Source organism: Paenibacillus oenotherae (assembly GCF_019443105.1).
GTDB classification, from domain to species: Bacteria; Bacillota; Bacilli; order Paenibacillales; family Paenibacillaceae; genus Paenibacillus_Z; species Paenibacillus_Z oenotherae.
Genome location: NZ_JAHZIJ010000001.1, coordinates 575,052 through 632,722 on the forward strand (window position 1 = coordinate 575,052; position 57,671 = coordinate 632,722).

Genomic DNA, 57,671 nt, shown 5'->3' on the forward strand with positions numbered 1-57,671 from the left:
GCCTCCCTGGCGGCGCGAATAATGGATACTGCTTTATGTATAACCAGAAGCGGCCCTGTCCAAAGTCCGGCCTGCTGTCCGCCGACAATAACCGGAGCTCCGGCTGCAATTGCCTTAATGCCGGCTTCTGCCCCATCGCTTGCATTGAATTGTTTATTGTATCCCATAAGCATATGGGCTAGTTTCTCTGGCGCAACACGGTGAATGGATTGCTCTCTCAGCCACTGAAACCGGCGCTTCCAATCCGATTCCTCTGCGGGATGGCTGCCGAATATCGACTCCACCTGCGGGTCGGACCGCTTTATGTAAGCCTCCGTTAATGACTGGGCCATTGGCAACTGAACCGATGCGGTTTCCATGGACAGCCTCAACCTCTCTATCTTTCCGAGTCTGATAATGATTGTACACAACGAGAGGCATACCGTCAAAAAAAATCACCTCCCGTACAGGGAGGCAAGCAGCTATCGGCACAGACCTTCTAAACTGTAAACAGGCTTTTGCCAATTCCGATACACATGAGAAGCAGATAGCAGACACTCATCAGAAAAAAACCAAGCCGCCAAACCGCCCGCATAACACGCTTCATATCAACATTGCCCTTGGAGCGGTACTGCACATTGCCAAGCAATCCCCCGCCCAGCAGCATAATAAGAAGAATGCCGTACAGCCCGAACGAGCTGTTGAATATCCGGTTGAACAGCACTGCGACACAGCCGATCAGAAGAGCTGTCGTCACATCCATCGCTATCCGGAATGCTTTCTTGCGATCTCCGGTATAGGCCCCGTATCCAAAATAAATAAGGAGAAAAGGAACGATCGGGATGACGGCCAGAAATGCATAGACATGTTTGATGCTTTCCATAATCATTTGCATAACGGTCCGCACCTCCTTCGAATCAGTTCATTGCCAGCGTTTTTACAATAGTAATTATAGCGTCGTTTAGCGGTGTTGTGAGACCGTATTGACGGGCAATCGCGGCGACTCCTCCATTGATCCAATCAATTTCGGTCATTCGGCCTGCCTTTACATCCCTGAGCATGGAGGATTCATTGCTTGCCGTCCGCCGGCAGACGGTCATCAGCCGCTCCCAGGCATCCCCATCCCCGCTCATGCCGGCAGCGGATAGAACGGCTTCACTTTCAGCATGAAGCGCAATCATCAGCCGTTTCCTGCTATCATTGTCCGGCAATTCTCCGTTCGTTACACCATAGATTGCAGTTAATGGATTAATAACGGCATTAACCAGCAATTTATGGTAGATGCGATTATTCATGTCATTCGACATCGACCCTTCAATTCCTGCCGCTTCGAGTATATCCAACAACATTTTTTGCGAGCCGTCCTGCCCGGAGATTGTAACATCGTCGCTGGCAAGATCCCCCCATCGTCCGAATGTGAGCGACCCCAGGCCGGTATGTCTGACAGTCACTTCATCCAGCCTAAGCGCCCCCTCCGTTGATATAGCAGCATACAGCTGCCGTTCCGGAATGGCTTCACGCAGCTTTTCCATATGGCCTACACCGTTCTGCAAGCATAACAACGACGCTCCGCCGGAACAAAGCGCTGCAAGCGATGCTGCCAAATCATCGGTCAGATGCGGCTGCTTGACGGTTAGCCATATCCAATCCCGCGGCCCTGCTATGGCATGCGCCCCGGCAAGCGGCGCTGCATCTACAGCTGCCCTTGCTGCTGCTCCCGTGCCGTACTCTTCAATTGTTATCCCGCCCGCTGCAAGCGCCGCCGCTTGTGCAGCTGAACCCGTCAGCAATGTCACCTTCACAGAGGATTGCGCAAGTCTGGAGCCGTACAGCAATCCGATTGCACCTGCTCCTACTATCCATATCCGCACCGCTTCATCGTCTCCTCAACTATCGCTATCAGCCCCATGTTACCAGATTACAGTCCTCTCTTCGAGCTCCGCAACAGATAATTACCGCCAAACATATGAAAGCCCCGCTGACCCATCAGCGGGGCTTTCATGTGAAACGCAGGCTTGCTTTACTCAATGCGCTCCAGATTGCCGTTAGCATCCATCTTGAATCGGGGCTTCGCCTCGTCCTCTTCCGTCAATACAGTCAATCTGCGCGCACGATCCATAATTTGAATGAGTGTCTTGTAGTCATCATTCACAGTACGATAATCAGTTTGGACACTATTGACCTCTAATGACAGCTTCGCATTCTGTTCCCGCAATGCGTACAATTCCTCTTCCCTGTCGCGAAGCTCGCGTTCCAATGTCTTAATTTGCCTATACAAGTCCTGAGAAGTACCCTTCCATTGACGCAGGAAACGAATGACTGTATCGATGGAGAATGATTCTTCCGTTACAGGTTCGTTCTTGTAGGTCCGCTCATCTGTATCAATCGTACCGACCGATGACACATGCGGAGCTGCGACATACGCTTGTTTCTTCATATAATTCCGTTTCTGTCGCTGCTGCTTTGCAATTTGTATGGCATCTTCATAACGCTTGCGGACACAGCTGTTCCAGCGAAATCCGCATGCGGCGGAAGTCCGGGCGATCCTCTCTCCTACCTCTTCGAAAGCGGCGAGCTGTGTGCTGCCTTCCCGAATATGGCGAAGCGTTACTTCCGCTAGGATGAGATCATCATCCGGGCTCCACGCATCTTGTCTGACTGCTGTCATGCAACCAAAACCTCCCAACATTAGGCGCTTACTTTATCTCTATGCCCTTGGTAGAGTTCATAGAATCTATCGGATACTAATTTGTATATCCATTTTTTTAAAGGCTCATACATGATTTGATGACAATTGATGCAAACTTGAAATATGGCTCTGGAAGTCGTCAAAAAGTTTGTCATTTCGTCACGTTTGGCGGGTTTACAGTCGTTACCTTAAACGTTATAATTGGCAATAGTAATCGGGTCGAAACTGAAGAAGGGGGATGAAACCATGGCACGCATGTTTCGGGTGCTCGGCTTTTGGACGCTAGTTATTGCTCTGATGTCATTTGCTGGTGGAATGACTGAGATGGCGCTTTTGTTCTTTGCCCAGACAGTTGCATTTGTATTGTTAGGGTATTTGAACTTTTCCGAAAGAACCTACATCCTAATGTTCTGGGGTTATATGGTGTTATCATTTGTTGGCTTCACGTATTGGTCCGTGTTTGTAATGGGCAACCCATTCTAATACCGCATATTACAGCCAAACACACACAAAGGGCTGTTTCAGGGGACAAGCTACCTGAAACAGCCCTTTTTCCATATTCATCTATCATCTGACCAGTACCATAACTTTGAACGTCTCGCTCATTTCCCCTCCTAGCAGCAGCTGACGAATGGCTCTGTTGCGCCTTGCAATCTCGCTGAACGGATTGCGGCCGTCATGATCCATCAGATCCTCAAGCACCCCCTGATCAATGAGAAACTGCTTCTGCGTACCATAATATCGAACCTTCCATCCCGCCACTGCGGCTGCCCGTTCACAGGCAGTGAAATTCACATGTGCGGTTATATCCTGTTCTCCGACAGAGACAAACGGATCATCATGTGCAATATGGTTCCGATAGCACATCAACGTGCCTCGCATCCGGTGAGAGGCGGCAAGCTCCTCGGCGGTATGTCCGTAGTCAATCAGAATGATGGCTCCCCCATCGATCATACTGCCCATGTCCGCGATCCATTTCTCAGCAGCCAGGTTAACATCCAGCTCCTGTCCTTCCTTCAGCACAATACCGTCCTCTTGCAGCGAATGAACAATCCGGTCTGTTGAAAGCGGCATCTGCACATAACGGAATCCGGCCTTATGATCCTCCGCAACCCAACTGACGCCAAGCTCCCAGAGCCGTCCCGCCTTCATGACCACCCGATGAACCGGAAACGCATCAAGCAGCTCGTTCGCATACAGAATAAGCGGTTTGCCGCGCCAATTACAGGCTTCCGCCTCCTGAGGGTTCATATATCGAAGCTGAACGATGTCATTGGCAATCGCTTCTGGATGAAGCGTCCTCATGGCCTCTTCCAAATGAACCGGATTGCCGTCTACAAGCGTGAAGGTCATATTCTTCCACGAGATGCCCCTTTGGCGCCAGGCGGCTAGTATTTGCTGAGACAGCCTTCCTGTTCCTGCTCCCCATTCCGCCAGATCGCCACAGCCATCGTATCGTTCCATAAGGGAGGCGATATAAGCGGCCAGCTTCTCTCCCATCACACTTCCAATGCCGGAACTGGTGTAGAAATCACCTGATTTGCCGATCCGCACAGCACCTGTGCGGTAATAACCGCTCTCATTATCATATAGACACATCGCCATATAATCATGAAAGGACAGACACGGAACCTGTTCCCTCCTGGTTCCCCTTGAGTCAACATACCAGCCTTGAATACCGGAGCGATTTATTCGCTCCCGGATCCGGCCTGCCAGCAGCTCTGAACTACTCATTGACGGTCCGCACCTCCCGCTGCAAGGACAAAAATTCCTTTTCAAGATATAATAGATGGATTGACAGCATATAGTCGTACATACAATTGGACAAGAAGGGGGAGACGTTTGTGAGGGGTAGGATTCGCCGCCGGTGGGCTGCCTATGCGGCAATCGCATTAGCCGTATGGCTGACCGTCTTTCCCGTGCTCGCCGTATCGCCAGGGGATGAAGAAGTACGGACTATACTTGAGAAAAGCCTGTCTCTTGTCGAGCTGGACAAAGAGATCTCGCGCATCGCGCAGCAGCAGCAAATCCTCACAAGCCGAATCAAGCAATCGGGCGATGAACTGCGTCGGCATGAGCTACGGATTGCCGCGCACCGCGAGGATGCCGGACGTATTCTTCGCTCCTACTATACCGGTGAACGGGACGTCTTGTTAACAGCCCTTCTCTCCTCCCGTTCATTGGCAGACCTTCTCGCTTCACTGGACTATGTCAATGTCATCTTCTCTAATGACCACCATACATTGAACGACTATTCGAAGCAATACCGGGAATTAAAAAAATCGATCAAAGGACTTGACGACCAATCCCGCCAGCTGGCCGAGGTCGATAAGCGGCTAAAGGCGCAGCGCCTAAGAGTGCTGGCCCTGCAGCAGGATGTTGACAATCGGCTTGGCGGACGTTCCGATGAAGACAGCCTTAGGCTTATGATCGATGAGCTCACTAATTACTGGCACAATGTCGGCCTCTATGAAGTGAAACGCTACTTCAAGGCTCTTGCCAGCGCTATGAGAGAGATGCCTGGCTGGATTCAGGGCAATAAAGAAATGCTTGAGATCGATGGCTTTAATTATACGCTGACCATAGAAGAAGCTCAGCTTAATGCATTTTTGCGGGAACAAAATGAGCTGTTCAACAACTTCGCGTTCCAGTTCAAGAAAGAAACGGTTACAGTCACCGGTGTGCGCGATGGGCTGGAAGTAACTCTATCCGGACATTATACCGTAGAGAATGAACCGGTGAACGGGCTCCGCTTCCATGTTGACGAGCTTATATTCAACGGACTCTCTCTGCCTGACACAACTAGACAATCGTTGGAGGAAGAATTCGATCTCGGCTTCTATCCCGGGAAGATTGTCACATTTCTGAAGACCAGATCTGTGGAGATCGAGGACGGCAAGCTTATTGTCAAGCTCTCCATTAGTCTATAACGGCGCATCAAGAGAGCGCTGGAGCGCTTACTTGCCCCCAGCCCCATTCCACTCCCTGATGATATATTCCGCTTGCTCCAATTCCGTGAGCGCAAGCTTGGGACTGTGCCAGAGATTCACCCAACTGTTCCATCGTTCCGACCACCTCGGATCGGGAATATATACAGGCTTCTGCAGCGGCTCCACCATCCAGTTAGGCGGGCGGCTGACAATTGGTTCGGAGGCATACTGCTTCGCGTAAACTGAATTTCGCGCAGGCAGCTTGCCTATCTCAGTATACCTTTCCATCTGGCGCGAAGACGATGTCATCATATTGATCCATTGCCGCGCTCGCTGCAGCTGGCTTGATTCGGATGTAACGACGAAGCTTCTTCCCCCATTCCATGCAATGGGAGCTGTGGCGAAGCCCACACTTAACAAATGAGGCTCCTCGCGGGATATCCGCTTATACTGCGACCAGGGCATCACCACTGAGAAGATATTGCCGTTCTTGACCTCCCTGATTAACTCATACATCTGATTCTCCGGATCCAATGTGGAGGCTTCTGTCAGCGTGTACTGGATTTGATGCTTCATCGCATCATTGAAGTTCGACAGATTGGCCGCGGCTTCGATCGACCCCTTGAACGACCCTAGCCACCCCGTCATCTGCTTCGCATCATTGGGCAGCACATTAACCCCTTTCAAGGACGGATTGGATAAGCGCAATTCATTGACCAGGTCAATAAAGCTCTCCCATGTTGCTGGCGGCTCCTGAAGTGTATCTCGCAGCAGCTCTCTGCTCCAGGCGATAATCATCGGATCGGAATCAGCCGGAATGCCCCAGATGGAGCCATTCCAGCGAAGCGGATCTGTTAGCGCTTTCAATTGATCTTCAAGCGAATCCCTGGCATAGATATCATCTGCAGGCAGCAGATAGCCCTGCACAGCAAACTCTCTGACCAGATGATTATCAAGCAATATAATATCAAAAGCCTCGCCGATCTGGGACGACTTCACCCAAGCGTCATTCGCTTCATCTTCATTGAAGTTGGTCATTGTGACCTGCAGATCAGGATATTCCTCCCCGATCCTATCATTTACTTCCACCCAATATTGAAATTCACTCTTATCCATAGCAACGGCGACACGGATTGGAGAGGCAGCTTCGACAGCACCGGCCATCATCTGAGGCTCAATCCCTCTCGGAGCATCTTCCATATCAATAACCGATGCCCCTGATTGGCCCAGCACCTGGACAAGCAGCAAGCCGCAGATCGTGAACAGGCCAAGCATCATTAACAAGTATATTCTGCGAGCCACCTTCCCCTTCCTTTCCAACTTTTGACCTATTATCCATTGTATCAACAAAGCGCTTTCTTGTCGCCTGTCAATTGGGCAGTCCAATTGATTCCCGCATGTTCTTCCGTCATAATGAGAATCAGATCACATGAAAGAGGTGATGACAACAATGCAGATGCAACCCCTGCACAGCATTGAGCTGCACTTGCCGGAGGACAAGCTGCCGGGCTATTATGCGCAAATTATAAAAGGAATCGCAGATACTGTAACCATTGTTGATCGCGACAAAACAGTTCTGTTCGTGCAGAGCGCCGCTGACGCGGACGCAGTCGAGGCATTCGTCCAGCGCTATCGTGTCGATTGCGAAAGAGCCCTGTGGATCGCATTGGAAGATTCATCCTGGGAGCTGAACGACCGTCTTTTCACAGATTATGGCCTGCATACCCGGCTAGGCAATCATTATCTTGACCTTGGCCTTGTCGCCCTTGTTGCTTTATCCGCGTCGGGCGCACACTCTGAGCTGGAATCCGCTCTTCTTCAGACCGAGGAGCATGCTATCGCAAGAGCACAAGAAAACGGCCAACAGCTGATCGCTATTGACCGTCATCAGATCGAGCTTATAGAGGGCATTGCCCGTGCCTATCAATGCAAATGGGCGCAGCTGCTGTAAGCCAAGCTCAGGCGGCTTAGCACCGACTATAGCAAATCCGCTGCCAGTTGTGCGAGCTTGGAACGCTCGCCCTTCTCCAGCGTCATGTGGCCGCTTATCCCCTCCTGCTTGAAGCGCTCCACAATATGCGTAAGACCGTTGCTGATCGCGTCCAGATACGGATGGTCAATCTGCTCGGGATCTCCCATCAGCACGATTTTGCTGCCTTCCCCGACCCTGGAGACAATTGTCTTCACTTCATGCCGCGTCAGGTTCTGCGCCTCATCAATAATAATGAATTGTCCTGGTATAGAGCGGCCGCGAATGTACGTGAGCGCCTCCACCTGAATGCTGCCCAGTCCCATTAATATTTTGTCAATATCGCCGGATTTCTTCGTATCGAACAGAAACTCCAAATTATCATAGATCGGCTGCATCCAAGGCCTGAGCTTCTCTTCCTTCTCCCCCGGCAAATACCCGATATCCTTCCCCATAGGAACGACCGGCCGTGCAATAAGCAGCTTTTTATACTTGTGCTCATCCTCAACCTTCATCAGACCTGCGGCAAGCGCCAGCAGTGTCTTGCCCGTTCCCGCCTTGCCCGTGAGCGTCACCAGCGGAATATCGTCATTCAGAAGCAGCTCCAGCGCCATTCGCTGCTGCGCGTTGCGGGCTGTTATCCCCCAGATGGGGTCATTGCTCAAAAAAAGCGGCTCCAGCCTCGCGCCATCCTGACTCACCTTGAGCAAGGCTGATTTGGACGTTCCCATCTCATCGCGCAGAATGACAAATTCGTTGGGATGCAATCTTGTCGCAAGATTCATGCTTTTGATCGTCAGGAAACGGTACGTATAAAATTCATCGATGGTGGATGGATGAACAAACAGTGTCAAATAACCGGCATACACTTCCGATGGCATAACAGCCCGGTCGGACAAGTAGTCCTGCGCACTCAAGCCGAGCACATCCGCTTTAATCCGGACGAGAACATCCTTGCTTACAATTACGACAGGTCTGGGCGCTTCTTTCTCCTGCTCCTCAAGATGGTAATTCAGGGCAACGGCCAGAATCCGGTTGTCATTGGACATCTCGCCAAACATTTCCTGCAGCCGAACGAAGCTCCGATGGTTAAGCTCTACCTTGAGCAGTCCGCCATTATCAAGCTCGATACCTTCATGAAGTCGGCCATTCTCACGCATATGATCAAGCAGTCTGGAAACAGAGCGCGCATTGCGGCCCAGTTCGTCGGCTAACCTTTTCTTCGAATCAATTTCTTCCAGCACCACCGCGGGGATTACAACCTCATTATCGTCAAATGCAGTCATTGCTTGCGGATCATGTAGGAGCACATTAGTATCGAGTACGAATATTTTCTTCATCGCGATCCCTCCTGGCGGTGGAATTTCCTTCTAAAGGCATACATAGTGAGCTCTGCTTGGGGCAAACTATGCTCGAACAGATGAAATGCGAAAAGGAAAGGTCAGGTGGCCCAAATGTGTAGGTGGCTAGTATCGGCGGTTGTCCTTTGCTTGCTGGCGACAGGCTGCGGTACCGTCGCTCGCAATGAGACATCACCCTCTCCACAGAATGATCAACGTGTGCGTGCCCAGCAAACGGCCCCGCGTAAAGAAGTCATCAGCAATCCCAAAAAAGTCGCGGCGCATTTGGAATCGTTAGCCAAGCATGTTCCCGGCGTCAAGAGCGCTCATTGCGTCGTGTTCCAGAACACGGCAATTGTAGGCATTAATGTTGACGGCAAGCTGGAGCGCGCTGAAGTCGGTACGATTAAATATGCCGTTGCTGAAGCATTCCGCAAAGATAAATATGGTATTAATGCAGTTGTTACAGCCGATATTGATTTGTCCAACCGGCTGCGTGAGATGCGCAATGATTTCCAGCGCGGACGGCCTATTGCCGGCTTCGCGGAAGAGTTGGCTGACATTATCGGCCGCATTGTGCCGCAGATGCCAAGAGACACGAAACCAAGAAACACGGAGCCTGATACACGAACCGGAACGAAGATTAATAAATCTTTGTAAAGGCGAGATCCCTCATAAGAACACAAAAAGCCTAGTGAATATTCACTAGGCTTTCTTCATGGCGGCAAATACTTGCCCGTCCAGTTTCTCAGCGGCTCTCAAGTCATAAGTCTTCTCATACTGGGGCAGTGAGGACAAGCGTGCTCCGTAGAACATCGCATCGCGGATCACTTCAATCTCGATGTCGAAGCATACAAGCTTGAAAGGCACATCCTCAAGCGCATCTGTAACGAGCTTTGCCTTGCCGTATACGGTCTGGACAGCAGACGGCGCAAATACGGTAACACTCACTGCTGCATTCGCTGTCATGTTCGCGCTTAGCCGTGAACGGCCGTCAATCGCGAAGCGGAGCGTAGAGTCATTCGGCGCATAAATCCACGAAATAGCACTCGACGTTGGCGAGCCACTATCTGCATCGATCGTATGCAGGAGCACGAACGGTTCCTTCTGCAGTTGATTGAATACTTCTTCGGATAGTGTCGTGACGACTTCGGTCATTCGCTGACCTCCTCGTGTACATGGTTATGAATGCTCCGATGGCTTCATTATATCATAGCCGATGCCAATCGACCACAGGTCATTCCGCCAGTTTTGCTTGAAGCGCAGCTTTGGCAGCCTGCAGCTTGTCTTCATCCAGTCTGACATAAGGGCTTCTCCAAGTGCCCTCCAGCGGAATAAAGGTAATGTCGCTGCGGCTCATTCGGAAATAGGTAATCAGCATATTCTCAACTTCGCTAGCCGGAATATCCATCCGCATATTGTTGCCCACCGCTTCAAGAACATTGAAAATATTCGTAACGCTGGAAACTGACTTAAGCTCATCGGCTATCGCGCCGATCACTTGGCTTTGCCGCTTGTTCCGGTCGAAGTCGCTGGACATGTTGCGTCCGTCATTCGATTTGCGGTAGCGGACAAAATCCAGCGCATCGTCTCCGCCAAGTGTATGGCGGCCCTTGGTCAAATTAATATTCGTACCATCCGCGTTATCAACATAGCGCATGTTCATATCAACATCCACTTCAACCCCGCCAAGCGCGTCGACAACATCGACAAACCCTTGGAAATTAATGGTGGCTGTATAATCGATCGGAATATCGAAGTATTTGCCGAACATTTTGCGCAGATCCTGCTTCGCCTTCTGCTCGGCCGCTTTCTTGTTTAGTCCATCCTTCTTCGCACTAGCCAGGAAGTTTGCGTAATAAGCATTGGCCTTGCGGCTGTTGTAGCCATCCAGCTCGATCTTGGAATCTCGTGGAATGGATACAATCGTTGCCGTCTTCGTGTTGGGATTGAATGATGCAACCATCATAACATCCGTATTCAAACTTCCGGTTTCTTTCCTCGTATCAATGCCCATCAGCAGGAAGGTTACTCCTTTCACCTTAACCGACTGATCTTCGGGTATGACAATCTCCGGATCGGCATCTGATGTTATAACCTGCAGAGCATCCTTGGACTCCTTGTACAAGTATCCAAGATATCCGGCGACACCTACTAGCAGCAGAAGAAAGAACACCATAATTCGCCGGAACCAGCGGGACGGCTTCTTAGGTGCCTTGCCCGAACCACTTGTTCCCTTGGAGCTACGTGACGCGGATCTTGGCGGCAAAGAAGAGTTGTTGCTCATCACATTCACCTTTTGTCAATTATATTTCGGGTTCGCGTCAATGTCGCTGAGCAGCTGTTCACCCGCTTCGCGCGGGAACATCTGTACTTTGCTGCGCCCTTCCCGTTCGTAGCGGACATATATCATCGTATCGTCTACCTTATCTACCGCTACATTCGCAAGACCATGATCCTCTGTTAATATCTGCAGAAAGAAATCACGGGTATCAATGGCGGCACCGTCATCAGGCCTTGCCTCTGCTACAATTTGAATCTGAAGCCAGTTGAACAATGCATCATCAAGCCGCATGCGCCATCTCCTCGAGACATACTCCGGTATTTAAGAGCCCCGCTGCGCGTGCGGATCGTTCTTCCGATCGCTGTTGTCCCTGGATTTCTTCATTCCATAACTGCTTCAGCAGTTGAAATCCAGGGACAAAGGCGAACGCTTCGCTTCTCCAGAACGATTCCGCCCGCTCCGCTTGGCTCCTATAGCGTCATACCCTCTTACACACAAAAAAACAACATCAAACTTTACAGTCTTAAAGTTTGAGCATACGCACGAACAAAGCGGAGGGTCGGAGGGATTCTGGAGAAACGGCAGTGCTCGCCTTTAAAGCCCGATTTCAACCTTTAATTACTTCTACAATGAAGAAATCGGGCTTTAACAGCGATCGTAAGAACCCTCCGACCCGGAGCGGGATTGATTACGTCGTTTTCGTGTTTTTCCCTCTGCCCTTCCACTTGTCGTAGATCTGGCGGCCGCGCAGCATGAGCATCATCGCTACGGCGACGGACATGCACTGGATGATCGGCAGCTTGTCGATCTGCAGCACGAACAGCACGAATGCGCCAACAGCCATAACAAGGTGTACCAATATTTCTTTAATAAGCGGCAGCCGCTGTACGCGGAATACCGCATTGAAGATATACATCGTCAAGCATAGGATCAAAATATACGAGATGATGGGGTGGGCCTGAAACCAATCCTGCACCTTGTTCATCCTCCCTTCGTTGCTTCAAACAGCTTAAACGCCCGATTGAGCGGCCTGCTTGCGTTGTTTATCCGCACGCTCACGCTCGCTCTTATTGAGCAGCTTCTTGCGCAAACGGATCGATTTTGGGGTAATTTCGCAATATTCATCATCATTCAAATACTCCAGCGCTTGCTCCAGGGAGAACAGGATCGGCGTTTTCAGACGAACAGTGTCATCCTTCGATGCAGAGCGAACGTTCGTAAGCTGCTTCTCCTTACAAATGTTGACGATAATATCGCTATCGCGATTGTGCTCGCCGACAAGCATGCCTTCATAAATCTCTACGCCTGGCTCAAGGAACAGAATGCCGCGGTCCTCTACCCCCAGCATACCGTAGAAGGTAGATGTGCCGTTCTCGCTCGCCACGAGCACGCCTTGGTGACGGCCGCCGACGGAAGCGCCTGCAAGCGGGCCGTATTTGTCGAACGCATGGTTCATAATGCCATAACCGCGGGTAAGCGTCAGGAATTGCGTGCGATAGCCAATCAAGCCCCGAGCCGGAATAATAAACTCCAGGCGGACTTGGCCTGTTCCGTTGTTGATCATATTGACCATCTCGGCTTTGCGCGAACCGAGACTTTCCATAACCGAACCCGTGCTCTCTTCCGGCACGTCGATCAGCAGCCGCTCGTATGGCTCCAGCTTGACGCCATCTTCTACTTTAATAATAACCTCAGGCTTGGAAACTTGAAGCTCGAAGCCTTCGCGGCGCATATTCTCAATCAGGATACTAAGGTGTAGCTCACCGCGTCCTGAGACGATGAACGCATCCGGGCTATCCGTTTCATCAACGCGCAGAGCAACATCCGTTTCAAGCTCCTTGAACAGACGCTCGCGCAGCTTCCGGGAGGTTACCCACTTGCCCTCGCGTCCTGCGAACGGACTGTTGTTAACGAGGAATGTCATTTGCAGTGTCGGCTCATCGATCTTCAGAACCGGCAGCGCTTCAGGGTTGGCCGGATCGGCAATGGTTTCTCCAATGTTGATCTCGCGGATACCTGCTATCGCAATAATATCGCCTGCTCCAGCCTGCTCAACTTCAACCCGCTTCAAACCCTGGAATCCGAACAGCTTCTCAATGCGCGCTTGCTTGGTCGCACCTTCACGCGTAATGACAGCTACGCTCTGGCCTTGACGGATAATTCCGCGGTTAACGCGGCCGATCGCAATGCGGCCCATATATTCATTGTAATCAAGAAGAGTAACAAGGAATTGCAGCGATGCGTCCACATTCTCTGTCGGGGATGGGATATGGCTGACAATCGTTTCATACAGCGCATGCATGTCTGCGTCCTGCTTGTCAGGATCATAGCTGGATGTGCCCATAAGAGCAGATGCGTATACAACGGGGAAATCAAGCTGCTCATCATTAGCGCCAAGCTCGATGAACAGATCCAGCACCTCGTCTACCACTTCGGATGGACGCGCGTTCGGACGGTCGATTTTGTTCAATACAACGATCGGGGTAAGCTGATGCTCAAGCGCCTTGCGAAGTACGAATTTGGTTTGCGGCATACAGCCTTCGAATGCATCGACGACCAGCAGCACCCCGTCAACCATCTTCATGATCCGTTCTACTTCTCCGCCGAAATCAGCATGTCCAGGCGTATCCACGATGTTGATCAAATAATCCTTGTACGTAATTGCTGTGTTCTTGGCCAAAATGGTAATACCGCGCTCCCGCTCCAGATCGTTGGAGTCCATCGCTCTCTCCTGAACAGCTTCATTGTCACGGTATGTGCCGGATTGCTGCAGCAGTTTGTCTACTAGCGTTGTTTTACCGTGGTCAACGTGCGCAATGATTGCGATATTACGTAAATTTTCTCTGGCTTGCATTGTAATTATCCACTCCACTTATTTTATTGTTGTCTGATCCTTTGAACCTGTAAGCTTGGTCACCAGCGGGTGCGCCTTCCAGCCTTCACCAGCCACCCTCCTGCGACGATAAGCCCTACTGCAATGATGTACATTCCCCAACCCCAGAATACCATGATGACAAAGAAGGATACCGCAGTTAAAGCAAGTATGACAGCGGCAGTCAGCGGAAATTTCGGGTGTGACATTTCAAACAGATGATATTCATACAGCCCAAGCGCAACCCCCAAAATAAAAAAGGGCCACAAGACTGGCATATAGCTCCATCCGAATGCAATGCAGAAGAAAAAGATTAAGGCGTTAATCGTTAGAATTGCGCCTGGAATCAGCATAAAAGCAGGCAGCAACCGGCCGAAAAACAGCACATGCATTAAAATACCGGGAATAAGCACGAAAAGCGGCCAGAAATTCGTTCCTATGAAAGCAAACAAGCCAAGCTTTCCAAGCAAAATGGCAGCGCCGACCGTCAGGAACAATAAGCCGACAGCATATTGGTTTTTCGACATGCGAAAATTCCCTTCTCTCGACACTTTTTTATCATTACTAGTTTAAAGGAACGACGGACAAAAAACCAGTGCCAACGAATATTTCCACAAAAAAAATACCGCCCTTCATCTCTGAGGACGGAGAAGGGCGGCAATAATGACGAGCGGTATGCATAAGATCGGGATCGCATCCTGCAGCGTCGAATACGGTTGAAGCCACAATCTCAGCAATCCGGGATCATGCACGAGCATGCCTCCGGCCGCATAACCGAGCAAGCCTCCGCCCAAATAAACGAGAATCGGAAACCGGTGAAGCAGATTGCCCAGCAGGTGGCTGCCCCAAATAATCATCGGTATGCTGAGCGCAATGCCAAGCAATATCAGGACAGGCTCGCCCTCCGCTACTGCGGCAATGGCCAGCACATTGTCAAGACTCATCACGAAGTCAGCAGCCACAATCGTGCGTATCGCGCCAACGAGCGAGCCTGATTTGCGAACATTATGGACGTCATCATTCCGCCCTGCGGAATCCTTGACCAGCTTCACTGCAATGAGGAATAGCAGCACCGCTCCCGCAGCCTGAAGGTAGGGAACCTCAAGCAGCGTTATTGCTACAAGCGTCAGCAGGCAGCGGAGCAGTACGGCTGCGGCAGTTCCCCACCAGACCGCCCTGCGGCGCTGGGCATGCGGAAGCTGCTGGCTGGCAAGCGCTATTACAATGGCATTATCCCCACTTAGCAGCACATTAATAAACACAATTTGGATAAATACGAGCAGATTGTCCAGTTGCTCCTCCTCCATTCGCGGCATTTGGTCTGCACAAACGAAAAATACGCTTATCCAACTTGTATGTCCGAGCCTTCCCAGTTATGTTCGCATATCCTTTACGAATTGTCGGACGCCAACAAGCGTATGCATAAACTAGGCACGTACAAAGAGGAAGGAAGGGACACGCGATGGAACTGCTATCCGTTGAATTTCTTTCGGCATTGATCACGATTGTGTTTATCGACCTTATACTTGCAGGCGACAATGCGATTGTCATCGGACTGGCAGCCAGAAATCTGCCGACCCATCAGCAGAAGAGCGCCGTGATCTGGGGAACCGTCGGCGCTGTCGGCATTCGGGCAATCGCTACAATTCTCGTCGTCTACCTGCTGGACATTCCTTGGCTGCTCATGGTCGGCGGAATTCTGCTGCTCTGGATCGCCTACAAGCTGCTGGTCGATCAGAACGGGCATGACGACATCAAGCCGGGCAATACGCTGTGGGCTTCTATACGGACGATTATCATAGCCGATGCCGCCATGGGCCTGGACAATGTCATTGCAGTGGCAGGAGCCGCTCATGGCGATTATCTGCTTGTTGTGCTTGGTCTCATCATCAGCATTCCTATAGTCGTTTGGGGCAGCACGCTGTTCATTAAGGCCATCAACCGGCTGCCCTGGATTGTTTATCTGGGATCAGGAGTACTTGCATATACCGCGGCCAAAATGATTACTCACGAGCCCAAGGTCGAGCATTTTTTCCAAAGCAGCCCCCTGTTCAAATGGTCCTTCATGATTCTTGTCGTCATTCTCGTTATCGTGGCCGGCCTCTGGAAGAACAGCATGCGCTTGCGTATGAATGCCAATAAAAAAAGCAGGGGAACCCATCAATGAAGGGAATCCCTGCTTTATTGCGCTTTAGAACCAATCGTCATTGCCCGCAGCTTCCGCCGTTGTCCTTGCGCCCGGCGTGATACTAATCGTCTCAATACCCGCAACGGCTTCTTCAATCATCTTATCCAGATTCGGAATGCAAGCTTCGATCTTCTGAACAACCTTCAAATTCGGATTCGTTGTCGGGGACTTGGGAACAAAGAGCGTACAGCAATCCTCATAAGGCAGGATTGAGGTTGCATAAGTCCCGATCTCTTCCGCTATGCGGATAATATCGTTCTTATCCATCATAATAAGCGGCCTGAGCAGCGGCAGCTCTGTTGATCGTCCGATCACGTTCATGCTTCCAAGCGTCTGGCTGGCCACCTGCCCCAGGCTGTCACCAGTCACGATGCCCAGCGCGGCAGACTGCTCGGCCAGCCTCTGCGCTATACGAAGCATCGACCTTCGCATAAGCGTTATAATGAGCGGCTCCTGATTGGATGATGCGAGCGCTGTTTGAATTTCCGTAAAGGATACCATATGCAGCTTGATCGGAACTCCGCTGTAGTGAGCCAAGCGTCTCGTCAGCTCGATGACCTTCTCCTTGGCCTGCTCGCTTGTGAAGGGATAGCTGTGGAAGTGGACCGCTTCCAATTCCAGACCTTTGCGCATGGACAGATAGCCTGCCACCGGACTGTCGATCCCGCCGGACAGCAGCAGCATCGCTTTGCCGTTCGTCCCGTAGGGATATCCGCCCGCTCCCTCCACGACTTCGTTGAAAATATAAGTGCCTTCGGGCTGGATTTCGACCCGCAGCTCCACCTCAGGCTCTCTGACATTCACCTTCAGGTTCGGGCAAGCACGCAGCACATGCGAGCCCACCAAATGATTCATCTCGGGAGAATCGTAAGGAAAAGATTTGTCGACGCGGCGCACAGATACCTTGAACGTGACCGGCTCCTTGGGCAGCGAATGCATGAGCTCAAGCGCGGTTTCCCTGATCATTTCCAGATCGGACTCGATCCGCCTTACAGGACTGAACGAATGAATGCCGAATACAAGCTTCAATTCCTTCGCAATCGTTTCGTATGGCGCTCCGTTCAATGTTATATAAAGCCGACCGTAAGTATGTGCAACTGCCGCATCCGGGAAAGGAGCCAGTACCCCCTTAACCTTCTGCAGCATGCGTCTTTCGAATTGCCCCCGATTGCGTCCCTTTAATGTAAATTCGCCGAAACGAATCAAGATCATATCTGCTTTCATTCTCGTTGATCCTTCCTTTCAAGCGGCTTTAACTTCCCGACGACCATCCCTAGCATTTGGCACAGCCATTCCAGCTCCGCGTCGCCATGCTCATCGCCGAAGCTGATGCGAATACCGCTGGCTGCCCGTGCAGCTGAAGCGCCCATAGCTTGAAGCACACGGCTCGGCTTGTCATCCTTGGACGAACAAGCGGATTTGGTCGATGCCAGAATGCGGTGCTTTTCCAGCATATGAATGAATACCTCCGGCTTCATGCCAGGGTAGGAGAAATTGACGATATGCGGCGACATCTCCTCCCTGGGATGAGAAGCGTGCGATCCCGCCTCTGTGGAGCCCCCGATGCCGGAAGCATCGGCCCATCCATTCAGCACAAGCTCAGGGATGTCCTGCACGCAGCTGACTAGTCTGGAACGCAGCCTCTGCATTCTCCTGCTGCGTTCCTCCTGGCTCTCCACAGCAAGCCGGAACGCCTTCGCGGCTGCGACAATGGCCCCAACGTTCTCCGTACCCGGACGCAGACCGTTCTCCTGTCCTCCGCCCGCCATTAACGGCTCTAATTGAAGCCCGTTCCGAACATAGAGCAGGCCTGCCCCTCTAGGGCCTCTTACTTTATGGGCGGATGCCGTGAACAGATCAACTCCCCATTCGCGAAGGAAGATCGGCAGCTTGCCGACGCTCTGTACGCCATCGACATGGAACAGAATGCTGCGCCTTGTCTTCAGCAGCTCTCCAATTGCCGCAATCGGCTGAACGGAGCCTATTTCGTTATTGACATGCATGATGCTGACAAGTGAAGTATCCTCCGTCAAGGCGGCCTCCACATCGCTCAGCGATACAAATCCGCCAGCGTTCACCGGCAAATAAGTGACGCGAAAGCCGTCTTTCTCCAGCACTTTGAAGGTGTCATATACGGATGGATGCTCGATCTCGGTCGTAATTAAGTGATTGCCCCGCGCAGTGCTGCGGCGAGCCGCCCCGACAATGGCCATATTGTTGCTCTCTGTGCCGCCGGAGGTGAATACCCATTCCTCGGCCTCTGTTCCGAATAAACCCGCCACAAGCCCGCGTGAACGCTGAAGCAGCTTCTTCGCCTCCAGGCCGCCCCGGTGGAGGGAGGAGGGATTGCCATAATGCTGCGCCATCACCTCCGCCATCGTCCGTATAACCTCTTCATGCGGCGGTGTAGAAGCGCAGTGGTCAAAGTAGATCATCTCTTCCTCTGCCCCCTTTCCCCCAAAATAAAAAGATCAACGAAGAAAGTCTGCATGAAGCGCAGCCAGTTCCCCGCGATCTGTTCGTTCCCGTCATCTATTGGGCTTATCGATCAGGACAAGCCATACATAGCATGAGCATTCATAACCTTCGCAATGTACTTCTGTGTTTCCTGCGGCAGTAGATGAAGCTTCTCAGCAACATCGGCATTATTGTGAATGCCAGCGCGGTCTACCCGGCCAGGTCCGGCATTATAGCCGGCAAGCGCAGCTTGTACATTCCCGTCATACTTGTTGAGCAGGTAGGATAGATACCTTGTTCCGCCCTCAATATTCTGCTGCGGATCAAAGGAATTGCTGACCCCAAGCCCACGGGCTGTACCATCCATCAGCTGCATGAGGCCTTTAGCGCCTGCTGAGGATACCGCATTGGGATTGTAGGATGATTCTGTATCAATTACGGCTTTGACAAGCGCAGGATCAACATTATATTTGGCTGCAGCTGCCTCTATGTAATTGTCATAGGCTGTAGGATTCGCACTCGCTGCTGTTGCTGTATACTCCCCATTGTATGTAAGGGGCAATGATCCCTTCAGCAGCGGCATAAGCGCCGCTGTGCTTGAGGTGGAGGATAGAACGTCCGCATTGCCGAACCCGCCCCCTTCAGCTGCGCCAGAAAGCAGCTGGCTCAGCATCGTACCGAACAAAGAGCCGTCCTGGTTGTCCGGCGATAGTACGTTGGATGTGCCGCTGCCGTTCATATCGAGACTTTGCATCCATTGAAGCTGAAGCATCGTTTTCATTATCCGCGGATCTATGCTCATCGTAAGCCTCCGTTACCGTTAACATGACAATCCATTATGACATACTTTGATCTTATTCTACATCGTTTTCAATCCATTCGCCAGTAAGTAATTAGTCCTATAAAAAATCTCAGCTCCCACTACGGAAAAAAGAGACAGCGAGCTGCAAGAGCTAGGCAAAACATGCGAAACGGCATTTATTTGCTCGTTTCTGGCCCCAGGAAGGTGAACTGCCTGCCAGAGGGCAGGTAGTTCACCTTCCTTTCCCCTAAGCGACCGATTTTTGCTCAAATTCATGCATGATTGCAGGCATTCTGCCATTATGGCCTCCTGTAACCGAAATTCATGCACATTCGCAGCCTTCTTACTCCGTCACAGCTGCCGTCAAAACAGTTGGAGAGGGGTTGTGCATACATTGAAAAGATGCCTCCAATCCACTCTTCTGTGGTTTTGGAGGCATCTGCATCATTTGGGACCGGATCATTGGATATCGGACTTTTCGGATAGTCACATCTTCTGCACCAGCCGAATAATCAGGTTAGAGCGTAATAGAGCGGAATAAGGATCAAATAAGCGGCAGCAGCAATAAGGCCTAATGTGATGGACCATGTGCCAAGGCCGCGGCTGCCCTGCCGGAAAGCAATAAAGCCAAGCACAGCCGCTGTAATTCCGAGCAGCACCGGCCAGACAAACCACGATAGAGCCGCAATGATCAGACCCGCCCAGCCGACAGCAACTCCTGCGGAGCGGGTTGCTTTTCTTGCATACTCACGACGGGCGCCTTCATCTGAAGCGGAAGTATCTCCCATAAGGCCCGGAACCGCCAATTCTGCAGCCATTTCGTCCTGATGGGTTTTGTCCAGCTTACGGGACCGCTTCGCCTTCCTGTTGTCATGCGAGCTTGAATGGTTTCCCATAGCTCCTCATCACCCCTTAGGTTTAAACGTATGGCAGCAAGTGTCCGCAGATTCAGGAGCTGTATCCTGATGCTCAGAGCCAAATCCTTCTTGAGCAAACTCAGAATCCACATTGATCTTCGAATGACTGTCAATATCGATCATAATTTGATCAGCGCCGCACTGGTTGCCTTTCGCCCAATAGGTGCAGTTGGCAACGCTGCAGCTTACGCCCTTCGGCATAAAAATCACCCCCGGTATCAAGTTGCCCGTACCGGGGGTGTGTTATGCTTGCCTTATTTTTGTCCTTGCATACGGCGCTGGGTCATGTAGTCGCTCTCGTAGTAGGAAAGATCATCACGAAGCTCCTCATATACTTTAGATACAGCCAGCACGATCTCCTTGGCGTCACGCAGCGGTTTAATGCGGAATCGGATGGCATCCTGTCCCGTATAGGCATAACGTCCGTCTTCGGAGTAGCATTCATTCTTAGGATAGAAGAACGCGTTCACACATTGGTGGTACACTTCATAAAGCGCGCGCTCCGCGAATTCAATATCGAAATTCGGGCGTCTCAGGGCAACTCCCAGCTTCTCGTAAGCAACTTCCGAAAAAACAAGCAGATGTCTCAGATCGGATAGCAACCCTTTATAGAAAAGCTCCGCTTCATTGCCATTATCCTCGGCTGTCAGCCCGGGAAGCGCATGCTGGTTAAGAAATGTTTCCAAATGGCCAATCGCTTGTTTCAATTTGTCTCGTGTTGATTCACTAAGCGGCTTCACATTCGTCGAAGGCATCGGTAATTCCCCTTTCATAATCCAGAACAATACTTAATCAAACCACCAACATCGTACCACAAAATACATGCAGATGGTACTGTCCTTTGCACATAAGCACCGTATATTTTCTTGAAATAGTCCGAACTCTAAGGAAAAGCGGCCAAGGAGGCACGCTGGATTCACTTCTGAGGAGGACAACCGCAATGCGACGCAAATGGATCGGATGGGCTGCGGTACTGGCAGCCGCCGCTTTTCTCATTCCACTATCCCCGTGGTTCACTGCCCGTGCGCCTGTAGCACCCCAGCCGAATGCGCAGATTAACCGTCCAAGCGGAATAAAGCCGCTGACCGCCGCCCAAGAGCATCATATGAAGATCAGTACGGTGCGGCAGGACATGGACGCTACAGCCAAGCTGTGCGCGACAGAATGCGCCCGAAACCTGCATAAGCTCATGCTGCAAGGCAATTCCTCCAAGGAAAAGAAGGAAAAGCTGCAGCACATGATGGACATGCACAAACAGATGATTTACGTAAACTGGGTTCACAATGGGCAAAAAATAAGCAGAGGCAAACTGCCTTCCGGCTCCCATGCTCAAGCGAGCATGCAGAACTATCTCAAGCAAGGAGCTGCCGCTATTGAAAGCGGACAAAACTACACTTCCCCGCCGATAAAGGCCAATGGAAGGCTGTATCTGGTCGTTGCCGTGCCGGATGAGCGCCGCAAGGGCGACGGGATATCAGGCGTACTGCTTCAGGATGTTGTCAATCAAGTTGAACGCCACCAGAAGCGCAATTTGCGTCTTGTCCCTTACCCTGCCGAAGGGCATTATAAGATCGAATCGGTGAAACCCAATTCCACCACAGATATAACGGTAAGAAACGGCGAGGACAACGGCAATGCAAGCCATTATCATGTCAACGAGGTCGTCGTAAAATTCAACCGTCAGCCATCTGACAGCGAGCTGGAACAGATCAGGCACGATATATCCGCGCTCTCTATAAGAAAGCTTGGCTCCACTTATATTTTCCGTTCCAAGGAGATGGAGGCCCGGCCGTTAATTAATTATTTCAACAAAACATGGCAGCCTCAATATGTCGAGCCGCATTACTTATATTTAACCAATGATGCCTCTATTGTACCTAATGATGCGCTCTATTCCAAATATCAGTGGAATTTGCCGGTCATTGAGACGGAGAAGGGCTGGAATCTAACCAAAGGCAGCGAGAAGGTCATTATTGCCGTGCTCGATACCGGCGTTCAGGCCGATCATCCCGATCTGTCCGGTAAGCTGATGACCGGTACCAACATTGTCGATGACAGCATGGCCCCGGATGATGATGTCGGACATGGCACGCATGTTGCCGGCATTATTGCAGCCTCAGTGAACAATGGGGAAGGTGTTGCCGGACTGTCTTGGTACAACAAGGTTCTGCCGGTCAAGGTGCTCGACAGCAGTGGCGCCGGCTCCACTTACTCCGTAGCAGAAGGGATTATATGGGCGACCGATCACGGCGCCAAAGTGATCAATATGAGTCTTGGCAATTATGCGCAGGCAGAATTTCTGCATGATGCCATTAAGTACGCCTATGACCATGATGTCGTCCTGGTCGCGGCAAGCGGCAATGACAATACAGAACGGCCGGGCTTCCCCGCAGCTTATCCTGAAGTATTCGCTGTTGCTTCAACAGATGCCGACGGGTCCAAATCGTCCTTCTCCAACTATGGCGACTACATCGATGTCGCTGCACCGGGAGCCAGCATTGCCAGCACATATCCCGGCAGCCAATATGCCGCACTGTCCGGCACTTCTATGGCCAGCCCTCATGTGGCCGCCCTGGCCGGGCTGATCCGTTCCATTAATCCGGATCTCTCCAATGAGGAGGTAATGAAGATTATGCGAACCTCCGCCCAAGATCTCGGTGACAAGGGCAAGGACAATTATTTTGGCTACGGGCAGATTGACGTCGTTCGCGCACTGGAGAAGGCCCGGCAGTCTGCCGTATCTCTCCAGCAATTTCCTCAGCAGGTGGAGCGGCGCTTGGCGCAAATCGCCAGCAAATACAAATGAGATTGACTGCCACAGCATAAGCCAAACGAACAAAAAGGCTGCCCCGTTCTCTCCCGGTATACCGGAGACAACGGTTGCAGCCTTTATTTGTTCTAGTCGTTTGTTCTAGTCGTTGCGGAAAGCTTGCCATAAGCCGGGTTCTGTGCTTCCGGTGGTCCAATCGGGAACGACCCTCCCACTAACGAAGCGACAATCATCTATCTAGGCCCGCCATTGCTGACGGGCTCAAGCAACCAACCCGAACACGCCCCGGGTAAGGGTGCCGAAAGCCGAAGCTTTCATGCTGTGTTCTCTCGGTCTTGCTCCAGATGGGGTTTACCAGCACCGTTGTCACCAACGGTCCTCGTGGTCTCTTACACCACGGTTCCACCCTTGCCTGTGCCGGCACGAGGCCGGCCATCGGCGGTCCATTTCTGTGGCACTATCCTTCGGCTCGCGCCGACTGGACGTTATCCAGCATCCTACCCTGCGGAGCCCGGACTTTCCTCTCGCGGCCTCACAGCCGCCAGCGATTGTCTGTCAAACTTTCCGTGTACTAGCTAGTATACTAAGAATGCGGCAAAAGCTCAAGAACGAAACCTTTCCCGTACTTCCTGGGCATGCCAAAACCGCTATTCGCTGCCTGCTATACGAATATGAATGGCTCTGTTCCAATAGCAGATGGAATAGCCACCGTCCCGTATTTGCGCTCTTTCAGCTCACGGGTGAGCCAATCCGCGACCCGCGGCTTCATAATCTTCTCAATGTTATGACCGGGGTCAATGATTGAAAGTCCGGCCGCAAGCGCATCATGCGCGGTATGGTAATCAATATCGCCGGTTATGAGCACGTCGGCACCAGCGAAGAGCGCATGGCGGTAATATCTGGCGCCTGAGCCGCCAAGCACCGCCGCCTTCTTCACTTGACGATTCGGATCGCCGACCAGTCTTACATACGGTACGTCGAAGACCTCCTTCACCCGTTCAACCAGCTCTCCAAGCTTGACGGGCTCGTTCAGCTTGCCTGCTCGGCCAAGTCCAAAGGAGCGTCCCTTCAAATCCATCGCGTACAGATCATAAGCTACTTCTTCATAGGGATGCGCCTTCATCATCGCCTGCACAACTTTGCGCTGTACGCTTTGGGGTACAATCGTCTCCACCCGAATCTCCTGTACACGCTCAAGCTTGCCTTCCTTTCCGATATACGGCTTGGCGCCTTCCCCTGGCAGGAAGGTTCCTGTCCCTTCAATATTGAAGCTGCAGCAGTCATAAGCGCCAATCCCGCCTGCGCCAGCCTTCCATATCGCCTGAAGCACCGCCTCATGGTGGCTTTGCGGAACGAATACGACCAGCTTGTACAGCTTGTCTGTATGGACATCCTCAAGGCTTGTCCGCCCAGCGGCTTCAATGCCAACCATATCCGCCATCCAGTCGTTAATGCCGCCTTCCGCAACATCCAGATTGGTATGCGAAATATAGACCGCAATATCATGCTTGATAAGCTTCTCGTACAGCTTGCCAGGCGGCGTGGACGTATCTAGCTTGGCAAGCGGCCTGTAAATGATCGCATGATGCGCAATGATCAGCTCTGCGCCGACAGCAATGGCCTCGTCTACGACCTCGGCGGTTACGTCCAGCGCGACCAGCACCTTGGTCACTTCCTTGTTCAACGTTCCAAGCTGCAGCCCGATCTTGTCATTCTCTACCGCATAATGCTTAGGAGCAAGCTGCTCCATCAGTTGGACGACGGTCTGACCGTTGGCAAACATCCGAGCACCTCCCTGATTGCACTCATTTCTCTTCTGAAAGCTGCTTCCTTCTCTCTGGCCTCCGGCGTATCGGATTGGCTCATTTGCCCGCATATACGCCCCAGCTTCTCAAGCTCCAGCTCCCACTTGCGAATCAGCCATTCACTCGGCTCACGCAGCAGCAGCGGTCCCATCGCGTACAGCAGCTCCTTGCCTTCTTGCTCTGTGAAGTGAAGCGGCAGGAATGAAGGATCATACAACGACTCATTATGGGCGTCGGCTTCCGCCAGCACAGCAGCATGCAGCACCTCATAAATTCGCCCGTCCTCTTCCATTATGGTCTCATGCTGAAGCGCATAACCGCGCTCCACAAGCCATCTGCGAACGATGTCCTCCCCGACATTGGGCTGCAGAACAAGCTCCTGAACACCGGCCAGCTTGCCCTCCAGCCAACCCGTCTCAAGAATCATGCTCATCAAGCTTCCGCCCATACCAGCAATGGTAACCGTATCGGCCTCGCCAGCTTGAAGAACAGACATGCCATCCCCATGGCGGACATCAATCGCATGACGCAAGCCAGCTTCAGCTACTCCTTTGACCGCGGCTTGCCACGGTCCCTTGTTCAGTTCACCCGCAATGGCGGAGGGGCACTTACCGCTCTGGACAAGATAGACCGGCAGCAGCGCATGATCGGAGCCAATATCGGCTATGCGCGATCCATGCGTCACCCGGTCCGCAATACTTTGCAATCTTCTAGATAACTTTATCATGTCAAGCAACCCACGCAATCCATTGTTTTCGAAGCGAGAAGAGCAGCAGCCCTCCCGCAATAATTTTGACGAACAGCTGAATCTGCAGCCATGCCTGCTCGGTTACAAAGACAGCGGAATACAATTCAGGCATAAACCAGATACATGCACCTGCTACGAACAGAATTGCCGATACCGGACGCGACCAGCGGTGGAAAAACCAGCTGCACCAGCCGAACACGAAGGACGCCGGAAGCCAGTAGAGCTGCACCTCGTACCATGCCGGAGATTCCGTATTGTTGGACAGAAGCCAGGCATAGACAAGAAAGGAAGCGAGCCAGCCGCTCAGATGAAGCAGCGGTATGCGCAGGCCAATGCCGACTGCAATCCAGAAGAGGGAACAGAAGGCGAGCAGCCCTGCCTTCCAGCCCCAGCCGTCCAGCGCGTGAAGCTGAAGCATATACATCCCTAATCCAAGCATAAGAAGCATCGCAGTACCGATCAATCCGAGTCCCATCGCTTCATTCTTGCTTCGATTACGCTGCCCGATCAAGAGCAGGGTGAACACGCTCGAAGCCGTTACGCCAATTTGCAATAGCGGATGAAAAACGTTAAAATAAAGTGCAATGAAACAAATCAAGGAAAATATGCCAAATGTAACAATCCACTGTTTCCACGATGCATGCTTAACAACTTGTACCGCTCTGCCAGCCACTGTCGTAGGTGTCCGTTCCTCATTCTCTTCCAGATACAAATTCAGAAGAAAATCACAATATTGGTCAGGAAGCAGCTTGCTTCTTTGCCAATGCTCGATTTCTTTCACAATCACTTTTCTGCGTTCTTGATCCATGTCGGCTGTTCGTTCCTTTCGCCGGCGATTTTCCGATCTTTGAAAAAAGACCTTGCTGCCGAGGCAGAAAGGTCCGTATGTTTATTCGAGAAAATCCTTCAACCGCTTGCTTCGGCTCGGATGGCGCAGCTTGCGAAGCGCTTTGGCTTCGATCTGACGAATACGCTCGCGCGTAACGCCGAACACCTTGCCTACTTCCTCCAACGTCCGAGTGCGACCGTCATCCAATCCGAAACGAAGGCGAAGCACGTTCTCCTCACGCTCGGTCAGCGTATCGAGCACATCCTCCAACTGCTCCTTGAGCAGCTCGTAAGCGGCGGCGTCAGCTGGCGCAAGCGCCTCCTGATCCTCGATAAAATCGCCAAGATGCGAATCGTCCTCTTCCCCGATCGGAGTCTCCAGCGATACCGGCTCCTGCGCGATCTTCATGATTTCCCGCACTTTTTCCGTACTCAGATCCATCTCTGCCGCAATTTCTTCCGGACTTGGCTCACGGCCCAGCTCCTGCAGCAGCTGACGCGATACTCTGACCAGCTTGTTAATGGTTTCCACCATATGTACCGGAATCCGAATGGTCCGGGCTTGGTCAGCAATTGCACGCGTAATTGCCTGTCTGATCCACCAGGTTGCATAGGTACTGAACTTAAAGCCCTTGGTGAAGTCGAACTTCTCAACCGCTTTAATAAGACCCATATTACCTTCCTGAATGAGATCCAGAAACAGCATGCCGCGGCCGACGTAACGCTTGGCTATACTTACGACGAGACGCAAGTTCGCTTCCGCCAGTCTGCGCTTCGCTTCTTCATCACCATGCTCAATCCGTTTCGCAAGCTCGATCTCATCATCCGCGGACAACAGCGGTACACGTCCGATTTCCTTCAGGTACATTCTGACGGGATCGTTAATCTTAATGCCTGGCGGGAGCGCCAAATCATCATCAAAGCTGAACTCATCATGCTCGCGCTCTTGATCTTCCCCTCTTGTAATAGGGTGATCGTCATTCTCATTCACAACTTCAATGCCAATCTCATCAAGCTGCTCAAAAAACTCATCGATTTGTTCCGGATCCTGGTCGAAAGGCGAGAGCTTCTCCATAATCTCTTTGTACGTTAAGGAGGATCTTTTCTTGCCATGCTCAATCAGCTGTTCTTTAACAAGCTCCAGCTTCTGTTCGGTATCCAGTTCAGTATGTTGATCATTCGCCATATTCCGACTCCCTCCTCCCTAGAAACGATCATCCTGCTGTCCTTTAAGCTGTCTATCTAGGGCTATAATCTCACTTGCAATTTGTGCCGCCAACAACATGTCGCCGGAACGTTCCGCCCGCACCATCTCTTCTTTCTTCTGCTCGATTTCGCGGAATCTCGGCACTTTAAGAATTTCTTTTATATAATCTTCAAGCAGATGCTCGTCGAATGGAAACTCATCATCCATCATAAGGATCGATGCCGTTGCCCGTTCGAGACGATCATCCTGAAGCGATGCGATAAACCGGCTAACATCCGGATCATAGCCTTGCGCATAGAAAGCATATAAGTAAGCAGCCAGCGCCGCGTGCTCCTCCACATTAAAAGCATCCCCAAGCTTCTCATGCACCGCGCTCGCCGTCTCCGCATCCTGCAGCATTCGCGCAAGCAGTCTGCGCTCCGCAACTTGATATGCCGGCAATATAGGCGGCATATTGGACGTACGACGGTTTTCATTTCTACCATTATTCCACGAATTGTCGTTATTATCCCTTTGCGGTTTCATTTTTTGCAGCTGCTGCCAATGTTTGAAGCAGTCCTGCTTTAATGACTCCAAGGATATATCGACCTCACGGGACAATTGTTTGAGATAAAACTCCCGCTCGGTTGGAGATTCCAACCTGGCAATGATGCCGACCGCTTCGAGCGAATAGTTTTTCCGTCCCTCTTCTTCTAGGAGTATATGGTTTTTCCTAGCATATAGTAGCTTAAATTTTGTTACAGAAACGGGATGCTCGATAATCTCCCTAATGAAGACATGCTCGCCGTTGGCTGCGATAAACTCATCCGGGTCCATTCCTTTGGGCAGCATCGCCACCTGCACCTTCAATCCGACACGCTCCAGAAGCGGAATCGTCTTGAGCACGGCTGCTTGTCCGGCATCATCCCCGTCATAGCAGATAATCGCCTCTTCTACATTCCGCTGGAGAATGGCCGCATGATCTTCGGTTAGTGCTGTACCCATTGAGGCAACGCCGTTATGTACGCCGGCGCTCCAGGATTTGATAACGTCCATGTATCCTTCAAACAATACAACACGCCGAGTTTTGCGCATGAGTGCTCTTGATTGATGGAAGTTGTACAGAATCCCGCTCTTGTTGAATAACGTTGTCTCGGGCGAGTTCAAATATTTGGGCTGTCCTTCTCCCAGCATTCTGCCGGCAAAAGCAATCACTTTTCCCTCCCGACTCCATATCGGAAACATGATGCGGTTGCGGAAACGATCCAGATAGCCGCTGCCGTCTCCTTTGGCAATGAATAATCCGCCCTTTTCCATAAGCGCTTGGCTGAATTGCCTCTTCTCAAGAAAACGGACCAATGTATCCCACTCAGGAGGCGCATAGCCGATCATAAATTGATCAATCTGCTTGTCGCTGACTCCACGGGAACGAAGATATTCCAGCGCCGGCTGCCCGTGAGTCGTATTCATAAGCAAGTAATTGTACAGCTTCGCAGTAAGCTCGTGCGCTTCAATCAAATGTGCGCGCTCACTATCCTCCGCCGTTTCCTGCCTGCTGCCACCGCTTCCGGCCCATGTAACAGGAATGCCTGCTTCCTCAGCCATAGTCCGCACCGCTTCAGGAAATGAAAATCCCTCGATCTCCTCCATGAACTTGATGGAGTTGCCGCCTTTGCCGCACCCGTAGCAGTAGAAGATCCCCTTCTCCGGCGTCACTGTGAAGGACGGCGTCTTCTCCGAGTGAAACGGACATAGGCCCTTCATATATTTCCCGTGTTTCGAGAGGTGAACGTACTTCCCTACCGTATCCACGATATCATGCTGTCTGAGTACTGCCTCTATGATGGAATCTGGTATTTTATTGTAAGCCATACACCTTCACCTTCATCCTGAATGACACGTATAACTATTCGCTACCGTTCATCATTCTCCTGCCGATTGCGCAAAACTTTTGTCAGCTTTTGCTGAAATTGCTCGCGATCCTCGTCTGTCATTGCTCTGGGGCCCTTCGCTCTGCCACCGCTTCGCCTCAGTTTGGCAAGCTCATGGCGCCTTGCCATCAGAAAATCAATATTCCCGTCATCATACTGCTGCCCCCTTGGCGATAAAGCAATCGCCCCCTTGGCAAGCACGATCGTAGCCAAGCCGAAGTCCTGAGTCACGACAATGTCCCCCCGTGCCACATGGTTGGAAATGTAGAGATCAACCGATTGATCGCTTCGGTCAACCTGCACGATTCGCACACCTGTCTCCGGTTCAAGACGGTGATCATAGGATGCGACCATCAGTACAGGCACGGCAAATTGGCGTGCTGTTTCGACAATTTGCCGTTTCACCGGGCAAGCATCGGCATCCACTACGATTGTAGGAATTGTTGTCACGATTATGCATCACCGCATCTTCCGCTAAAGTACCGTACTATTATATACGGCAAATTACGAAAAAATCCTGCTTCATGCATGCCGTTAGCCGATCTGCGGCAGTCACTTTGACTGAATGCATTCCAGGATGAGACTTGCCGTTTCTTCAACCGCCCGGTGCGAAACGTCAATGACAACACAACCGATCCGCTTCATAACTTCTGCGGCGTAGGCCAGCTCACGTTCGATTCGGGCCGTTGTTGCGTATGCGGCGCTGTTAGGCAGACCGAGCGCCTTCAGCCGTTCCTTGCGAATGATATTCAAATAATGCACATCAATCGTAAGTCCGATTACTTTTTCCATCGGGATGCTGAACAATTCCTTCGGCGGCTCCAGCTCCGGCATCAGCGGAACATTCGCAACCTTGAATTTCTTATGGGCAAGGTACATCGACAGCGGTGTTTTGGATGTTCGGGAGACGCCTACCAGCACGATATCGGCTTTGAGAATTCCCGTCGTGTCGCGCATATCATCGTATTTGACCGCAAATTCTACTGCCTCCACTTTACGGAAGTAATCCTCATCAAGAACATGATTCAGTCCAGGCTCTTGCCGGGATTTGCGGCTGGTCCGATTCTCAAGACTGCTCACCAGTTGGCCCAGCAGGTCGATCGCCGTTACACCGTGCTGCTCCGCAATCCGATGCAGCCCATCGCGCAGATGTGGAATAACAAGCGTATACAGAATGATCGCATTGTTCTCCTTTGCCTGAATAACGACGCGCTCAAGCGTGCCTTCATCATGGATAAACGCCGCTCTGCGAATATCGGCATTGATAGGATGGAACTGCGCGACCGCTGCACGGACAACAAGCTCACCTGTATCACCAGCAGAATCGGACACGACATAAATAATGACCTCAGGCTTTACATCGGCTGCCATCATATCGTCCTCCTTGAAAGTTTGGCCGGTGCAACATATCCCGCCGGAGGAGCCTCATACAAAGCCGTCAGCAATTGCCGGCCGCTGGCAGCTCCCCCATATCGCGATTAGGTTTTACCAAACAAGCTTGGAAAAGTCGGCTGTCTCATTGATTCCCTCGGCAATAACCGCTAGCGTCGCCAGCCTGTTGTTCCGGACGGCCTCGTCCTCAGCCATAACCATAACATGGTCGAAATAGCTGTTGATGACATCCTTCAAGCTTGCCAGCTTGGCGATTGCCGCTGCAGCGTTGCGAGTTTGGATCGCTTCCGCAATTTCGCCCTTGACCGATAGCCATGCCTCATACAGCGCCTTCTCCGTATCATCCGCAAACAATGCAGGCACTACTTCTTTAGACGATGCTTTCGCCGCAAGGTTGCATACACGAGTCAATGCATCCACTACCGTCTTAAATTCGTCACGGCGTTCTCCTGCAGCTGCGGCTGTCAGAGCTGCCGCACGATCGATCGTTTGGCCTAGATCATTGTATCCGCATGCCATTACTGCATCGATGACATCGTAACGAATGCCTTGCTCCGTCAGAACGTTCTTCACGCGCAAACCGAAAAATTCATACAGCTCCTTACGAATTTCGTCCGCTCCGCGTTTCATTGTTCGCGCAGCATGGACATCAATTGCCAATCCGAACAGGACATTCAGCGGCAGCTTCAGCTCATGAGACAGAATAATCTGCACAATGCCAGCAGCCTGACGGCGGAGCGCATAAGGATCTTGCGAGCCTGTCGGAATAATGCCAATTGAGAAGCAGCCTGCTATCGTATCGATCTTGTCCGCAAGGCTTACAATTGCACCCGTCAATGAAGCAGGCGAACGATCTCCGGCAAACCGCGGCTGATAATGCTCATTGATGGCTTGCGCTACTGCTTCCCGTTCTCCAGCCTTGCGCGCATAATCCTCGCCCATAATGCCTTGCAGCTCAGGAAATTCGTACACCATCTGGGTGACAAGATCGAACTTGCATATCGCTGCCGTTCTTGCAACATCTTCAGCAGTTTGCGAATCAGCACTTAGCGTTTCGGACAGCTTTACCGCAATGGCGTGCATCCGGCGAACCTTATCGGCCACTGTTCCAAGCTCTTCATGATAGACAATGTTCTCAAGCTTCGCGAGCGCATCGCCAATAACAAGCTTCTGATCTTCCGCGTAGAAAAACTTCGCATCGGAGAGCCGTGCGCGCAGCACCTTCTCATTCCCTTTTGCAACACCCTCGATAAAGTCGCGATTGCCGTTGCGCACAGTAACGAAGAATGGAAGCAGCTTGCCGGACTCGTCAAGCACCGGGAAATAACGCTGATGCTCCCTCATCGAGGTGATCAGCACCTCCTGCGGGATGCTGAGGAAAGAAGGATCGAATTTGCCGAACAGCACGCTTGGATATTCGACAAGGAACAGCACCTCCTCCAGCAAATCTTCCTTCACGGCAATTTGCCAGCCCTGCTCGGCTGCCAGCGCGCCAATTCCGTCAACAATCAGACCTTCACGCTCAGCAACATCGACAATAACATGCTGGGCGCGCAGCTGTTCCACATATTGAGACGGACTCGCAACGATTGTCTCACTGCCAAGAAAGCGGTGGCCGCGCGAGACATTGCCTCCCTTGACACCGGTAATCTCAAGCGGAATAATGTCTTCTCCGAACAACGCCACCAGCCAGCGAATAGGACGGACGAACCGGAACTCATGACTTCCCCAGCGCATGTTCTTAGGGAATGACATCGACGCTATTAGCGTTGTCAGACCTTCCGGCAGCACATCGCTTGTCACTGTGCCGATGCTGCTTTTATTCGCGTATATATACTCAACCCCGCCCAGCTCTTTAAAGTAGAACGAATCCGGCTCGACACCTTGGCTTCTTGCAAAGCCGAGCGCTGCCTTGCTCCAGTTGCCTTGCTCGTCTTGGGCGATTTTGCGGGATGGCCCCTTTACTTCCTCATTCACATCAGCCTGCTTCTCTTCCACATTGCGTATGAGAACCGCAATCCGGCGCGGCGTTCCGAATGCCTCCACCTCTCCGTGTCCGATCCGTGCCGACTCCAGCCATTTGACCGTCTTCTCCTTCAACTGGTTCATCGCACCACGGACGAAGCGTGCAGGAACCTCTTCAAGACCGATCTCAAGCAATAAATCTTTAGCCATTTGCGTTCACTCCTTTCTTCAGCAGCGGGAAGCCGAGACGCTCGCGCTCCTCCAAATAAGTGGCCGCACAAGCACGGGCCAAATTGCGCACGCGCATAATGTATCCCGTACGCTCCGTCACACTGATCGCACCGCGCGCGTCCAGCAGATTAAACGTATGCGAGCATTTCAGCACATAGTCATAAGCCGGGAATACCAGCTTCTCCTCCATCGTCTTCTTCGCTTCTGCCTCATACATATTGAACAGCGAGAACAGCATCGCGACATCCGAGGTTTCAAACGTATATTTGGAATGCTCATATTCCGGCTGCAGGAAGACGTCTCCGTAAGTGACTCCTTCCACCCATTCCAGATCGAACACATTCTCCTTGTCTTGAATATAAGACGCCAGACGCTCCATGCCGTACGTAATCTCAACAGCTACAGGATTCGCATCAATGCCGCCAACCTGCTGGAAATACGTAAACTGCGTAATTTCCATGCCATCAAGCCACACTTCCCAGCCAAGTCCCCATGCGCCGAGCGTCGGTGATTCCCAGTTATCCTCAACAAACCGGATATCATGCTGCAGCGGATCGATTCCAAGTCTGCTCAAGCTCTCCAGATACAGCTCCTGAATGTTGTCCGGCGACGGCTTCAGAATAACCTGAAACTGATGATGCTGATACAGCCGGTTAGGGTTCTCTCCGTATCTTCCGTCCGCAGGGCGGCGGGAAGGCTCCACGTAAGCAACATTCCATGGCTCCGGACCAATAGTCCGCAGGAATGTCATCGGATTCATCGTTCCAGCACCCTTCTCAACATCATAGGGCTGAACGAGAATGCAATTCTGCTCCGCCCAAAACTGCTGCAATGTCAAAATCATGCCTTGAAAATTCATTTCACGCGTCTCTCCTTATTGTTCAAATGTTGACGCACATGGGACAGCCGTCTATGACGATATCAAAAAAGCTCCCGCCCACTACGTCTGAATAACAGACATAGGGACGAGAGCTGATCTCCCGCGGTTCCACCCTACTTGGCTTCCGACCACACACTTGGCGTGATGAAGAAACCCGCTTTCTACAAATCTGCAAACTCCGGAGCGCCTTTCATCAGGTCCGTCCATCCGGGCTCCCACCGCCCCCGGCTCGCTAATACTGCTCTGACCGCAACCGATTACTTTCTCCATCATCGTTCAATATACATTGATAATTTATCATATCCAATAGGGTCTGACTTGTCAACACCAGCCGTTACTTATGAGGTGGCGGCTTTGATTTCCTTGCTCTTCAACTGAACCTCATCGGCATGGAAAGCCTCGGCAAAGGCAAGCTTGCGGCGGTGCTTGCGCCAACGGAAGAAGCAAAGTATGCCGCGTATATACTCATCGAGAATCATACCGACATAGATGCCGTACAGCCCCCATTCCAGACCGATCCCGAGTGTAAAAGATAGGCCAACAGCGACAATCCACATGCTTGCCAGCGCAATCACCATCACATAACGGCCGTCGCCAATCGCCATAAGCGATTGCCCGAGCGCCATATTGAGCATTTTGCCTGGCTGAAGCGCGAGATTCAACCACAGCAGGGCCACCACCATCTCAATGATCCATTCATCCTTCGTAAAGGTAGAGATGATCGGACTGCGGAATACGATAAGCAGCAGCGTATTCGCAAGCACGATAAGAATACCGAAGCCCAGCACGCGATAAGCGCTGAAGTACGCCTCCTTATGCCTGCCCGCTCCATATAAGTGGGCGATCCGGATTTGCACCGCGAGCGCAAGCGACCAGCCGAACAGGAACGCGAATGATTCCATCGTATTCATGTATGTGCGCGCTGCCAGCGGCAGTGCCCCCATGGAAGCAACGATGCTGAAGATGACGACCTGCGAGATCGTCCAGGAAGCGCCATTGATGCTCAGCGGCCAGCCGATCTTGACGATCTCCTTCAGCAGCTTGCGGTTAAAGGCTGCGAATTCACGCACGGCAATAGGCGTCCCGAATGACTGGCGGAACATCCAATATTGAAAAAGCAGCGCTACAAAGCGGCTGATTACGGTCGATACCGCAATACCGAACAGCCCCCACTTCGGAAACCCGAATGCGCCGAATATGAACGCATAATTGAGAATCACATGCAGCACATTCATTCCTATTGAAATGTACATCGGCGAGCGGGTATCGCCTGTACTGCGCACCGCAGAGCTTAGCGACAAATTAAGTGCAAGCAGAATAATACCCCCGCCAACAATGGACAAGTATGTATAGGACATTTCCTTCAAATTATCAGGCACCTGCAGAATAGCGGCAAACGTATGCGAGGAGGTTGCAAGCAGAATACTAACCCCGATACCGATAACAGCTGTCAATGAAACCGACATGACACCGATTGTTCGCGCCTCTCCAGCCTTTCCCGAGCCCAGCTTCTGCGATATAAGAATGCCGGCCCCTCCGCATACAAGCGAAAATAAAATAACGACCGCATTAAAAAACTGATTGGCAATTCCTACGACCGCCACTGCATCATTGGAAATGCGGCTTACCATTAGTGTATCCGCAGTACCAAGCATAAATTGCAGCATCATCTCAATCATAATGGGCCAGGTAAGCGCCCAGATAGCAGGCGTCTTCTGTTCCAGATCTTCTCGTTGTATATTCCCTTTTGCCATGACCATTCAACCCGCCCTTCCACTATGAACGAACTGATTGTATGCTCTCCATAGGGAAAGGTCAACGTCCTAAATATAGCCCTATAAAGGGAATTTATCCATTTGATCGAGAAAAGAGCGTGATTTCAGCGTTAAGCCCAAATTACCGTCCACTAGGAGCCGCATGGCTCGTTTAAGTTCGCCTTTCGTCTCCTCTTTCACTTGAATGGAGCCTAGTCGGCGCAGGTCCATTGTGCGGAACAGCCGCAGCAGCTTTAGCGCACCATCACCAAGCGGCAGAGCAAACGGATCCTTATATCCGCATTTGCTGCACAACACGCCGCCAGAGCGGACGCTAAGCGACATGGAGCCTACAACATTGCCGCAAGACGAGCATGCATCGAATACAGGACCGTAACCAGTCGCCTCGAGTATTCTCATCTCATAGAGCTGGGTGATGATCTCAGCATCCTTCCCTTCCCCATAAGCGGTGAAGCAGGCTTTAAGCTGTTCGAATATGAATCCGCTGGACTCATCCTCCTGCAGAGCGCGATCTGTCAATTCAGCCACATACGACGCATAGGCCGCAAGCTCAAGCCGCTCACGCAAAAGATGGTGAGATTCAATAATCTCACCATGCGTTAATGTGCCTAGGCCGCTATTGCGGAAGTAAAGAAATTCACCGTACGTAAACAGCTGGGCAAGAGATCCGTGACGGCTTTTTGTTTTCTTGGCTCCCCGGATAATAATGCCGACCTTGCCGTTGGTTCTTGTCAGAATGTTTACGATTTTGTTGCCTTCCCCGTAGTCCATGCTCCGGATAACAATCCCCTCGGCCCGGTACTGCATAGCGTTTCTCCCCTAACCCGCGTTGGCGGCGTGCGGCCGGCAAGCCGCTCATTCAAATTCCTTCTAGCTCCGAGACAGCTTCAGCAGCTTCATCCTCATCGGCCGAATCCGCTGTCTGCAGTCCATCCATCTCTTTATAAAGTAAGAAAGCGTCCACGTCCCCGGTCAGCGCAAAATACTTCCACGAAAAGTCTCGCATTCGTATCAATCCTCTCCGCCATCAGAAATGTGCATAGGGATAGAATGCGATGAACGGGGGAGTCCTATCCGAAGCATAATAGGGCATTGCACCCTAATAATGGCTCCGATGCTGCAAGAACGCACCCGATCCGTGGCCGTTTCATCAATCGTTGCGGAAACCGAGATCCTTCAAGACGCGGTCATGATTGCGCCAATCCTTCTTCACCTTCACCCACAGCTCCAGAAAGACACGCGATCCAAGCAGCAGCTCGATATCACGCCTTGCCAGCCGCCCTACCTCTTTCAGCAGCGCGCCTTGTTTGCCGATGACAATCCCTTTCTGCGAATCACGCTCCACGAAGATAACGGCGCCAATGCTGACGACGCCATTCTCCTGTACCCGCATGTCCTCAATCGTAACCGCGATGGAGTGGGGAATCTCTTCCCGTGTCTGATGCAAAATTTTCTCCCTGATCAATTCCGCGCAGACGAACTGCTCCGGATGGTCTGTCACTTGATCAGCGGGATAGTATTGCGGCCCTTCCGGCAAATATTTGGTCAGTACGTCAAGCAGTGTATTCACATTGTTGCCCTGCAGCGCGGAAATGGGCACAATTTCAGCAAAATCATGCAGCCCTTTATATTGCGCAATTAGCGGCAGCAGCGCCTCTGGATGGATTTTATCGATCTTGTTCATTACCAGGATTACCGGTGTGGTGACCTTCTTCAATTGCTCGATAATGAAGCGGTCTCCGCCGCCCAACCCTTCAGAAGCGTCAATCAGAAACAATGCCGCATCCACCTCGCCCAATGTGCCCACAGCAGCTTTCACCATGAAATCGCCGAGCTTTGATTGCGGCTTATGAATTCCCGGCGTATCCAGGAACACGATCTGCCTGTTGCCCTTCGTATATACGCCATGGATTTTGTTGCGGGTAGTCTGCGGCTTGTCCGACATGATCGCGATCTTCTGACCGATCATTTCGTTGATCAGTGTTGATTTGCCCACATTCGGACGGCCTACAATAGCGACGAACCCCGAATGAAATTTCTCTTTGCCTGTTGATGATCCACTCATAATGATGCAACGTTCCCCTTCCAGCCTGTCTTAATTCTCAATTTTCAATGAAAAAGCGCCCGGCAGCAGCTCCGAAACTGTCATCACTCGCCAGTCGCCCCGCAAGTTCCCCATAATAACGGGCATGTCGGGGGCACACAGCTCTGCCAGCACCTGCCTGCAAACGCCGCAAGGCGTAATCGGCTCCGGTGTATCCCCTATAACCGCTATCGCCGCATAAGATCCCGGCTTATGTCCATCGGCAACAGAGCGGAACAACGCCGTTCGTTCGGCACAGTTCGTGGGGCCATAGGCAGCGTTCTCCACATTGCAGCCGAGGTGGACCCCGCCATCCTCGCCAAGCAGCGCCGCTCCTACCTTAAAGGAGGAATACGGGACGTACGCCCGTTCTCTCACTTCCAATGCGCCGTTCAGCAGCTTCTGCCATGCTTCGGGAAGCTGCTCCTTCGAATTCCATGTCCCCATCTTTACCCTCCTGTTCGTCCAGTCCAGGGCAGCCGTATGAATCAGCCCAGAAATTGATCCCTCACATGCGGGCCGAATATGATCAGCCCGATTGCGATTGCAATGATGGCCAGTACAAGCACCGCCCCTGCTGCTGTGTCCTTTGCCGCCTTGGCTAACGGATGCTGCTCCGGGCTTGCAAGATCGACTACATTCTCGATAGCTGTGTTGAACAGCTCGGCCGCGATCACAAGCGCTGACAGAAGCAGCACGACAATCCATTCCGCAGCAGACAGCCTGAAGTATAGAGCTGCCGCAATGACGAGCAGAGCAGCAATAAGATGAACTTGCATATGGCGCTGCGTACGCGATGCATGAACAATACCGGACAGCGCACATCCCACGCTCCGCAAAAAGGAGATCATTACCGCTTCAAGCCTGCCTGCGACAATACCGCCTCTTGCTTTCCGGTCATGACCGCTTCACTTGCCTCATCTCCATGATCATAGCCAAGCAGATGAAGAAAGCCATGCACGAACAGAAAGCCGATCTCGCGTTCCAACGAATGGCCGTACTCTTCCGACTGCGCCTTAGCCCGCTCCACGGAAATTATAATGTCACCGAGCATACTTTCCATGTCCGCAGGAACGGGATCATCCTCGCTATCGACCTCATAGACGATCTCCAGCTCATCCTCACCGGCTTCCTGCATGGCAAATGACAGCACATCAGTAGGACGGTCAATGCCCCGATAATCGCGGTTCAACTGATGAATCTCCTCGTCATCGACAAAAGTAAGCGTCACCTCGCCGTCCTCAATGCCTTCCGCTTGGCCAGCAAGCTGCAGCAGCTGCTCCAGCCTTGCAATATAAGCATCCGGTATCTCCAGCTTATTCTGATTATTGCTCCATTCAAGTTCCAGACTCATACAAGCCGCTCCTTTTGTTTCACGTCTTCGGGATATTCAATGCGGGAATGGAAGATGCCGATCACTGTTTCTTTCAACGTCTGCGCGATCTTCTCCAATTCCTTGAGCGTCAGATCGCAATCGTTAAACTGGCCATCATCCATCCGGTCCTTCATGATCTTGTTGATCATCGATTCAATATGCTCCACCGTAGGATTACGGAGGCTTCGTACTGCCGCTTCAATACAATCGGCTATGCCGACAATCGCCGCTTCCTTCGATTGCGCTTTGGGGCCGGGGTAGCGGAAATCATCCTCTGTAAAATCCGGCTCCTCGCCCGCTTCTTCCGCCAGCTTGAGCGCCTTATGGTAGAAAAATTTAAGAAAGGTCGTGCCGTGATGCTGCTCCGCAATATCTCTGAGCGGCTTGGGAATATTATGGCTCTTGAGCATTTCAACCCCATCCCGCGCATGGGCGATAATAATCGATTTGCTCAGCTTAGGCTCGATAAAATCATGCGGATTCTCCATATTCGACTGATTCTCGATAAAATAGCTCGGCCGCTTCGTCTTTCCGATATCATGGTAGAAGGAGCCTACGCGGCAGAGCAGACCGTTCGCGCCAATCGCCTCTGCGGCTGCTTCTGATAAATTGCCCACCATAACGCTGTGGTGGTACGTGCCGGGTGTTTCCGTCAGCAGCTTGCGCAGCAGCGGATGGTTCGGGTTCGACAGCTCCACCAGCTTGAGCGCGGACAGAATGCCGAATGAGATCTCGAAGAAGGGCATAATACCAATGACCAGTACGGCCGTCAACAATCCGCTGGCGAAAGCAAAGCCCACCGTCAGCAGAATCTCCGATTTGGCCGGCAGATCCTTGAGCAGCAGCAGCGCCAATACAGAGGCAGAGCCGAAGAGGCTGACCATAATACCGGCTTTCAGAATGGTCGATCTCTGGCTTGCCCGATGAATGGCGAAGATCGCCGCGAATGAAATGACCGCAGTCATAAATCCATAGTTAAAATCAAAGATGCGGTTAGAATCCATATTGAAAATAACACTGCCCGCGATTGCAAACAAGAACGAGCTGACAACAGCCAGCTGTACATCCAGCAGCAGCGTGATCAGCATTGCGCCCATCGCAGTCGGCGCCAAATATCCGACGTATGGCATGGAATCCGTCTGCGTCAGCTCAATAATTCTCATGGCTACAATGTTCAGCAGATAGATAAGCCAGAGCATAGAGAGCTGGACATTATTATATTTGGCATTAGCAGCCGCATTCATGCCGGTCGTTTTCTCCAGATAGCTGTAGATGACCAGTACGAACAGAGCGGATAACAGCAGCAAGCCAAGCTGCGGCCAATACGATTTTTTGTCCTGCAGCAAGCCCCATGCAGACAGACGGTCATAGACTTCCTTGGTGACCATCTCTCCTTTTTGAAGAATAACCTCGCCCTGCTTGATAATGACCTCCGGCGTATTTTCCTTTGCTGCTACACGAGCTTCATTGGTCGCTTCCTTATCCGAAAATTTGTTGGGCATAATCGCGTACCGCGCGAGCTCCTGCACAATTTCCCTGGTCTTCCGTTCACTTAATGTGCTTGCATTGACTAATTCAGCCACCTTCGTTCGTGCTGTTTCCGCTTCACGCAGCGGATCGCTCATCAGCTTGCGCACGATAGCAACGCCAACCTCACGCATCTCAGAGATCTGCTTGGAGCTTAGCGATGGAAGCTTGTAATAGGTTTCCTCGGGAATGCGGTACGACTGCGCTTTAATCGTGCCCGCCATCTCCTCAAGCAGCGTATCATTATAAATTTCGTTGCCCCGGTTATTTCGAACGAATCGATCAACATAATCATTATAATGCCGGGGAATTTCCGTCCGGTAGATCGTTACCTTATTGTCGAGCGATACTTGATCATCCTGATTGAGCTGCTCCATTCGGGCAAACACCTGCTCAAGCAGCTGCTCGCTTCTAAGCGCGACAATCGAATAGATCGGCTCGACCTTCTCAGCCGCTTCTTCCTGCGCCTGAAGTCTGGCCTTGTCGTCCTTGATCTCCTTCTGCGCTTCAATGTTGCGCTCGCTTCGTTTGCCCAGCTCGATATCATAGGTAGTAGGCAGAAGGCTTGGAGACATGCTGAAATAAAACAGCAGTACAAATAGAAAAAGCAGCACCGATCGTACCGCTACACTATGCTTCCAATTGCTCAGCCTCATATGCATTCCCCCTTAGGAGAGGACATGTTGAACATCCCCCTAAATCCCCTTTGCAAGAGGATTATACGGACTGTTACCTTTACCCAGGACCCGGAATAACCGCTCCTGCTGCGGGGCTGTCCTCGTCTTCCCTCATGCTGCGCACGCTTTCATATGCCTTTCGCGTTGAGACTTCGTCAAAGCGCTCCTTGCCAGGTTCGCAATATACAACTCAGTTTCTGTGCTGAATATCATTAGCTATCATTACGACTTGTCTTCACACGGCCCGTGCTGGCGCCCCTCGTGCGTCTGCATGCCCTAGTGCTGTAAGCAGGTTTCTCATGCTTACAGGGACTTACGGCGACCGGCTAGCCGGCTGTTAGCGGATTTCATCCGCTTACGAGGCTTACGGCTGACAGCGGTAATCCACTGCCAGCCGCCACTGCCACGGATCACATCCGTTATTGCTGCTCCTGCTCTTCCGCGTCCCAGTTGTAGGCCATGATGATTTTTTGGACGAGGGAGTGGCGAACCACATCTTGTTCAGAGAATAGAATAAAGCCGATTTCTTCGATATTTTGCAAAATCCGTCTTGCTTCGATCAGACCGGATCGTTTGCCTCTTGGCAAGTCGATCTGCGTCACGTCTCCGGTCACAACCATCTTCGATCCAAAGCCTAGCCGCGTCAAAAACATCTTCATCTGCTCCGGAGTCGTGTTCTGCGCTTCATCCAGAATAATAAAGGAATCGTCGAGCGTCCTTCCCCGCATGTACGCGAGCGGAGCAACTTCAATCAATCCTCTTTCAAACGCCTTCGCCGTTTGGTCAGGACCAAGAACGTCATGAAGCGCATCGTAAAGCGGACGCAGATACGGATCAACCTTCTCCTGCAGATCACCCGGCAAGAAGCCGAGATTCTCGCCAGCCTCAACCGCCGGCCGAGTCAGCATAATCCGTTTCACAGAGCCTTCCTTGAGCGCAGCCACCGCCAACACTACCGCAAGATAGGTCTTACCTGTTCCAGCTGGCCCGATTCCGAATACGATATCCTGCTTCTTAATCGTTTTGACATAATGGCGCTGGCCGATTGTTTTCACACGAATCGGTTTGCCGCGGTACGTCGTCGTTATTTCTGCTTTGAACAAATCTAGCAATTGATCAGCCTGCAACGTTTTGGACAAATCAAGCGCATACACAATATCGCGCTCGGAAGGTGTATAACCGCCTCGAACAAGCTGTTGAAGTACTGTGTACAGCTGCTCCAGCGTGTCAACCTCTTCACTTCGCCCTGTAATGGAAATTTCCGCTTCCCGGGACATAATATCAGCATCTGTCTGCTCTTGCACAAGTCTCAGATACTTGTCCTGCGGACCGAATAAAGCCAGTCCTTCCGCCGCATTCGCAAGCGGGATCTTTATACTCTTCGTCTCATTCAACAAAAATTCTCATTCCCCTTGCATATAAACTAGCGGTCTTTCTGCTACAATCGATTGCTCCACTTCAAAAAGCACTTTCATATAAACTTTACCATTGTCCGTCTTTTCATGCAAAATGTTTTCCGAGCGGACCTCCGCCAAGGCCCCCGCTTTCGCCAACAGATCAGCACGCGCCTGCAGCAATCCCGTTGCCCGTGCTTCTTCCACGCTTACAGGCTGGTTGTCCATCCGCACTTCCAATAGTGTCTCCTTTATTCGGCCGAATGGAAGCTCATTGGTACGCCATGTCACTTTCTCCATATGTCTTACCGTTTCGTAAGCAGCGAACTTCGGGCTGCCGAATCCGCTAACCTTCAAGGCTCGTCCGCCTACAACAGCATACCATCTCGTTTCCGTATCCCCTGTGTATACCTTCAGCTGCCGCTGCAGCGGCGATACAATATTGTATTCGTGCCAGACGAGTCCTCTAACTGTTCCTTTGGCTACGACTGACTTCGTATGGGCTTCATCACCGTATATCCCGGATATAAGTACATCGCCCTTCCGCACTTTCATATTCCGCTTTACGACCGGTCTGCCGGACTCTGCAAGAATATGCGTTATGACAGCATCAGCCGAGGCTACCAGATGGCGCGGGTTGAGCAGCGGCTTAGGCTTCGCATTTTTGGACTCAACGACCTGAATCGTAATCTTCGTGCCACGCTTCTCCACACCGATCCATGCTGCACCGGGGAGCTTCTGCGCCAGTTTTTTGGACAATACCTCACTGCCTTCAAGCCGGAACGACCATTGAAGCGGATATAGACCTTCTTGCTTGGCAGCCTGCAAAATTTGCTCCTCAGACAGCAGCTCGTTGCCCTTCACTTCAATCGTCCAAACCAGTGAGGAAAGCAAGTACATCCCAATGAAAAAGAGAGCAAGTCCCCCTGCAAAAAACAGCCGCTTCTGCACTTTAACGAGCCAGAACGGCAGTCCCTCGCGTCCGTTCACATGCAGCCGACAGCCTGTCTCCTTCAAAATCGGACGAAGACGAAAAAAATCGCCTACGGACACCTCGCATAACAGCTCTCCACCGCTTGTATGGCGAATGGACCACAGCTGAATACCGGCTCCAAGCGCTCGATTAACGAGCTTCTCCATCCCCTCGCCCCGCACCCGGATCGTAACGATCCCGCGTACCCACTGTATCCAGGATGCATTCATGCCTCCGCCTCCTCAACCCTTATTTCATATCGCGAACTTCAATATGTCTGATGTGGCCTTCCACGAATACTTCTTCCGTCCAGATCGTGCGTATGACAAGCTCCTGTCCTGTTATTTCGAGCTCTCCCTTGCTGAGCGCCAGCCTCAGCTTGTCGCTGGAGAAGTGAAGCACACCGCGATGGTTCTCAATATACAACTGGCGGTCACCAATCATCGTGAGACGCGGCAAATCAAAAACAACGTCCTGAGGCAGATCGAGCAGATCGGCGGCCATTTTACGCAGTTTGCGATTTATGCGGCTCATGTTGGCAGAAGCCCCCTTTCCGTACTGTACCAAAATATGCGGCAAGAACCCGAAATATGAGGGGAAAGGAAAACAGCTATAGGAAAGGAACCCCTTACGCAAAGAAGGGCTGTTCGAAAAGTCCAGCATCCAAAAGGTCAGTCCCAATTGATATGAAAAGATGCCTCCAAACCACTAAAAAGTGGAAGTGGAAGCATCTTTTTTTATCCCTTCTCCAACTGGTTTGAAGGCAGAGTGACGAAGTAAGAAGGCTGCGAATGTGCATGAATTTCGGTTACAAGACGCCATAATGGTAATATTCCTGCGATCATGCATGAATTTGAGACGAAATCGGCCGTTAAGGGGAAATGAAGGTGAAATGCCTGCACGCTGGCAGGCATTTCACCTTCATGGGGTCAGAAACGGAAAAAAACTGCCGTTTCGCATGTTTTGCCTGGCTCGCATCTCGCATGCATGCAGGCATGCCACAACGTACAGCTTCTTAAAATGGAAGTTGAGATTTCCAACAAGGACTTTCTGGACAGCTCCTTGTATATATGCCGACAATCAGCTATTAGGGCGATACGGCCGCTTTGCACGAGGCGGGCCGAGTATCTCAGCAACCACGATGGCTCGGCGCAGCTCCTCTCCCTCTGGCATGCGAAATGGTTCGGCTTCACGCGTGGCTGTCAAATCTGCAGCGTTGCGCGTAGAGGCCAGATTGCCCGGCCTGAACGCGGAAGCACGGTCTGCCGCAATCGCCTGCGTCAATATTTCCGAGTGTGCGTGCCGCTCTTCCTCCGAGCCTGCACGCCCTTCTGAGCGGGATGACAGCTCCGGTACAGGGGGCATCTGGCTGTAATCCTGCCTTCGATCGTGAGGGAGCCCATCGGCTTGTGGCGCTGCATTCCTTCCGCTGAAATCCGGCATCCCTGTCGCATTTTTACGTTTGCCCTTATTAATTAACGAAGCAATAAACCCAATAATAATAACGACCAAAAAAATGTTATTGGATAGAAATGCGATTATTTCATCCACTTCATCACCTCCGAAGACTCATAGTCCGCCAGCCAACATACCGCTTCCAGTCCCTTACTCTTTATCCGAAGACGTTACATCCGGCTTGCCGATGGAGCTTCGCATTTGCGTATCTGCTTCAATGTTCTTCATGTTCATGTAATCAAGGACGCCAAGCTTGCCGCTCTTGAGCGCATCAGCCATAGCTAACGGCACTTGAGACTCCGATTCCACAACACGCGCTCGCATCTCTACGACACGCGCCTTCATCTCTTGCTCCTGAGCAACAGCCATCGCACGGCGCTCTTCTGCTTTTGCCTGCGCGATCCGTTTGTCAGCCTCCGCTTGCTCCGTTTGCAGATGTGCGCCGATATTTTTGCCTACATCTACATCCGCAATATCAATGGATAGAATTTCGAACGCCGTCCCCGCATCCAGACCTTTGCCGAGTACCGTACGGGAGATCATATCGGGATTTTCCAGCACATCTTTATGGGAGTTGGAAGACCCGACTGTTGTAACAATACCTTCACCAACACGGGCGATAATAGTCTCCTCACCCGCACCCCCTACGAGGCGTTCAATGTTCGCACGAACAGTTACACGCGCTTTAACCTTTACCTCGATCCCATCCTTGGCAACGGCAGCAACGATGGGCGTCTCGATTACACGCGGATTGACACTCATCTGTACAGCCTGCAGCACGTCACGGCCAGCGAGGTCAATGGCAGCCGCACGTTCGAATACAAGCTCAATATTCGCCCGCTGAGCCGCAATGAGCGCATTAACGACACGGTCAACATTACCGCCAGCCAGAAAGTGGCTCTCCAATTGGTTAATCGTCAGGCCAAGTCCGGCTTTGGACGCTTTAATCAGCGGATTTACGATTCGGCTCGGCACTACCCGGCGCAGCCTCATGGCGACCAGTGTAATAATGCCGACACGGACACCGGAAGCGAGGGCCGAGATCCAGAGCATTATCGGGAAGAAGCTTAGAAATACGGATAAGGCGATAACAGCAAGAACAACTATGATCAATATCGTAACAATCGGATCCATCGTCATAAGTACCCCTCCAATAAATTATTGATTTGCCTTCTCATTCCATTGTTGCACAATTACCCGGGCTCCATCCACTTTAATGACTTTCACCTCAATACCCGCACTAATAAACTCGCCATCGGTCACAACATCGATTCGTTCATCATCGATCGTCACCGTTCCAGCTGGCCTAAGCGGTGTCAGCGTGACGCCCTTCTTGCCGAGCAGGCTAACCTTTGTTGGATTAGAGACATATCCCTCATCCGTCGTTAAGCGGTCACTCAGAATAAATTTATTCCATACTCCGCGATGCTTGAACCGGATGGCCACAAATATAACAATTAGTGCCGCTGCCGCAAGGGCAATAGCGAGAGAAACAATCGCGGTGCGGGTATCTGAAGCCGAGGTGACAATTCCGGCAATAAGCGAGACCGTTCCCAGTATCCCCAGAATCCCGAAACTCGGTATGAACAGCTCACTTACAAGCAGCACAATGCCGACTATAAACAGCACAACCGATTCCATGCCTGCGAAGCCTGCTACAAAATGTCCGAAGAAATATAGAGCGAATGCGATAATCCCGGCGATTCCCGGAAAACCGAAGCCCGGTACCAGCAGTTCAATCGCTACTCCGACAATTCCGATTATAAGCAGCAGCGTCACGACGACCGGCGAGGTTAGGAACTGGCCGATTTTCTCCAGAACGGATGGCTTGATCTCGACAATTTGCCGTTCATCAAGGCCGATTGCCGCAAGCGCTTCATCAATGGTTCGAGCAGTAAATTCGGCGTATCCGACCTTCACCGCCTCTGTAGCGGATAGGGTCAGAATCTCACCGCTCTCAAGCGTCTGTCCTAGCTCAGGCAATTTCAGCTTAATTCTGGGATCTACCATTTTGGCTGCTATGTCCGTATTGCGGCCATTCAGCTGAGCGGCTTCCATCATGGCTTTGGTCCAGTAAGAGATGATTTTGGGGTTGTCGATCAGCTCTCCAGAGCCGTCAACAACTGCCGCCGCTCCGATTGCGCTGCCCGGCTCCATAATGATCCCTTTCGCATTAAGCGCAATATAGGTTCCCGCCGATACCGCCTTCCCTTGTACGAAAGCAGTCGTCGGCACCTTGCTAGTACGAACGAGATGACCGATCTCCTCCGCGCTGTCCACACGTCCGCCAAGTGTATTAATAACAAGGAGGATATGCTCAGCGCGCGCTTCCTCCGCTTCCTCATAAGCTCGTTCAAGAAAGGCTTGCAGTCCCGATTCAACCGTTTGCTCTGCCCGAATGACATAGACAGCGGGACCAATCGAAGAATTGTCCGCATTGCTGTCCGCCGCATATGCCGCAACAGGCAGCAGCGCAAGCAGCATAATGGCCAAAAGCGCCACAACCGACACAATCATCCTAGGTCCAAGCTTTGGTAAAGTTCGCTGCATCTTTGCCCCCTCCTAAAAGTTTTTGCGTGCTCTGCCTGACTTGTCGAGCAAAAACTGCTTCGTAAGCATATACTTAGTTTTTGCGTGCTCTGCCCGACTTGCAGCCCAGTCCACCTCTCCTTACTACGTTATGGAGGCGATCGCGTTTCAAACGCATCGATGAATGCAGGCCATCTACCGAGCATATGCTTACAAAGTCTGTCAGACCACATCATAAAGAACAACAGCGTGGAGCATGGGAATGATTCTGGAGAAGCGTTAGCGTTCGTAAGAGCGTTCCTCTGCACAGGCAGCCTGGAACTCCTTTCAATCGTTGGGACTCGTCAATGGCCCTCCGCCTGCTTAAGCTTAACGGCGTTCCAATCTGTGCGGTAGAAACGAACCATAACCGATATGCCGAACACCAGCAGGAATGAATACAACGAGAGCCATGCTCCCAAGCTGCCCATATCCAGAATGAAGATACATACGTAAGCAAGCGGCACGAACAATACCCAACTGACCAGAAATGAAATCCGGAGCAGGAAAGTCGTGTCACCAATACCGCGCAGACCGCCTGCGTAGTAGTTCAGCAATCCATCGAAGATTTGCAAATAAGCCGATACCTTAATTAGAAACGCGGCCAGCAAATAGACCTCCGGATCCTTGGAATACCAATGTGCGATTGTCTCGGCGAAGAAGAATTCCACAGTACCCAGAATAATCATAAACAGCGTTCCCAGTATCGCAGTATCCGTTCCTACCCGGCGGCCAATATGCGGTGTTCCTCTGCCTACATTTTGCCCGACCAATATGGTAGCTGTGGCCCCGAAGGCGAACGCCGGCATGAAACCCAATGCCATTACACTTAGAGCCACTTCGTTCGCTGCGAGCGCGCGGTCACCGAGCCTTGCAACAAACGCAGTGAAGATGTACATCGAGAAGCTTAGTGAAAACTCCTGAACGCCAAGCTTGCCGCTTTCAAAGGCTATCAGCTTCATCTCCGGCCATTGAAAAACAATTGCCTTGCGGCTGCGTGTATGAAACCGCTTATGTAGAACGAAGAAGAAAATATAAGCACAGATAAGCAGTTGAACCGCTTCGCCGATCAATATGGCAAAACCCGCTCCCGTCAACCCAAGCTTGGGAAAGCCCAGCTCTCCAAACGTCATTGCATATGTGAGCAATATGATCAGCAAGTTGCTGATAAGCGCTACGACCATCGACATCCTCGTCGCTCCGATCCCGCGCAGAAAACCGTGAAAGGCAAAATTAATAATTCCGAAGGCCATCGCATAGAACCGCAGCTCAAGATAAAAGCTTCCCTGCCTCACCAGATCCTCCGAGCCGCCCGTCCAGCTCAATATTTGATCCGCCGCCCCCCAGCCAACCAAGGCAATAACAACAGCGAAGACCAAGCACATCATCATAGCCAAATAAGTGCGTTCGATGCCTTTGCGCATATCGCCCGCCCCGTAATTCTGAGCCACCAAATAATTAACGGTATGCCCAATACCGGAAAATATCGCAAAGGCATTGTACATGATGATATTCGATACGCCAACGATCGCAATGGTGATAAATCCAAGTCCGCCTACCATGATCAAATTTACCGTTCCTGTCACGGTTTGTGTCGCAAAGGAAACCAGGGACGGGATAGCCAAAATCAATATGTTCCACCAATTACGCAGCATATTCTAGTTGCCTCTTTCCCTTTGGAGTCATCTGATTATAGACAATAGAAGAAGGGTGTCCAAAATAGACGGATTTATGAAAAAACACCCCCTCAAAAAGGGAGTGTTTGGCTTTCAGCCTATGTTATTGCAGAAATTGCTGCACAAATGTGTTTACTAGTTTACCATCAGCACGCCCTTTTACTTTGGGCAATAGAGCGCTCATGACTTTCCCCATCTCGGCTTTCGAAGAAGCACCGGTTTCCTGGATGGTCTGCTGAACAATCACTTTGATTTCTTCTTCGGTCAGCTGCTGAGGCAGGTATACACTAATAATTTCAATTTCTGCGGCGACATCTTTCGCAAGATCATCGCGGCCGGCTTTTTCAAATTCTTGGAGGGAATCTTTACGTTGTTTGATCTCCCGACTTAGAATATCAAGCACCTCGTTGTCCTCAAGAGGCCGTTTCAAGTCAATCTCAAGATTTTTGATGGACGCACGGACCATCCGAATCGTGGTCAGCTTGAACTTCTCCTGACTCTTCATAGCTTGTTTCATGTCGTCGTTCAATCGTTCGCTAAGGTTCATTGTGGAAGGATCCTCCTAAAACTTTCTCTTGCGCGCAGCCTCAGACTTCTTCTTGCGCTTTACACTAGGCTTCTCATAATGCTTGCGTTTCTTCACCTCAGCCAGCACGCCATCCTTTGCGATGGAACGTTTAAAACGGCGGAGTGCAGCATCGATTGTCTCGTTTTTGCGAACTTTTGTTTCAGACACCAGTTTTCCCTCCCTCCGAAAACAGACCGTCCAAGAAAGATAACACGGTTCATCAAACTTCATTATATGTTATAACAAAAGGCAGTGTCAACTCGAAAAGACAAGCTTTCTGAGCAGTGTCTCTTCATCCTAGGCTATAGGGCCCAGCCGCTTTCCGCCTAATATATGGAGATGCAGATGATAGACAATTTGCCCGCCCTCGCTATTGCAGTTGTTCACCAGCCGATATCCCGATTCCGCAATCCCCTGCTCCTTCGCAATCTCTCTTGCGACCGAGAACAGTTCTGCGATTAACTCATTATCTCCATCCGTCACATCATTCATAGTTGGAATATGTTTCTTGGGAATGACCAGGATGTGAACAGGAGCCTCTGGCTTAATATCATGGAACGCAACAATACGCTCGTTCTCAAATACCTTCCTGGAGGGAAGGCTTCCTTCAATAATTTTGCAAAAAATACAATCCACCGTTTACACCCCGCTTCCTCTTCATTCCATAATAGCGAAAAAATGCGGGCTCGTCCATTCTAATAAAACCAGCGCTTCATGCGCTGGCATAATTCGTGTAAGCCAATCCTGATTTTAGAAGAATGGAAGCAATGTCAGTCCGAGCAGCGCTGCCAGCGGGAACGTCTGGCGAATGAAGCGGCGGCGCGGGAAAAAGGGTGCCGGGAAGAAGGGCCCGGGAAAGAAGGGCGTGAACGGTGTAAAGGGGACAAACGCCCTGGGATCATAGCCCGGGCCACAGTGGGGGATTGCGATGCACAGCATATCGTCATCAATGTGCTCGATGAATCCGTCGCAGCACCAGCCGTCCCGCGTTTGCACCAGAACATACCGGTGCATCTGATCCTTGCACCATTTCTTCACTTCATACTTTTCCATTGGTTTGACCGGCATTGGTGCAATCGGAGCCGGTTCAACCGGATGATGCGGGGCTGTTGAAACTTTCTTAGGCAACGGCTCGGTCACAATCTTTTTTTCCATTATGCGAATACCTCCCGGAATTGTGCTTCACTTTCTACCATGATATTCGCCCGTGGGCGGATGGCGCCTGACCATCGCAAAAATAGGCGGGAGCCGTGCTGTACGGATTCATGCCGATTTGATGGGACTATCAGTCTAAATCGAGATGGATTGGCTCTATTTTCCCACGTATAATGTTGTATGTGCTGTGAGATCGGGCACCACATGATAGAACTGCAATTCCCACAATCGTTCGCAGCCTCTTCTCCCGCCAAGTGGAGAACGAGAATTTCAAATAATTGGACAAGCCCGCCAATCCAAAGGCAGGCAAGTCAACCAATATGACAACGAGAGAAGCGGATGAATCGCTTCGCCAGATTTTAGAGGAGGAAATACGAATGAAGATTGCGATTATCGGAGGCGGTCTTGCCGGCCTTACTGCGGCAGCTTATTTATCCGAGCAATCAGGTGTGCAGGGCGTTCTCTTTGAACGCAGCCCACAGCTTGGCGGTCGTGCTTTTACCTATGAAAAGGCAGGCTTCACCCTGAATTACGGCGCTCATGCCATCTATGGTCTGGATCGGCATACATTGTCTGTGATGGAGCGCGAGCTCGGGCTTACCTTCGGCAGCAAGCAGGTGGACCGCCGCAAGGTCATGTATGAGAAGGGCGAGCATTTGACACCTGCACCGCTCGATTTCGTCAATTTGATGAAAACCGATATTCTCACCATGATGCAGAAGGTTCGTTTCGTTGGTGAAATTACAGCCATTATCGCGAATATCCATCAGCTCAAAAACTATGCCACGCTAGGCGATTATTTGGCCGAGTCCGGAGCGGACGAGGATGTGAAGGAACTGTGGGAGCATCTGGTGTGCAGCAACTTTTTTATTACGCCTGAGGATGCCCGCCGTGTTCCTGGTCCGGTGATTAGCACCTATTATCATAATTTATTCCTCTCCAACCGTCCCGTTAACTATGTGCTTGGCAGCTGGGCCGTTATTACGAATCAGCTTCGGTCGAAGCTGGAGCAGAGCGGGCGCTGGTCTCTTGCCCTTCAAGAAGGCGTTGACGCGATCCGTTATGAGCAGGGCAAATATGTGCTCAATACGAAGGCGCGTGAGGAAACCTTTGACCGTATTATATTCGCAATGCCGGTACAGCAGGTGGTCAAGCTGCTTCGCGGAACGCCTTGGGAGCCTTTCCTTGAACCCTATGAGCATAATACAGCTACAGAGGTTATGGTCTATGATGTCGGGCTCAGCCAGGTGGTTGCCCGTCCGTTCAGCTATATTAGCGATATGAACAACAAAATGTTTATTTCGGACGTATCGGCAACAGATCACACGCTCGTCCCCGAGGGCGGACAGCTTCTGCAAGGCATCTCCTACCTGAATGACGAATCTGATGGAGACGGCGTTGACCGCAAAGCCTATCTGGAGGAACGGACAGCCCAGATGGAAGCACTGTTCGACAGACATTACCCCGGTTGGCGTGATTGCGTTGCCGTTAAGCGGGTTTCCAAGAAAGCAATGGTGCAAAGCGTGAAGAACGTTGCCAGCAACCGGCTGCTGCCGAACCGGATCGAGAGCATGCCCTTCTACTTCTGCGGTGACGGATGCGAGGGCAAGGGTGAGCTTGCCGAACGCGCATTCTCCAGCGCCAGAGTTGTAGCGGAGCAGATCATTGCTGATCTGCATGCATACAAGTAAATTGCAGCACAAAGAAGCTGGGGCTGTCCGAAAAGCCCAATATCCAATGAGTCAGCCCCAAATGATGTGAAGGGATGCTTCCAGCCCACTTTTAAAGTGGTTTGGAAGCATCTTTCATTGCATTTGGGACTTAGCGGGGACTCCGTAAGCATCAAGCCAGCTTTCTGGGCGGCCCCTTCTCCAACTGTTTTGAAGGCGGCGGACAGAGTAAGAAGCCTGCGAATGTGCATGAATTTCAGTTACAAGACGCCATAATGGTAATATTCCTGCGATCAAGCATGAATTTTTGGGAAAATCGGCCGTTAAGGAGAAACGAAGGTGAAATACCTGCCCGCTGGCAGGCATTTCACCTTCATGGGGTCGGAAACGAGAAAAAAGCTGCCGTTTCGCATGTTTCATCACCGAGTTCGCAGCTCGCTTGTCTCTCTCCCGCACCGCGCGTGGCCTACCGGCGGCGTTTGAATGACGGATCATCCTCTGGCGAGGAGTACGTGGACAGTCTATGATCGTAGGGATTCAACCTCATACAGCTTCTTAAAGTTGAGATTTCCAAAAGGACTTTCGCGACAGCCCCAGCTTTGTGCGGCTAATCGTCATACGCATGGTCCCGCCGCGCGTTAGAGCGATTGCCGTGAGCGGATCCAGTGATCGTCCTCCGGTTACGACAGCTCTACAATCTGCAGCGTGCTGCGTATTTCTCCGGCCACATCCTCCTTCTGCCTCCATTGGCTTGTATATCCGAGACATGGACAGATCAGCTTCGTATTGCCATATTGGAGCGTCTTCCTGTAGTGGACATGGCCCATAATTCCGTACTTCACAGGGAAATCCTTGTAAAGGCCAGCATACTCCGCGCTTCCCAGAAATGCGTTGAAATATCCCCAGGGCTCGCGAGTGACGGGCACAGTAAAAGCAGGATGGGTCAGCATATGCGTAACCAGCATGATCTTCTTATCCTTATGCCGCTCAAGCTCTGTTCTCAGCTTGTTATAGAAGTAGGCATGCATCTCTCTATTGCTCCTGCCCCACCGGACGAATAAGCTGTCCTTCCATAACGAGTCGCCCTGTGTCATTCTGTCGAATTCCTCGACCGTATATTCCGGTTCTCCGAACGAGTAGTCATACCAGCCGGAATCGCCGATAATAACCCAATCCTCATTGGGGGAATAGGGAGAGCCGCTAAGGCAGCCCTCTGTCTGCTGATACTGCCTGTATATCGACCAAGTATCGCGCTCCCGGTCTTTCACCGACCAATAATCATGGTTGCCCGGCACAAATAATATTTTGGCATGAGCATGCTCTTCCAGTTGCTTCACTGCTGCAATAACCTCTGAAGGCTCGCTGCTGATATCTCCTGCCACAATGAGAATATCCAGCTGCTCTTCCCTGCTCACCCTGCACAGCTCGTTAATAACGGGCTTCGCTCTATTAACATCTATGTGAATATCGGATATGATTCCTGTTTTCATTGATACACCGCACCCTTCACGATTTATCCAGCACCTCGCCTGCTTCCTCCCGGCGGCAGAGAAGCGGCAATTCCGGCCTGTTTGGCCCCGGTGGCCGCTTATCTATTGTATACCAATATGTGCAATAGAACGAATATGCGCTTCATTTTCGGCTCAGGCCACTGTGTAGAAGGGAGAGATGGGGGCTGAGCTCAGCTGCTAAGTACGACTGCTAAGCGCGACAGCTAAGCTCGGCTGTTGAGCTCGATGGCCCATAATTCCTGCGAATCAGCACCTTTAATTCATTTTTTTCATTTTAAAAAGAGAATTCCTGCGATGCTGCATCCTTTTTCGCGCTAAAGCCCCGACGGGTGAAGAAATCGCTGATTTGCCTGCACGTTTGCAGGCTTTTCCAAATATAGCAGACTTCCAGTGAAATAGCCTGCACTTTCGCAGGAATCATAGGTCTGTCCAACAAAAGAAGCATCTGAAACCCGCTGTAAAGGCGGGTTTCGATGCTTCTATGGACGAGCGCGTTTATAGGGATACGATCAGCTTGCCGGAGCTTGAGTCCGGTGCAAGTACAGTACCAAGTGCATCTTCAGACGCCGATCCTCCGCTGACAGCTATCACCTTCGCAATGCCTCGCAGTATGACCGTCCAGGACTTATCAGCAGCTCCTTCGGAGACGATAACGATCTCATTGCCGTCCCTTGATGCTGTTACCGTGAGCTGCAAATTGCCCTCCACATCATGAATATGTGCGACAGCCTTGGCGCCGGCCTCCAGCTCAAACAAATGAAGCGCGACGCCATCCGCATAGTCGTAATCAGGACGCTTGTCGTTGCTTCCGACCGCGATCAGACTGCCAGGCTTGACCATCAGCGGAAGGCTCATATAGTCATGCGTTTCCTGCTTCCAGCGGCCTCCCTCGACAGTTTCTCCGGTGAAGAAGCTCGTCCAGCGGCCCTCTGGAATATAATATTTGACAACACCGTCTTCTCTGAAGACCGGAGCAACCAGCAGCCCTTCTCCAAGCATATATTGCCTGTCCAAGTGATGGCAGGTAGGATCCTCTGGAAACTCAAGCACCATCGCCCGCATCATCGGCACGCCGAGCCGCGACGATTCGATAGCAGCCGTATACAGATAAGGCATGAGCCGGCTTTTCAGCTTCGTGTAGAAGCGAAGCACATCAACGGCCTCTTCATCGAATACCCACGGCACCCTGTAGGACTCGTTGCCATGCAGACGGCTGTGCGAGGACAACAAGCCGAATGCGACCCACCGCTTGTAAATATCAGGAGATGCGGTGCTCTCGAAGCCGCTAATATCGTGGCTCCAATAGCCGAAGCCGGACAGACCGAGCGATAATCCGCCGCGCAATGTTTCAGCCATCGAGTCATAGGATGCGGAGCAATCGCCTCCCCAATGGACAGGGAACTGCTGTCCGCCTGCTGTAGCCGAACGGGCAAACAGCATCGCTTCATTCTTGCCAAGCTTGCGCTCCAGCACCTCGAATACTGCTTTGTTGTATAGGAAAGTGTAGTAGTTGTGCATTTTCACAGGATCTGAACCGTCATAATAAACAACATTGTCCGTTGGAATACGTTCGCCGAAATCTGTCTTGAAGCTGTCCACGCCCATATCGACCAGACGCTCCAGCTTCTCTTGGTACCAGCGGACCGCCGCCGGATTGGTGAAATCGACGATTCCCATGCCGGCCTGCCACATATCCCACTGCCACACATCGCCTTCTTTTGTCTTCAGCAGATATCCGTTCTCCTTGCCTTCCTTGAACAGTGGCGATTTCTGCCCGATATAGGAATTGATCCATACGCAGATTTTGAGGCCTCTGTCCTTCAGCCGCCGCAGCATGCCCTCAGGATCAGGAAAAACAGCAGGGTCCCATTCAAAATCGCACCACTGGTACTCCTTCATCCAGAAGCAATCGAAATGGAAAACATGCAGCGGAAGATCCCGCTCGAACATGCCGTCAATAAAGCTGTTCACCGTCGCTTCGTCGTAGTTCGTTGTGAAGGAAGTTGTGAGCCACAGACCGAAGGACCATGCAGGAGGCAGCGCCGGTTTGCCAGTCAAAGCCGTATAATTGGCCAGCACTTCCTTAGGCGTGCGTCCCCCTACGATGAAATATTCCAAATATTCGCCCGGCACGCTGAACTGCACCTTCGACACATTCTCTGATGCAATCTCGAACGAGACTCGTTCCGGATGGTTGACGAACACGCCATAGCCTTCGCTGGACAGATAGAACGGAACGTTCTTGTATGCCTGCTCGCTGCTCGTGCCGCCATCCTCGTTCCAGATGTCCACAGATTGGCCATTCTTGACAAACGGAGTAAACCGCTCACCCAGACCATAGATCTGCTCGCCGATGCCAAGATCAAGCTGTTCACGGAAATAAGCCGTTCCACCGCCCGTCTGAATATATCCGGTTTTCCTGCTTCCGCTGCCTGTTATTCGTTTGCCGTAGTTCGTAAAATTAATCTGCCATGGACCAGTCTTGCTTATGTTGAGCTTCAATCCTCCGCTTGCTAAAGAAATGGCTTCATCGTCTTGATCGATGATGACTTCATTTGCAGCATCACTGTAAATTTCAAACTCCGGCCCCTTGGACAGCTTGCCGGCATGATGGGTCCATCGTATACGGATCACATCCGGCAGCGGAGAGCTTGCCTCCATATGGAGCAGAGGCGCGTTAAGCGTATCCCCCTTGCGCTGAATGCTTCTGCAAGCGGTATGGATCGACAGCTGTGATGGCTGAATATCGATATCCCGGATTTCTACGGGGTGCTGGATCGTTGTGCCTTCCTTCATCATCCAATATCCGTCAGTAAATTTCACTAGGATCACTCCCTTTCATTTAATATAATAATATTAACTATTCTGCTTAAATTCTTTATAAATATTGCGCATTTATATCATGATTTTGATATTTGTATGGGTTTATTTGGATCGATGCAGCGGGGCCTACGGGTATCATATCTAAGCATGGATGAGAAAGGGGTGTTGAAATTTGAATAAAGCGGTGCTGAAAGAGGATCGAATCCATGGAACCCCCCTCTATCCCATCAGCTACTATGAGATCTCTTGTCCCCCCGGAGAGCCGCTGCTGGAGCTGC

58 protein-coding genes and 1 other RNA gene (2 of these 59 cut by a window edge) are annotated in these 57,671 nt (G+C 51.4%); 8 read left to right on the forward strand and 51 right to left on the reverse strand.

Annotated elements, in window-relative coordinates; translation table 11 throughout:
* The 4 genes from bshC to K0T92_RS02770 form a co-directional block, all read right to left on the reverse strand.
* Positions 1 to 359, reverse strand: the beginning of a protein-coding gene (bshC, locus tag K0T92_RS02755) for a bacillithiol biosynthesis cysteine-adding enzyme BshC (protein ID WP_219870874.1). 1,303 nt of this gene lie to the left of the window's left edge; the window shows 359 of its 1,662 coding nt (coding positions 1–359); it begins with the start codon at positions 357 to 359; its stop codon lies off the left edge, out of view.
* A gap of 119 nt (positions 360 to 478) precedes the next feature.
* Positions 479 to 874 carry a DUF3397 domain-containing protein gene (locus tag K0T92_RS02760; RefSeq protein ID WP_219870875.1) on the reverse strand — a complete coding sequence of 132 codons (396 nt, stop codon included), beginning with the start codon at positions 872 to 874 and terminating at the stop codon, positions 479 to 481.
* A gap of 22 nt (positions 875 to 896) precedes the next feature.
* A complete protein-coding gene (locus K0T92_RS02765; protein WP_219870876.1) occupies positions 897 to 1,850 on the reverse strand; it encodes a ketopantoate reductase family protein in 954 nt (317 codons plus the stop codon).
* A gap of 149 nt (positions 1,851 to 1,999) precedes the next feature.
* Positions 2,000 to 2,647 carry an RsfA family transcriptional regulator gene (locus tag K0T92_RS02770; protein ID WP_219870877.1) on the reverse strand — a complete coding sequence of 216 codons (648 nt, stop codon included), beginning with the start codon at positions 2,645 to 2,647 and terminating at the stop codon, positions 2,000 to 2,002.
* 267 nt (positions 2,648 to 2,914) lie between these two features.
* On the opposite strand from K0T92_RS02770, the gene K0T92_RS02775 reads away from it, so the two are divergent.
* A complete protein-coding gene (locus K0T92_RS02775; RefSeq protein ID WP_219870878.1) occupies positions 2,915 to 3,151 on the forward strand; it encodes a DUF2626 domain-containing protein in 237 nt (78 codons plus the stop codon).
* An 84-nt stretch (positions 3,152 to 3,235) separates the two neighbouring features.
* Here the strand turns inward: K0T92_RS02775 and K0T92_RS02780 are convergent, their stop codons facing one another.
* Positions 3,236 to 4,402: a class I SAM-dependent methyltransferase gene (locus K0T92_RS02780; RefSeq protein WP_219870879.1), complete on the reverse strand. Its 1,167-nt coding sequence runs from the start codon at positions 4,400 to 4,402 to the stop codon at positions 3,236 to 3,238.
* 110 nt (positions 4,403 to 4,512) lie between these two features.
* Between K0T92_RS02780 and K0T92_RS02785 the strand changes: the two genes are divergently transcribed.
* Positions 4,513 to 5,598, forward strand: coding sequence for a coiled-coil domain-containing protein (locus tag K0T92_RS02785; RefSeq protein WP_219870880.1), 1,086 nt, complete (start codon positions 4,513 to 4,515; stop codon positions 5,596 to 5,598).
* Between the two features lie 27 nt (positions 5,599 to 5,625).
* Here the strand turns inward: K0T92_RS02785 and K0T92_RS02790 are convergent, their stop codons facing one another.
* Positions 5,626 to 6,900, reverse strand: a complete 1,275-nt coding sequence (locus K0T92_RS02790) for an ABC transporter substrate-binding protein (protein WP_219870881.1) — start codon at positions 6,898 to 6,900, stop codon at positions 5,626 to 5,628.
* 148 nt (positions 6,901 to 7,048) lie between these two features.
* Between K0T92_RS02790 and K0T92_RS02795 the strand changes: the two genes are divergently transcribed.
* Positions 7,049 to 7,549, forward strand: coding sequence for a hypothetical protein (locus tag K0T92_RS02795; protein WP_219870882.1), 501 nt, complete (start codon positions 7,049 to 7,051; stop codon positions 7,547 to 7,549).
* Between the two features lie 26 nt (positions 7,550 to 7,575).
* On the opposite strand, the gene K0T92_RS02800 is transcribed toward K0T92_RS02795, so the two are convergent.
* Complete coding sequence (locus K0T92_RS02800) at positions 7,576 to 8,907, reverse strand: PhoH family protein (protein WP_219870883.1); 1,332 nt, start codon at positions 8,905 to 8,907, stop codon at positions 7,576 to 7,578.
* 114 nt (positions 8,908 to 9,021) lie between these two features.
* Between K0T92_RS02800 and K0T92_RS02805 the strand changes: the two genes are divergently transcribed.
* The gene (locus tag K0T92_RS02805) at positions 9,022 to 9,567 is read left to right on the forward strand and encodes a YhcN/YlaJ family sporulation lipoprotein (RefSeq protein WP_219870884.1); all 546 of its coding nucleotides are present in this window, start codon (positions 9,022 to 9,024) and stop codon (positions 9,565 to 9,567) included.
* Between the two features lie 45 nt (positions 9,568 to 9,612).
* Here K0T92_RS02805 and K0T92_RS02810 read toward each other — a convergent pair whose 3' ends face one another.
* From K0T92_RS02810 to K0T92_RS02840, 7 genes are all read right to left on the reverse strand, one after another.
* The gene (locus K0T92_RS02810) at positions 9,613 to 10,065 is read right to left on the reverse strand and encodes a pyridoxamine 5'-phosphate oxidase family protein (protein ID WP_219870885.1); all 453 of its coding nucleotides are present in this window, start codon (positions 10,063 to 10,065) and stop codon (positions 9,613 to 9,615) included.
* 79 nt (positions 10,066 to 10,144) lie between these two features.
* Positions 10,145 to 11,194, reverse strand: a complete 1,050-nt coding sequence (locus K0T92_RS02815) for an LCP family protein (RefSeq protein WP_219870886.1) — start codon at positions 11,192 to 11,194, stop codon at positions 10,145 to 10,147.
* A gap of 15 nt (positions 11,195 to 11,209) precedes the next feature.
* Positions 11,210 to 11,482 (reverse strand): hypothetical protein, encoded by a 273-nt coding sequence (locus K0T92_RS02820; protein ID WP_219870887.1) that lies wholly within the window; start codon positions 11,480 to 11,482, stop codon positions 11,210 to 11,212.
* A gap of 397 nt (positions 11,483 to 11,879) precedes the next feature.
* Positions 11,880 to 12,167, reverse strand: a complete 288-nt coding sequence (locus K0T92_RS02825; RefSeq protein WP_219870888.1) for a YlaH-like family protein — start codon at positions 12,165 to 12,167, stop codon at positions 11,880 to 11,882.
* A gap of 33 nt (positions 12,168 to 12,200) precedes the next feature.
* Positions 12,201 to 14,045 carry a translational GTPase TypA gene (gene typA, locus K0T92_RS02830; protein WP_219870889.1) on the reverse strand — a complete coding sequence of 615 codons (1,845 nt, stop codon included), beginning with the start codon at positions 14,043 to 14,045 and terminating at the stop codon, positions 12,201 to 12,203.
* Between the two features lie 59 nt (positions 14,046 to 14,104).
* Entirely contained in the window at positions 14,105 to 14,590 is a 486-nt protein-coding gene (locus K0T92_RS02835) for a hypothetical protein (RefSeq protein ID WP_219870890.1), read from the reverse strand.
* Between the two features lie 105 nt (positions 14,591 to 14,695).
* Positions 14,696 to 15,370, reverse strand: a complete 675-nt coding sequence (locus K0T92_RS02840) for a TerC family protein (protein ID WP_246627800.1) — start codon at positions 15,368 to 15,370, stop codon at positions 14,696 to 14,698.
* A 155-nt stretch (positions 15,371 to 15,525) separates the two neighbouring features.
* On the opposite strand from K0T92_RS02840, the gene K0T92_RS02845 reads away from it, so the two are divergent.
* Entirely contained in the window at positions 15,526 to 16,230 is a 705-nt protein-coding gene (locus K0T92_RS02845) for a TerC family protein (protein WP_219870891.1), read from the forward strand.
* Positions 16,231 to 16,254: 24 nt separating this feature from the next.
* On the opposite strand, the gene thiI is transcribed toward K0T92_RS02845, so the two are convergent.
* The 6 genes from thiI to K0T92_RS02875 form a co-directional block, all read right to left on the reverse strand.
* Positions 16,255 to 17,475, reverse strand: coding sequence for a tRNA uracil 4-sulfurtransferase ThiI (thiI, locus tag K0T92_RS02850; RefSeq protein ID WP_219870892.1), 1,221 nt, complete (start codon positions 17,473 to 17,475; stop codon positions 16,255 to 16,257).
* Entirely contained in the window at positions 17,472 to 18,686 is a 1,215-nt protein-coding gene (locus K0T92_RS02855; RefSeq protein ID WP_219870893.1) for a cysteine desulfurase family protein, read from the reverse strand. Before K0T92_RS02855 ends, thiI begins: the two co-directional genes overlap by 4 nt.
* Before the next feature lie 113 nt (positions 18,687 to 18,799).
* Positions 18,800 to 19,510 (reverse strand): lytic transglycosylase domain-containing protein, encoded by a 711-nt coding sequence (locus K0T92_RS02860; protein ID WP_219870894.1) that lies wholly within the window; start codon positions 19,508 to 19,510, stop codon positions 18,800 to 18,802.
* 512 nt (positions 19,511 to 20,022) lie between these two features.
* The gene (locus tag K0T92_RS02865) at positions 20,023 to 20,406 is read right to left on the reverse strand and encodes a hypothetical protein (protein ID WP_219870895.1); all 384 of its coding nucleotides are present in this window, start codon (positions 20,404 to 20,406) and stop codon (positions 20,023 to 20,025) included.
* 9 nt (positions 20,407 to 20,415) lie between these two features.
* Entirely contained in the window at positions 20,416 to 20,628 is a 213-nt protein-coding gene (locus K0T92_RS02870; protein ID WP_219870896.1) for a DUF1540 domain-containing protein, read from the reverse strand.
* 53 nt (positions 20,629 to 20,681) lie between these two features.
* Positions 20,682 to 21,182 (reverse strand): YpuI family protein, encoded by a 501-nt coding sequence (locus K0T92_RS02875; RefSeq protein ID WP_219870897.1) that lies wholly within the window; start codon positions 21,180 to 21,182, stop codon positions 20,682 to 20,684.
* 185 nt (positions 21,183 to 21,367) lie between these two features.
* Between K0T92_RS02875 and K0T92_RS02880 the strand changes: the two genes are divergently transcribed.
* On the forward strand, positions 21,368 to 23,233 hold the full coding sequence (locus K0T92_RS02880) for a S8 family peptidase (RefSeq protein WP_219870898.1): 1,866 nt from the start codon (positions 21,368 to 21,370) through the stop codon (positions 23,231 to 23,233).
* Positions 23,234 to 23,347: 114 nt separating this feature from the next.
* Here K0T92_RS02880 and rnpB read toward each other — a convergent pair.
* The 29 genes from rnpB to K0T92_RS03025 form a co-directional block, all read right to left on the reverse strand.
* An RNA gene (rnpB, locus tag K0T92_RS02885) (RNase P RNA component class A) lies at positions 23,348 to 23,761 on the reverse strand.
* Between the two features lie 97 nt (positions 23,762 to 23,858).
* Positions 23,859 to 24,980 carry a Nif3-like dinuclear metal center hexameric protein gene (locus K0T92_RS02890; RefSeq protein ID WP_219870899.1) on the reverse strand — a complete coding sequence of 374 codons (1,122 nt, stop codon included), beginning with the start codon at positions 24,978 to 24,980 and terminating at the stop codon, positions 23,859 to 23,861.
* Positions 24,947 to 25,729: a tRNA (adenine(22)-N(1))-methyltransferase gene (locus tag K0T92_RS02895; protein ID WP_219870900.1), complete on the reverse strand. Its 783-nt coding sequence runs from the start codon at positions 25,727 to 25,729 to the stop codon at positions 24,947 to 24,949. Before K0T92_RS02895 ends, K0T92_RS02890 begins: the two co-directional genes overlap by 34 nt.
* 1 nt (position 25,730) lies before the next feature.
* Positions 25,731 to 26,558: a hypothetical protein gene (locus tag K0T92_RS02900; RefSeq protein ID WP_219870901.1), complete on the reverse strand. Its 828-nt coding sequence runs from the start codon at positions 26,556 to 26,558 to the stop codon at positions 25,731 to 25,733.
* Between the two features lie 81 nt (positions 26,559 to 26,639).
* On the reverse strand, positions 26,640 to 27,764 hold the full coding sequence (rpoD, locus tag K0T92_RS02905; protein WP_219870902.1) for an RNA polymerase sigma factor RpoD: 1,125 nt from the start codon (positions 27,762 to 27,764) through the stop codon (positions 26,640 to 26,642).
* Between the two features lie 18 nt (positions 27,765 to 27,782).
* Complete coding sequence (gene dnaG, locus K0T92_RS02910) at positions 27,783 to 29,636, reverse strand: DNA primase (RefSeq protein ID WP_219870903.1); 1,854 nt, start codon at positions 29,634 to 29,636, stop codon at positions 27,783 to 27,785.
* A gap of 41 nt (positions 29,637 to 29,677) precedes the next feature.
* The gene (locus tag K0T92_RS02915; protein WP_343223621.1) at positions 29,678 to 30,148 is read right to left on the reverse strand and encodes a YaiI/YqxD family protein; all 471 of its coding nucleotides are present in this window, start codon (positions 30,146 to 30,148) and stop codon (positions 29,678 to 29,680) included.
* A 99-nt stretch (positions 30,149 to 30,247) separates the two neighbouring features.
* Entirely contained in the window at positions 30,248 to 31,066 is an 819-nt protein-coding gene (locus K0T92_RS02920; protein WP_219871184.1) for a pyruvate, water dikinase regulatory protein, read from the reverse strand.
* Between the two features lie 114 nt (positions 31,067 to 31,180).
* Positions 31,181 to 33,262: a glycine--tRNA ligase subunit beta gene (gene glyS / locus K0T92_RS02925; RefSeq protein ID WP_219870904.1), complete on the reverse strand. Its 2,082-nt coding sequence runs from the start codon at positions 33,260 to 33,262 to the stop codon at positions 31,181 to 31,183.
* Positions 33,255 to 34,142, reverse strand: a complete 888-nt coding sequence (glyQ, locus tag K0T92_RS02930) for a glycine--tRNA ligase subunit alpha (protein WP_219870905.1) — start codon at positions 34,140 to 34,142, stop codon at positions 33,255 to 33,257. The genes glyS and glyQ overlap by 8 nt, the downstream gene beginning before the upstream one ends.
* Positions 34,143 to 34,501: 359 nt before the next feature.
* On the reverse strand, positions 34,502 to 35,917 hold the full coding sequence (locus K0T92_RS02935) for an MATE family efflux transporter (protein ID WP_219870906.1): 1,416 nt from the start codon (positions 35,915 to 35,917) through the stop codon (positions 34,502 to 34,504).
* A gap of 81 nt (positions 35,918 to 35,998) precedes the next feature.
* Positions 35,999 to 36,745, reverse strand: coding sequence for a DNA repair protein RecO (gene recO, locus K0T92_RS02940; protein WP_219870907.1), 747 nt, complete (start codon positions 36,743 to 36,745; stop codon positions 35,999 to 36,001).
* Positions 36,746 to 36,797: 52 nt separating this feature from the next.
* Positions 36,798 to 36,944, reverse strand: coding sequence for a YqzL family protein (locus tag K0T92_RS02945; RefSeq protein WP_219870908.1), 147 nt, complete (start codon positions 36,942 to 36,944; stop codon positions 36,798 to 36,800).
* Between the two features lie 144 nt (positions 36,945 to 37,088).
* On the reverse strand, positions 37,089 to 38,003 hold the full coding sequence (gene era, locus K0T92_RS02950; RefSeq protein ID WP_219870909.1) for a GTPase Era: 915 nt from the start codon (positions 38,001 to 38,003) through the stop codon (positions 37,089 to 37,091).
* Between the two features lie 30 nt (positions 38,004 to 38,033).
* On the reverse strand, positions 38,034 to 38,468 hold the full coding sequence (locus tag K0T92_RS02955; RefSeq protein ID WP_219870910.1) for a cytidine deaminase: 435 nt from the start codon (positions 38,466 to 38,468) through the stop codon (positions 38,034 to 38,036).
* A gap of 41 nt (positions 38,469 to 38,509) precedes the next feature.
* The gene (locus K0T92_RS02960; RefSeq protein WP_219870911.1) at positions 38,510 to 38,872 is read right to left on the reverse strand and encodes a diacylglycerol kinase family protein; all 363 of its coding nucleotides are present in this window, start codon (positions 38,870 to 38,872) and stop codon (positions 38,510 to 38,512) included.
* Positions 38,872 to 39,375 carry an rRNA maturation RNase YbeY gene (gene ybeY / locus K0T92_RS02965; protein WP_219870912.1) on the reverse strand — a complete coding sequence of 168 codons (504 nt, stop codon included), beginning with the start codon at positions 39,373 to 39,375 and terminating at the stop codon, positions 38,872 to 38,874. The genes K0T92_RS02960 and ybeY overlap by 1 nt, the downstream gene beginning before the upstream one ends.
* Positions 39,372 to 41,579, reverse strand: a complete 2,208-nt coding sequence (locus K0T92_RS02970; RefSeq protein WP_246627801.1) for an HD family phosphohydrolase — start codon at positions 41,577 to 41,579, stop codon at positions 39,372 to 39,374. The genes ybeY and K0T92_RS02970 overlap by 4 nt, the downstream gene beginning before the upstream one ends.
* A gap of 440 nt (positions 41,580 to 42,019) precedes the next feature.
* The gene (locus K0T92_RS02975) at positions 42,020 to 42,997 is read right to left on the reverse strand and encodes a PhoH family protein (RefSeq protein WP_219870914.1); all 978 of its coding nucleotides are present in this window, start codon (positions 42,995 to 42,997) and stop codon (positions 42,020 to 42,022) included.
* 6 nt (positions 42,998 to 43,003) lie between these two features.
* Entirely contained in the window at positions 43,004 to 44,197 is a 1,194-nt protein-coding gene (gene yqfD, locus K0T92_RS02980) for a sporulation protein YqfD (RefSeq protein WP_219870915.1), read from the reverse strand.
* A 19-nt stretch (positions 44,198 to 44,216) separates the two neighbouring features.
* Positions 44,217 to 44,501: a sporulation protein YqfC gene (yqfC, locus tag K0T92_RS02985; protein WP_219870916.1), complete on the reverse strand. Its 285-nt coding sequence runs from the start codon at positions 44,499 to 44,501 to the stop codon at positions 44,217 to 44,219.
* A gap of 546 nt (positions 44,502 to 45,047) precedes the next feature.
* Positions 45,048 to 45,518 (reverse strand): hypothetical protein, encoded by a 471-nt coding sequence (locus K0T92_RS02990; RefSeq protein ID WP_219870917.1) that lies wholly within the window; start codon positions 45,516 to 45,518, stop codon positions 45,048 to 45,050.
* Between the two features lie 54 nt (positions 45,519 to 45,572).
* Positions 45,573 to 46,556, reverse strand: a complete 984-nt coding sequence (gene floA / locus K0T92_RS02995; protein WP_219871185.1) for a flotillin-like protein FloA — start codon at positions 46,554 to 46,556, stop codon at positions 45,573 to 45,575.
* 24 nt (positions 46,557 to 46,580) lie between these two features.
* On the reverse strand, positions 46,581 to 47,972 hold the full coding sequence (locus K0T92_RS03000) for an NfeD family protein (RefSeq protein WP_219870918.1): 1,392 nt from the start codon (positions 47,970 to 47,972) through the stop codon (positions 46,581 to 46,583).
* A 323-nt stretch (positions 47,973 to 48,295) separates the two neighbouring features.
* Positions 48,296 to 49,645, reverse strand: coding sequence for an MATE family efflux transporter (locus K0T92_RS03005; protein ID WP_219870919.1), 1,350 nt, complete (start codon positions 49,643 to 49,645; stop codon positions 48,296 to 48,298).
* A gap of 124 nt (positions 49,646 to 49,769) precedes the next feature.
* Positions 49,770 to 50,213 (reverse strand): GatB/YqeY domain-containing protein, encoded by a 444-nt coding sequence (locus K0T92_RS03010; RefSeq protein ID WP_219870920.1) that lies wholly within the window; start codon positions 50,211 to 50,213, stop codon positions 49,770 to 49,772.
* A 15-nt stretch (positions 50,214 to 50,228) separates the two neighbouring features.
* A complete protein-coding gene (gene rpsU / locus K0T92_RS03015) occupies positions 50,229 to 50,402 on the reverse strand; it encodes a 30S ribosomal protein S21 (protein WP_005547957.1) in 174 nt (57 codons plus the stop codon).
* A 129-nt stretch (positions 50,403 to 50,531) separates the two neighbouring features.
* Entirely contained in the window at positions 50,532 to 50,870 is a 339-nt protein-coding gene (locus tag K0T92_RS03020) for a histidine triad nucleotide-binding protein (RefSeq protein WP_219870921.1), read from the reverse strand.
* A gap of 114 nt (positions 50,871 to 50,984) precedes the next feature.
* The gene (locus K0T92_RS03025; protein ID WP_219870922.1) at positions 50,985 to 51,389 is read right to left on the reverse strand and encodes a hypothetical protein; all 405 of its coding nucleotides are present in this window, start codon (positions 51,387 to 51,389) and stop codon (positions 50,985 to 50,987) included.
* Between the two features lie 377 nt (positions 51,390 to 51,766).
* On the opposite strand from K0T92_RS03025, the gene K0T92_RS03030 reads away from it, so the two are divergent.
* The gene (locus tag K0T92_RS03030; protein WP_219870923.1) at positions 51,767 to 53,080 is read left to right on the forward strand and encodes an FAD-dependent oxidoreductase; all 1,314 of its coding nucleotides are present in this window, start codon (positions 51,767 to 51,769) and stop codon (positions 53,078 to 53,080) included.
* 659 nt (positions 53,081 to 53,739) lie between these two features.
* Here K0T92_RS03030 and K0T92_RS03035 read toward each other — a convergent pair.
* Complete coding sequence (locus K0T92_RS03035) at positions 53,740 to 54,549, reverse strand: metallophosphoesterase (protein ID WP_219870924.1); 810 nt, start codon at positions 54,547 to 54,549, stop codon at positions 53,740 to 53,742.
* Positions 54,550 to 55,065: 516 nt separating this feature from the next.
* Positions 55,066 to 57,393: an alpha-xylosidase gene (gene yicI, locus K0T92_RS03040; RefSeq protein ID WP_219870925.1), complete on the reverse strand. Its 2,328-nt coding sequence runs from the start codon at positions 57,391 to 57,393 to the stop codon at positions 55,066 to 55,068.
* 172 nt (positions 57,394 to 57,565) lie between these two features.
* On the opposite strand from yicI, the gene K0T92_RS03045 reads away from it, so the two are divergent.
* Positions 57,566 to 57,671, forward strand: the 5' end (the start) of a protein-coding gene (locus tag K0T92_RS03045) for an AraC family transcriptional regulator (RefSeq protein WP_219870926.1). It continues 773 nt past the right edge of the window; 106 of the gene's 879 nt are visible here — the first part of the coding sequence; its start codon is at positions 57,566 to 57,568; its stop codon lies beyond the right edge, outside the window.

Coding starts and splice junctions, on each gene's coding strand:
- K0T92_RS02855 (WP_219870893.1), bottom strand. CDS start 18,686: ATGATCTACTTTGACCACTGCGCTTCTACACCGCCGCATGAAGAGGTT.
- K0T92_RS02895 (WP_219870900.1), bottom strand. CDS start 25,729: ATGATAAAGTTATCTAGAAGATTGCAAAGTATTGCGGACCGGGTGACG.
- glyS (WP_219870904.1), bottom strand. CDS start 33,262: ATGGCTAAAGATTTATTGCTTGAGATCGGTCTTGAAGAGGTTCCTGCA.
- K0T92_RS03030 (WP_219870923.1), top strand. CDS start 51,767: ATGAAGATTGCGATTATCGGAGGCGGTCTTGCCGGCCTTACTGCGGCA.
- K0T92_RS02960 (WP_219870911.1), bottom strand. CDS start 38,872: ATGATCTCCTTTTTGCGGAGCGTGGGATGTGCGCTGTCCGGTATTGTT.
- K0T92_RS02900 (WP_219870901.1), bottom strand. CDS start 26,558: ATGGATCAAGAACGCAGAAAAGTGATTGTGAAAGAAATCGAGCATTGG.
- yqfC (WP_219870916.1), bottom strand. CDS start 44,501: ATGAGCCGCATAAATCGCAAACTGCGTAAAATGGCCGCCGATCTGCTC.
- era (WP_219870909.1), bottom strand. CDS start 38,003: ATGAGTGGATCATCAACAGGCAAAGAGAAATTTCATTCGGGGTTCGTC.
- K0T92_RS02945 (WP_219870908.1), bottom strand. CDS start 36,944: ATGCGAGACTTTTCGTGGAAGTATTTTGCGCTGACCGGGGACGTGGAC.
- K0T92_RS03005 (WP_219870919.1), bottom strand. CDS start 49,645: ATGCTGCGTAATTGGTGGAACATATTGATTTTGGCTATCCCGTCCCTG.
- yqfD (WP_219870915.1), bottom strand. CDS start 44,197: ATGAATGCATCCTGGATACAGTGGGTACGCGGGATCGTTACGATCCGG.
- K0T92_RS02955 (WP_219870910.1), bottom strand. CDS start 38,468: ATGGGGACATGGAATTCGAAGGAGCAGCTTCCCGAAGCATGGCAGAAG.
- K0T92_RS03025 (WP_219870922.1), bottom strand. CDS start 51,389: ATGGAAAAAAAGATTGTGACCGAGCCGTTGCCTAAGAAAGTTTCAACA.
- K0T92_RS02860 (WP_219870894.1), bottom strand. CDS start 19,510: ATGAGCATAGATCCGCGGATAATGAAAACGATGCTTCAGCTTCAATGG.
- K0T92_RS02880 (WP_219870898.1), top strand. CDS start 21,368: ATGCGACGCAAATGGATCGGATGGGCTGCGGTACTGGCAGCCGCCGCT.
- K0T92_RS02875 (WP_219870897.1), bottom strand. CDS start 21,182: ATGCCTTCGACGAATGTGAAGCCGCTTAGTGAATCAACACGAGACAAA.
- K0T92_RS02810 (WP_219870885.1), bottom strand. CDS start 10,065: ATGACCGAAGTCGTCACGACACTATCCGAAGAAGTATTCAATCAACTG.
- K0T92_RS02920 (WP_219871184.1), bottom strand. CDS start 31,066: ATGGCAGCCGATGTAAAGCCTGAGGTCATTATTTATGTCGTGTCCGAT.
- K0T92_RS02845 (WP_219870891.1), top strand. CDS start 15,526: ATGGAACTGCTATCCGTTGAATTTCTTTCGGCATTGATCACGATTGTG.
- recO (WP_219870907.1), bottom strand. CDS start 36,745: ATGCAGTACCGGGCCGAGGGGATTGTTATCCGGAGCATGGACTACGGG.
- rpoD (WP_219870902.1), bottom strand. CDS start 27,764: ATGGCGAATGATCAACATACTGAACTGGATACCGAACAGAAGCTGGAG.
- K0T92_RS03010 (WP_219870920.1), bottom strand. CDS start 50,213: ATGAACCTTAGCGAACGATTGAACGACGACATGAAACAAGCTATGAAG.
- K0T92_RS03000 (WP_219870918.1), bottom strand. CDS start 47,972: ATGCAGCGAACTTTACCAAAGCTTGGACCTAGGATGATTGTGTCGGTT.
- floA (WP_219871185.1), bottom strand. CDS start 46,556: ATGGATCCGATTGTTACGATATTGATCATAGTTGTTCTTGCTGTTATC.
- K0T92_RS02815 (WP_219870886.1), bottom strand. CDS start 11,194: ATGAGCAACAACTCTTCTTTGCCGCCAAGATCCGCGTCACGTAGCTCC.
- K0T92_RS02835 (WP_219870890.1), bottom strand. CDS start 14,590: ATGTCGAAAAACCAATATGCTGTCGGCTTATTGTTCCTGACGGTCGGC.
- thiI (WP_219870892.1), bottom strand. CDS start 17,475: ATGAAAGCAGATATGATCTTGATTCGTTTCGGCGAATTTACATTAAAG.
- K0T92_RS02760 (WP_219870875.1), bottom strand. CDS start 874: ATGCAAATGATTATGGAAAGCATCAAACATGTCTATGCATTTCTGGCC.
- K0T92_RS03035 (WP_219870924.1), bottom strand. CDS start 54,549: ATGAAAACAGGAATCATATCCGATATTCACATAGATGTTAATAGAGCG.
- K0T92_RS02865 (WP_219870895.1), bottom strand. CDS start 20,406: ATGGGAAACCATTCAAGCTCGCATGACAACAGGAAGGCGAAGCGGTCC.
- K0T92_RS02795 (WP_219870882.1), top strand. CDS start 7,049: ATGCAGATGCAACCCCTGCACAGCATTGAGCTGCACTTGCCGGAGGAC.
- K0T92_RS02800 (WP_219870883.1), bottom strand. CDS start 8,907: ATGAAGAAAATATTCGTACTCGATACTAATGTGCTCCTACATGATCCG.
- dnaG (WP_219870903.1), bottom strand. CDS start 29,636: ATGGCTTACAATAAAATACCAGATTCCATCATAGAGGCAGTACTCAGA.
- glyQ (WP_219870905.1), bottom strand. CDS start 34,142: ATGAATTTTCAAGGCATGATTTTGACATTGCAGCAGTTTTGGGCGGAG.
- K0T92_RS02870 (WP_219870896.1), bottom strand. CDS start 20,628: ATGCCGAAGGGCGTAAGCTGCAGCGTTGCCAACTGCACCTATTGGGCG.
- K0T92_RS02970 (WP_246627801.1), bottom strand. CDS start 41,579: ATGAGGCTGAGCAATTGGAAGCATAGTGTAGCGGTACGATCGGTGCTG.
- ybeY (WP_219870912.1), bottom strand. CDS start 39,375: ATGAGTCTGGAACTTGAATGGAGCAATAATCAGAATAAGCTGGAGATA.
- K0T92_RS02935 (WP_219870906.1), bottom strand. CDS start 35,917: ATGGCAAAAGGGAATATACAACGAGAAGATCTGGAACAGAAGACGCCT.
- K0T92_RS02805 (WP_219870884.1), top strand. CDS start 9,022: ATGTGTAGGTGGCTAGTATCGGCGGTTGTCCTTTGCTTGCTGGCGACA.
- K0T92_RS02890 (WP_219870899.1), bottom strand. CDS start 24,980: ATGTTTGCCAACGGTCAGACCGTCGTCCAACTGATGGAGCAGCTTGCT.
- K0T92_RS02770 (WP_219870877.1), bottom strand. CDS start 2,647: ATGACAGCAGTCAGACAAGATGCGTGGAGCCCGGATGATGATCTCATC.
- K0T92_RS02840 (WP_246627800.1), bottom strand. CDS start 15,370: ATGGAGGAGGAGCAACTGGACAATCTGCTCGTATTTATCCAAATTGTG.
- K0T92_RS02775 (WP_219870878.1), top strand. CDS start 2,915: ATGGCACGCATGTTTCGGGTGCTCGGCTTTTGGACGCTAGTTATTGCT.
- K0T92_RS02820 (WP_219870887.1), bottom strand. CDS start 11,482: ATGCGGCTTGATGATGCATTGTTCAACTGGCTTCAGATTCAAATTGTA.
- typA (WP_219870889.1), bottom strand. CDS start 14,045: ATGCAAGCCAGAGAAAATTTACGTAATATCGCAATCATTGCGCACGTT.
- K0T92_RS02780 (WP_219870879.1), bottom strand. CDS start 4,402: ATGAGTAGTTCAGAGCTGCTGGCAGGCCGGATCCGGGAGCGAATAAAT.